The organism is Streptomyces sp. NPDC048504 (assembly GCF_043200035.1).
In the GTDB taxonomy this organism is placed as follows: Bacteria; Actinomycetota; Actinomycetes; order Streptomycetales; family Streptomycetaceae; genus Streptomyces.
This window is the reverse complement of sequence record NZ_JBICXA010000005.1, coordinates 108825-166227: the sequence shown is the minus strand read 5'-3', so window position 1 is coordinate 166227 and position 57403 is coordinate 108825. Positions and strand designations below refer to the sequence as shown.

Genomic DNA, 57403 nt, shown 5'->3' with positions numbered 1-57403 from the left:
CGCCGAACATGTCCTCGGCCAGGGCCGCGGCGCTGCGGCCGGTGCGGTGCAGGGCCAGCAGGTAGAGCAACTCGGCGTGCCGGGGGCTCAGTTCATGGGTCCAGGAGCCCGCGCCGCCGTAGACCGTCACCGACCAGCGGCGCGGCAGCGCGAGGTCGAGGACGATCCGGGTGGCGCCCGGCACCGGTTCGTCGGCGGCGCGGACCAGCCAGCCCCCGGCCAGCGGCTCCAGCGAGCACAGCCCGAGCGACGGCAGCCAACGGCGGCCCCCGGAGGGCGACTTGGGCAGCGCGATCCGCTTCACGTACGGCATCCCGGTGACCGCGGCCGTCCAGCCGTCCCGGTCCACCACCAGGGCCCGGCCGCCGATCCGGGGCAGGATCGGCGCCGCCACCGCGCGCAGCCGCTCCAGCGAGGTCATGTGCAGCTCGCGCAGCCGCGCCTCGGCGAGTTTGGCCACCGAGTCGACCCAGGCGAGGGTGGCCGGGTGCATGGTCTCCAGCGGGCCGCTGACATCGACGACGCCGATCAGCCGGCCGTCCCTGGGGTCGCTGATCGGGGCGCCCGCGCAGGTGAACGCGGCCAGCGCGCGCGAGAGATGCTCTCCGGCGAAGACCTGCACGGGCCGCCGTACGACCGCCGGGGTGCCCAGGCCGTTGGTGCCGACGACGTCCTCGCGCCAGTCCGTGCCGACCTCGATGCCGACCTCGTCGGCCTTGCGGAGCACGGCGGCGCTGCCCTCCCGCCACAGCGCGCGGCCCTCGTCGTCGGCGACCAGCACGATGTGGTGGGCGGCGTCCGCGACCGACACCAGACCCTCCCGCAGCACCGGCAGGACGTGCCTCAACGGGCTTGCGCCGCGCCGCCGTTCGACTTCCTCGCGGGACAGCAGCCCGGTCCGCAGATCGTGGTCGGGGTGGGTCCCGCCGCGTAACGCGCGCTCCCAGGACTCCTCGATCACCGGGCGCGGAGCGGCGCGGACGCGCTGTCCGAAGGGCGTGGCGTGCCGGGCGTCGCTCAGCATCCGGGCCGTCCGCGCCGCGTCGACGGTGGTGCGCTGCGGCAGTCCGCCCGGCGGGTTCGCCATGGGTCCTTCTCTCCGGTCCCGTATCGACTGCTGTTCTCGTGTCGAGTGCTGTTCTCGTATCGACTGTTGGTCTCATAGTGCCGCTCCGCGGTGACGGAGGGAGACAGTCCGGACACAGAAGCCGCCAAGTTGCAACCCTCTGCAACCCTGGTGAACAGCCGTACGGTGTCTGAAACTTGTCCCACGCTGCGAGGGTGGTGCCGTGTCGGCGCAGCACCACCCTCGCGTTGTGCCGGTGCGGTTCAGGCCGTCGGCCGGGCCCGTTCGGCGATCGACGTCAGGTCCAGGCTCGGCGGCAGGGTGCCGAACGCGGAGCCCCAGTCGCCGCCCAGCCGGGACGCGCAGAACGCGTCGGCGACCTCCGGTGGCGCGTGCTGGACGAGCAGCGCACCCTGAAGCACCAGCGCCATCCGCTCGACCACGCGCCGGGCGCGGCCCTCGATGCCCTCCAGATCGGCGAACTCGGCGAGCAGGTTCTTCATCGCCCCGTCCAGCCGGTGATCGGCGCCGCGCACCCGGCCGACCTCGACCAGGAAGGCGTTCAGCGCCTGCGGTTCGCGCTGCAACGCCCGCAGGACGTCGAGGGCCTGGATGTTCCCGGCACCCTCCCAGACCGAGTTGAGTGGCGACTCCCGTACCAGGCGCGGCAGTCCGGACTCCTCGACGTAACCGTTGCCGCCCAGGCACTCCGCCGCCTCGACCGCGACCGGCGAACAGCGCTTGGTCACCCAGTACTTGGCGGCCGGCACCGCCAACCGCAGGAACGCCAGCTCCTGTTCGCCACCGTCGTCGTAGGCCGCCGCGAGTCTGAGTCCGAGCGTGGTGGCCGCCTCCGACTCCAGGGCGAGGTCGGCCAGCACGTTGCGCATCAGCGGCTTGTCGAAGAGCTTGCCGCCGAACGCCTCGCGGTGGGCGGTGTGATGGACGGCCTGCGCGACGGCCTGCCGCATCAGACCGGCCGAGCCGAGCACACAGTCGAGCCGGGTCGCCGCGACCATCCCGATGATGGTCCGCACGCCCGCGCCCTCGTCGCCGACCCGGCGCGCCCAGGTGCCGTCGAACTCGACCTCGGCGGAGGCGTTCGACCGGTTGCCCAGCTTGTCCTTGAGGCGCTGGAGGAGGAACACGTTGCGGGTGCCGTCGTCCAGCACCCGGGGGACCAGGAAGCAGGTCAGCCCGCCCGGTGCCTGCGCCAGTACGAGGAAGCCGTCGGACATGGGCGCCGAGCAGAACCACTTGTGGCCGGTCAGCTCGTACGTCCCGTCCTCGGCGAGCGGGCGCGCCTCCGTCGTGTTGGCGCGGACGTCGCTGCCGCCCTGCTTCTCCGTCATGCCCATCCCGAAGACCGCCCCGGCCTTGAGGTGGGCGGGCCGCAGCTCACGGTCGTAGACCCTGGACGTCAGCCGGGGCTCCCACTCGGCGGCGAGCGCGGGGTCGGCGCGCAGGGCGGGGACCGCCGCGTGGGTCATCGACAGGGGGCAGCAGTTGCCCGCCTCGACCTGGGTCCAGACGACGAAACCCGCGGCCCGCCGCACATGTCCGGCGGGGCGGTCCCAGGCGGCGGTCAGTCCGGCCGACACGCCCTTGCCGAGCAGCCGGTGCCAGGCCGGATGGAACTCGACCTCGTCGATCCGGTGGCCGTAGCGGTCGTGGGTGCGCAGGCCCGGGGGGTTGTCGTTGGCCTGCGCACCCCACTCCTGGAGCTGGGCCGAACCGGCGGCGCGGCCCAGTGCGGAGAGTTCGTCCCGGACCTCGTCCAGCAGTCCGGGGGAGGTGTGCCGCTCGACCGCCTCCGTCAGGACGCGGTCGGCGGTGTAGACGTCGTGGCCGACCAGTGGGGGAGTCTGATTCGTCACGGTGTGGGTGGTGCGTGCCATGGCTGGAACCTACCCGTGGGGACGGCGGTGGTCGGGATCTCCACCTGCGGGTGCTCTGGATCTCCACCCTGACACAACCGCCGCCTCGGACGTCAGGCCGAGCGGGACATGGCCGCCAGCATCGCGGTCTCGGGCGCCTCCTCCTCCAGCCAGCCGGTGCGATAGACGGTGTCCAGATAGCGTTCGCCCAGGTCGGGAGCGATCGCCACCGCCGTGGTGCCGTGCCGTCCGTCGCGGGCGAGCCACTGCTCGGCCCCGCTGACGACCGTGCCGGTGGACCCGCCGAACAGGAAGCCCCGCGCGGCCAGCCGGCGGCAGGTCGCCACGGTGTCCGGCTCCCCGACATGGATCACGTCGTCGATGTACGACGTGTCGAGGAAGGGCGGCGCCACGCTGGTGCCCAGCCCCGGGATCATCCGCGGCCCGGCCTCCCCGCCGAACGTGACCGACCCGGCCGCGTCCACGGCGACGATCCGCACCCGGCGCCGCCACTGCCAGAACCAGCGTGCGCAGCCCATCAGCGTCCCGGTGGTGCCGGCGCCGACGAACAGCACGTCCAGCTGCGGGAACCGGCGGGCGATGGCGGGTGCCGTGGTGCGGTAGTGCGCCCGCCAATTCCCCTGGTTCGTGTACTGGTTGAGCCACACGTACCGCTCGTCGGAGGCGCACAGCGCCCGCACGTACGCGATCCTGGCGCCCAGAAAGCCGCCGTGCGCGTCGGGTTGGTCGATGACGTGGACCCGGCTGCCGAGCGCCTCCATCAGCTGCGCCGTGGGCACGTTGCAGCGTCTGTCGGTGATGCAGAGAAACCCGTAACCGCGGCTCGCCGCGATCACGCTCAGGGCCACCCCCAGGTTGCCGGACGACGACTCGACCAGCACCGAGCCGGGCCGCAGGATGCCGGCCCGCTCGGCGGCGTTCACCATCTCGGTGGCGGCCTTCAGCTTGACCGAGCCGGCGAAGTTGAACCCCTCGCACTTCAGATAGAGCGGTAGTTCCAGTGCTGCCCGCAGGTCGACGTAGAGGTCGTCCTCGTTGAACTCCGCGGGATCGGAAATAACAGCCATGTTTTCCCCCTAGTGGTGCGCCACGATCGCCGTCAGCCGTACCGGCGCAGCTCGTGGAAGAACCCGTCGACGACGTGGAGTTCGCCCTGCCGGACCACTTCGTCATGGACGAACCTGCCGACCGCGAGGTCGAGCACCCCGAGCCCGAACGGCGAGAACACCACCGTCCGGTCGGTCGGTACGCTCACGCGGCCTGTCAGGACGTCGTCCAGCGTGCCGTCGATGAACTCCCGCCCCCCGGTGGCCTGTTCGGCCAGATGCGGCGAGGTATCGGCCTTCAGGCAGTGCTCGACGTCGTCCACGAAGTTCGCGGACGCGAGCAGGATCGCCGGGTCGAGATCCCGCAACGACACGTGCAGGACCAGCGGATGATGGTCGAACCAGGCCGGATCGTGCACATGCGGCGAGCCGGCGATCGTCGCGAACACCAGCAGGTCGCTGGAGCGGACCAGGCCTTCAGCCTTGTCGTGCACGGTGATGCGCCCTGGCGCCCCCGACCGCTCCAGGTATCCCCTGAACCCCTCCGCGCTCTCCGCGGACAGGTCGTACACGCCCGTCTCCTCGAACTCCCAGCCGGTGGCCCGGAGATGGGTGTGGATGTAGCGGGCGATGAGACCCGTCCCCACGAACCCGACCCGCAGCGGACGCGTCCGGCCCTGGCTGAGCTTGTCGGCCGCGAGCGCCGCCGAACTCGCCGTACGGGTCGCGCTGATCACCGAACTCTCCAGGCAGGCGTACGGATAGCCGGTGTCCGGGTCGTTGAGGATCAGCACCGCCGACGCCCTGGGCAGCCCCGACCCGGTGTTCCCCGGGAAACTGGAGATCCACTTCAGGCCGTCCACCCGCAACGGCCCCCCGAGCGAGGCGGGCAGCGCGATGATCCGGGACGACGGACGGTCCGGGAAGCGCAGGAAGTACGACGGCGGGTTCACCGAGTCGCCCGCGCCGTGCAGCCGGTAGGTGGTCTCCACGAGGGCGCCGATCTCCGACTCCCGCCCGGTCAGGGCCTGTTGGACCTGTTCGCCGCTGATGACCGCGAAGGACGGTGTGCCGGTGCTCATGCGGCCCTCCCGCCGGCCGTCGGGGCGAGGTCCGTCAGGCACACGGGGTCGCCGAGCCCGGCGAGCACCTCGCGCGGCCCCTCGAACGGCTCCCTGCCGTGCGCGGTACGGATGTTGTCCACCAGCAGCAGATCCCCGGACCGCCACGGCTCGCGCCGTACGTGCCGGTCGTAGGCCTCGTTGACGGTCGTCACGATGCCCGCGTCGATCGGATCGCCGTTCCCGAAGCGGGTGTTGAAGGGCAGCGCGTCGGCGCCGTAGACGTCCACGAGGTACTCGCGGACCTCGGGTTCCATCGTCCACTCGTTCAGGAACGCGATCTGGTTGAACCAGCAGCGGCGTCCGGTGACCGGGTGGCGGAGGACGGCGGCGCGGTGCTGGCGGGTGCGCAGCGAACCGTCGTGCTGCCAGGCGAACTCGATTCCCTGGGTGCGGCAGTAGCGTTCCACCACGGCCCGGTCGTCGGTGCCGAAGGCCTCGGCGACCGACGCCCCGATCTCCTCGTGGTACGTCCGCGTCAGCATCCAGCCCTCCCGCTCGAACCGCTCGACGAGCGGCGCGGGCAGTGATCGCAGGACGGCCTCGGCGTCGGCGACCGGGGTCGCGCCGCCCTCCGTCGGCGCCTCCAGGCAGGCGAAGAGCAGCAGGCCGGGAAACTCCAGGGCGTAGCTCAACTCGTGGTGCTGGCACATCGGTTGGTCGGTCGGCCACTTCGTGGCGGAGTACACGCCCTCCGCGTAGGTACGGCGGGGCGCGAACGGCTCCCGGTCCGCCATCAGGGAGTCGGTGAGCCGCCGGAAGACGGTCTCGGCCCCGGCCGGGTCGGCGAGGCCGAGTCCGCGGACCAGGACGCAGCCGTGCTCGGCGACGACGGACCGCAGCGCCGCACGGTGCCCGGCGGCCCAGCCGACCGGGTCGCCGCCGACATCGGCGTGCAGCAGCGGTGGACTGTCCGGGCTCAGGGCGACGGAGTTGAGCAGCGTCGCGGAAGAGAGCGACATCTCGGTGTTCCTTTCGGTGGTGCTGTCGATCGTTCGGCCGGGGGTGCGGCAGGTCTCAGGAGGAGACGGGCGGGTCCAGCAGTCCGGCCAGGTCCGCGAGGACCGGGTGTCGGGTGACGTCCTTGAGGCTGATCGCCCGGTCGAGGGCGACCGCCAGCTTCACCGCGGCCAGCGAGGTGCCGCCGCGGTCGAAGAAGTGGTCCTGACGGCCGATCCGGTCGGCCGGGATGCCCAGCACCACCGCCCAGGCCGCGGCCAGCCGACGCTCGGCGGGCGTGTCGGGCCCGTCTCCTACGGCGTCCAGGTCACCGGCGAGCCCGGTGAGCGTCCTGCGGTCGGTCTTGCCGTTGGCGGTCAGCGGCAGGCTCGCCCGCCAGTGCACGACCGACGGCACCATGTACGCGGGCAGCGACTCGGCGAGCGTGGACCGCACCGCGTCGGCCTCGACCGGCAGCGGGCCGGTGCAGAACGCCACCAGCTGCGTCCCGCGCACGACGACCACCGCGCCGTCCCGCACCCCGTCCACCCGCAGCAGCGCGTTCTCGATCTCGCCGATCTCGACGCGGAAGCCGCGGATCTTCACCTGGCTGTCCCGGCGCCCCAGGAACTCCAGCTTGCCGTCCGGCCGCCAGCGCCCGTGGTCGCCACTGCGGTACAGCCGCTCACCGGGCCGGTACGGGTCCTCGGTGAACGCGGCCTTCGTCCGCTCGGGATCGTTGACGTACCCCCGGCCGACGCACACACCGGAGAACACGATCTCGCCGGGCGCCCCCAGCGGCACGGGCACCAGATCCTCGTCGACGACGTACACCCGCACATTGGAGACGGGCCGGCCGAGCGGGACGCGGTCGCCGTCCGGTGCCCGGTCCATGACCTCGTGGTTGGTGTCGTCCGAAGTCTCCGTCAGGCCATAGGCGTTGACGAGCCGCACCCCGGGCCGAGCGGTGAACCAGCGCTCCACCAGCTCCTTCTTCACGGCCTCCCCGGTGACCGACACACAGCGCAGGTCCGGGAGTTCACGCGGCTGCCGCTCCAACTCGGCCAGGACCGCCTCCAGATACGACGGCACGACCTGGAGCACATTGACGCGCCCCGCCTCGATCGTGTCGACGAACCGCGCCACATCCAGGATCACGTCCTGCTCCACCAGCAGCGTCCGCCCGCCCACGAGCGGCGCGCAGACCAGCTGCCACAGCGAGATGTCGAAGCACTGCGGCGCGGTCTGCGCCACCACCTGCCCGGCACCGATCCCCAGGTCGTCGAGCTTCGCGAACACGTGGTTCAGGAAACCCGCGTGCTCGCACATCGCGCCCTTGGGCTCACCCGTGGAGCCCGACGTGAAGTAGATGTAGGCGAGTCGACCCGGCGAGACCGCGATCCCGAGGTCGCCGTCCGAGTGCCCCTCGGCGTACGCCTCGCCGACGTAGAGTGTGCGGTCGGTCGGGTCGCCCAGCGCGCCGTCGCTGCCGCGCTCGGTCAGCACCAGTTCGCACCCGGCACGGTCGAGCACCCTCGCGACCCGGTCGGCCGGGAAGTGCGGCTCGACGGGCAGATACACCCCGCCCGCCTTGAACACGGCGAGCACGGCGGCCATCCAGTCCAGGTTCCGCTCCAGCACCACGGCGACGACACCCTCGCGGGTCAGTCCCCGGGAGAGCAGCGCCCGACTCAGCTGGTTCGCCCGGGAGTTGAGCTCCCGGTACGTCCACTGCCGATCGCCCTGCACGGCGGCCACGGCATCCGGCCGCACCGACACCCGCTCCTCGAACAGCTCGTGCACCCGCCGCTCGGGCAGCTCGCGGTGCGGGCCCGCCAACTCGTCGAGCTGGAAGCGGAGTTCGGCGTCCGACAGCAGCACCGGCCGGTCCGGCTCGGTGAGCGCCGTGACGTGATAGCCCGCGACACGGGCGGCGGCCTCGGCGTCGAGGACATCGGTGCGGTACCTCAGCCGTAGCGTGCGGCCGGTGACACTCACCCGCACCGCCGGGTCCTCCTCGGCGGGTTCGCCGGACAGCGCCCCGAGGACCTTGGCGTGGGCGACTTTCAGTGCGGCGGGCTCGACCAACAGCCCGTCGGGCAGGGACACTTCGTACTCCGCCACACCGGGCACCGGAGTGAGCGTCCACCGCGGAATGATCTCCATCGTTCTCTTCCCCCCTGTTTCCTTCCCCCTGCGGCACGAGCCGTCAGGGAGTCCTGTGCTGTCCGGCGCGCCGTGGCGCCACCGCCGGATTCCCGCCCCACCGGGACCGCGCCGGCATCTCCTCGCCCTTCATCAGGAAGGAGTCGGCGGCGAGTTCGGCCCCGTCACCCATCGACACGCCGTAGTGGACGAGCGCACCCACCCCGAGGGTGCAGCCGGCGCCGATGGTGATCATTTCGGACTTGAAGGTGCCGTCCTCCTGCGAGTGCGACTGCACCTTGGTGTGCGCCGCCAGCGTGCAGTCGTCGCCGATCGCGGTCAGCGTGCGCTCGGTGATGTACGCGCCGTCGTCGAAGACCCGGCGCCCCATGCGCACGCCCAGCAGCCGCCAGATCAGGTTCTTGAACGGCGTCCCGTTGAACACCTGGATGTAGGTGTCCGGCACCTTCCACAGCCGCTCGTGCCACCAGAAGTACGGGTCGTAGATCGAGCACAACTTCGGCTCCAGCGGCCGGAATCCACCGACCAGGCGCTCCACCAGCACGTAGTACCCGGCGGTGAAACCGAGCCCCAGCATCAGGGACGCGCCGATCAGCAGCCCCCCGCCGATGCCCTCGCCCCCGTACAGGTCGACGGCGGCGAAGCCGAGGACGGTGAGCACGAACCAGTGCAGCCAGCGCACGAACAGGTACAGGCCCATCGAGCGCAGGTTGGAGCGGTTCTTCGCGGCCAGCCGGCGCTTCAGCTCGTCGCCCTCGCGCAGATGGTCGAAGCGGCTGTCGCGCTCCACCGAACGCGGGATCTCGAAGCACGGCGAGCCCAACAGGCCGACGCCCTCGCGGAGTCCGCCGTCGATCGGCACCATCACCTTGGTGGCGAGCAGACAGTTGTCGCCGGTGCGGCCGCCCGAGGGGTACGCGATGTTGTTGCCCAGGAAGTTGCGCGGCCCGATCACAGTGCGCGAGAGCCTGAACGACGTACTGGAGAAGTCCGCGTTGACGATCGACAGACCGTCGGCGACCATCGTGCCGCTGCCCACGGTGGCCAGATACGGCGTCTCGTGCTGCACCTCCGTACCGAAGTTGGAGCCGGTCTGCTCCACCTCGCCGAGGTCGTAGCCGATGGCCTTGAGGTAACCGACGATGTAAGAGCTGTCGCCGCACAGCCACTTGAAGAACTTCAGGTTGGTCGCCCGCGCCACCGCGCGCTGCACCGAGTAGTGGAAGCCGTACAGCGGATACACCCTGTCGGGGCGCAGCAGCGGACGCAGCAGCCGGGGCAGCAGCGACACGGCGGCGAAGCCGAGCACGACGAACCCGACGAACGCCACGAGCGACAGGGCCAGCGCCTCGCCGTAGAACCGGGCGGAGTTGAGGTCCTGGGTGTCCGGGTCCAGCAGGCGGTCGAGGGCCGGGACCACGGTCAGCAGCATGTAGGTGCCGCCGATCGCGAGCGGGACGTAGACCAGCAGCATCTGCATGACGGCGCCCAGGCCGTAGCCGAAGCGGCGCCATGTCGAGCAGTCCGCGTGCGGGATCCGGACGTAGTCGACGTCCGTGGGCTGGGCCGGGGAGCCGTGCATACGCTGCCCCGCCGGGACCTGGGCGTCGTCGTACAGGGCGGAGGAGTGGCCGAGTTGGGACCCGTCGCCCATGACCGTGCCGATGTCGAGGACGGTCTTCTCACCGACGTACACCTCGCTGCCGAGGGTGACCCGGCCGGTGCGGATGCGGCCGGCTCGCGCCTGGTAGCAGAGGAAGAAGGTGTCCTTGCGGATGACCGTTCCGTCTCCGATGGTCAGCAGGTCGGTGCAGACCGGTACGGAGTGGGACAGAATCGTGACGCCCTTGCCGATCCGGGCGCCGAGGGCGCGCAGATACAGGACGTAGACCGGGTTGCCGGCGAACAGGATCATCGGGTTGGCGTGCAGCAGCGCCTTGACCGTCCAGAACCGGACGTAGGCGAGGCCCCAGACCGGGAACTCGGTCTCCTTCCAGCGGCCCACGAGAATCCACTTGGCCACCACCGGCACCGTGCACACACCGATGAACACTGCGCCGCCGAATATCGCGGACCGCAGATATACCTGGACCACTCCGGTACCGGAGGAGACCCATTCGTAACCCTGTCCCGTGACCGTCCCGGCGAGCACGCAATACATTGCGAAAACCAGGAACTGCAGTAGCCCGCACAGCAGATAGCGGGTCGTGCTCCCGGCCGGCGGTGCCTCCGCCTCGACCGGTGCGGCGGGCTCGGGCGTGTCGGCGAGCGCCGCCGCCAGACTGCGGATCGTCGGATATCCGTAGACGTCCCGCATCGACACCGACGGCAGATCCTCGCGTTTCCTGACCCGGGCACAGAAATGTGCCATCACCAACGAGTTTGCGCCCAGGTCGTCGAAGAAGTGACTGTCGAGGGGTATGACTTCCTTGCGTACGACACCGGCCAGGACCTCCGCGAGGACGGTCTCGGTGACGGTGCCGGGTTTTCCACCCACGTGGCTCCTTGGTGCTGATCGTCGTCTTTGAATTGTCGAAGACGAATACGGTGGAGTCGCGCCCGTTGTTCACGGCAGGGGCAAATTAAATAACACGCGAAACGGGTGGGGTAAATGGGAATTCGTGAGATTTGAGTTCCCTGTGGTGTGCTGAGTTTCCAAATGGACTGGGCCCTGGTCCTGGGCCAATTGATTCCCCCGAGTCGTGTGCGCTGACGTCGTCCCAACGCGCGCAACGAATGCAGTCCGGATTATTTCTGGACATTCCGGAACGGGTCAAGGCTGTTTCGGTCAATGGCGCTTTTTCGTCTTCACCGGCCGGAGGGCGGGTCAACATGAATTGACGCCCGAAGTCCTCACCGGGCCACTCTCCGAAACGGCCGTCGAAGTATCGAATACGGCTTCGATTGTCGGGTCGATTATTTTCGGCCACCGCGAGCATGACACGACCGCCCCCGAGGGCGTCCCGCCCGGCCGACGACCCCGGGGGACGAGTGCATCCCGGCGCGGCGGATACCTTTAGGGCGTGCAGTCAGCAAGTGAACCCACCGAGCGGCCCACCAGCCGGTTCCACCGGGCGCGTGCCCTCTACCGGAACGTCTCCAAGCGCAGGACCGCCTGGCTGCTGGTCAAGGACACCGTCAACTCCTGCATGGAGTACCGCATCCTGGGCCTCGCGGCCGAGGCCGCGTTCTTCACGCTGCTGTCCGTGCCGCCGCTCCTGCTGAGCCTCATCGGCCTGCTCGGCTACGTCGACAGCTGGACCGGCGCCGACAGCATCGCCGGCCTGGAGAACAACATCCTGGAGGCGTCCCGCACGGTCCTCTCCGACAAGGGCGTGCACGAGATCGCCCAGCCGATCCTGCACGACGTGATGAAGGGCGGCCGGCCCGACGTCATCTCCATCGGCTTCCTGTTCGCCCTGTGGTCGGGCTCCCGCGCGGTCAACGTCTTCATCGACACCATCACCGTCATGTACGGCCTCGACGGCGTGCGCGGCATCGTCAAGACGCGGATCGTGTCCTTCGCCCTGTTCGTCGCGGCCCTGCTGATCGGCTCGATCGCGCTGCCGCTGATGGTGGCCGGACCGGACGCCGTGGTGAACGTGGTGCCGTGGTCCGAGACGGTCGTGCAGGTCCTGTACTGGCCGGTTGTCATCGTCCTGTCCGTCGTCTTCCTGACGACCCTGTACCACGTGTCGGTCCCCGTCCGCTCCCCGTGGATCGAGGACGTCCCCGGCGCCCTGGTCGCCCTCGCCATGTGGGTCCTCGGCAGCTATCTGCTGCGCATCTACCTCACCAGCACGGTCGAGGGCCCCACCATCTACGGCTCCCTCGCCGCACCCGTCGCCGTCCTCCTCTGGATCGGCGTCTCCGCGTTCGCCGTCCTCGTCGGAGCCGCCGTCAACGCGGCCATCGACCGCGTCTGGCCCGCCGCCGCGACCGCCGCCGCCCGCGCCGCCAACGAACGCCGCCAGGACGAGCAGGTCGCCGAATACGTCGCCCACATGGCCGCGATCCGCGCCCGCGACGGCGAGGACGACGACGACCCCGACGACTCCTACATGCCCTCCGAGTTCCCGGAACGCTGGTCCCGCTTCCTCCCTCCGGAGGACGTGACGTCCAGGCTGCGCACGCATGCGAAGAGCACCCACACCCACAAGGGCCCCGGGGACTCTCAAACACCGGACAAGTGAAGCGCGCCCCAAAGGGGCGCGGGGAACGGCGCGACCAGCCACAACGAGCCTGCGGCCTACGAACCGGCCTTCCACACGCCCGCCGCCGCAGCCTCCCGCACGAACTCCGAGAAGTCCCGCGGCTCCCGCCCCAACACCTCCTGAACCCCCTCGGAGAGATACGAGTTCCGCCCGTCCAGCAACGACTCGAACAACTCCACCAGGAACTCCACCTCCTCCGTCGGCACCCCGAACCCCGCGAGAACGTCCCCGTACTGACGGGCAGACACCGCCCGATACGTCAGCTCGCGCCCCGTCACCGCAGCGATCTCCGCGACCGCCTCCCCGAACGTCAGCAACCGCGCCCCGGACACGGTGAGAGCCTGCCCGACATACCGGTCCCCGCTGGCCACCGCCGCGACGACCACATCCGCGATGTCCCGCACATCGACGAACGGCTCCCGAACCGAACCCCCGGGGAACACCAGTTCCCCACTCTCCCGAAACCCCTCCACCAGCGGCCCCTCACTGAAGTTCTGCGCGAACCACGCCGCCCGCACGACCGTCCAGTCCGCCCCCGACCCCCGCAACGCCTCGTCGGTCGGCCGAGCCCGCTCCTCACCCCGCGACGACAGCAGCACCAGCCGTCGTACGCCCAACCCGACCGCCTCCTGCGCCAGCAGCCCCACCGCGCGGCCCGCCTCCGGCGCCCCGACGTCCGACGGATACACGAGATACGCCGCGTCGGCACCCCGCAACGTGTCCGCCCACGTGGACCGGTCCGCCCAGTCGAACCCCCGCGCCCGTGAGGCCTCCCGCACCGTCAGCCCCGCCGCCCGCGCCGCCTCTGCCACCCGGCGCCCGGTACGCCCCGAAGCGCCGGTCACCACAATCGTCATGTTCCGCGCATTCTGTGTCATGCCGTCCAGTCAACGCCTGCGCGCGAGCATCGACCATCGCTGAACGGCTCATTCCCATAATCGCCCGTCTACGCTGGCCACATGGACGCCCTGGCAGGCCTTCTGGAGGGTCCACGCGCGCGTGGCGCCTTCATGATCCGCGCATGCTTCGACCCGCCGTGGGCGGTACGCATCGAGGACCGCGCCCCGCTCACGGTCATGCTCATGGTCCGCGACGACGCCTGGATCACCCCGGACACGGGGGAGCGGATCCGGCTGCGGGCCGGCGACCTCGCCATCGCCCGCGGCCCCGCCCCGTACACCTGCGGCGACACCCCCGACACCGCCCCGCAGGCCGTGATCCTCCCCGGCGCCGAGTGTCACTACCCCGACGGCACCCCGCTCAACGGCTCCATGGACCTCGGCGTCCGCACCTGGGGCGACCGCCCCGACGGCTCCACGGTCATGCTCATCGGCACCTACCTCATGCGCGGCGAGATCAACGGCCGCCTCCTGGACGCCCTCCCGCCGCTGCTCTCCCTCCCCTCGGAGGTGTGGGAGTGCCCGCTCACCCCGCTTCTCATGGACGAGATCGTCAGCGAGGAACCCGCCCAGGAGGTCGTCCTGGACCGCCTCCTCGACCTCCTCGTCATCGCCGCCCTGAGGGCCTGGTTCTCCCGCCCGGAGGCCGAGGCCCCGGCCTGGTACCGCGCACTGGCGGACCCCGTCGTCGGCAGGGTCCTGCGCCTCCTCCAGGACGACCCGGCCCACCCCTGGACGGTCGCCTCCCTCGCCGCCAAGGCCGGCGTCTCCCGCGCCGCCCTGGCCCGCCGCTTCACCGACCTCGTCGGCGAACCCCCGATGTCCTACCTCACCGCGTGGCGCCTCGCCCTCACGGCGGACCGCCTCCGCGACACCGAGGACACCATCGGCGCGATCGCCAGGCAGGTCGGCTACGGCAGCGCGTTCGCCCTGTCCAGCGCCTTCAAGCGGGTCTACGGCGTGAGCCCGCAGGAGCACCGGACGCGATCGGCGTAGCCTTCTCGGCGTGTACGTGGAGAGGGCGTCCCGGCTGCCGGGCGCGGTGGTCTGGAGCCGCACGATCGAGGCCTCGACCGCCGGCCCGGTCCACCCCGTCCTGCCCGACGGCTGCATGGACCTCCTCTGGAACGAGGGCCGCCTCCTGGTCGCGGGCCCCGACACGCGCGCGTACGTCCCCGGGACCGCGCCCGCACACTGGGCAGGCATCCGCTTCGGCCCCGGCACCGCCCCCACCTACCTGGGCGTCCCCGCACACGAGCTCCGCGACCGCCGGATCGACCTGACCGACCTCTGGCCCGCCGAGACGGTACGCCGCCTCACCGCCCGCATCTCCACGGCCCCCGACCCCGCGACCGCGCTGGAAGAAGCGGCACTCGAACGCGCGGCGGACGTGCCCCCACCCGATCCGCTGCTACGACACCTCGTGGCGGGCCTCGACACCGGCCGCCCCGTCGCCGCCACCGCCGACGAACTCGGCCTCGGCGCCCGCCAGTTGCACCGCCGCTCCCTCACCGCGTTCGGCTACGGCCCCAAGACGCTCGCCCGGGTGCTGCGCCTCCAGCGCGCCCTCGCGCTGGCCCGCGCCGGAGTCCCGTTCGCGGAGACGGCGGCCCGGTCCGGCTACGCGGACCAGGCCCATCTCGCCCGGGACGTCAAGGAGTTGGCGGGGATGCCGCTGGGGCAGCTGCTCGGCCGCGCCGGTTAGGCAGGACTCGGCGCAGGGCTCGGTGCGGGACTCAGCGGGGCGAAGAGATCCACGCCGTTGCCGTCGGGGTCCTGCACGACGGCGTACCGCTGGCCCCAGAAGGCGTCCCACGGCTTGAGTTCGCCGTGATGCCCGGCGCCGGTCAACTCCCCGTAGAGCCGGTCGACTTCGGCGGGGTCGTCGCAGAGCAGGGCGAGCGCGGCCCGACCACTGCCGCTGGGTGCCCGCCAACCCGGGTGGAACGAGCGGACGGTGTCCTCCGTGTCCAGCAACAGCCGTAGCCCGCCGGTCAGTTGGGCCTCGGCGTGCGGCTGGCTCTCGGCATCCTCGGGGAACCCGAACCCGAGCCGACGGTAGAAGGCGACAGAGGCGGCCATGTCGGAGACGACCAGGCCGATCGCGTCGAATCGTGGAGTCATGGGGCAACGGTAGGCGGGGCCGGGTCGGCCGGTCTTGAAGGAATCGGACACCGTGCTCGGCGGATCGTTCAGCCGAAGGTCACGGGTCCGCGCGGGGTGTCCACCGTGAAGGAGAGACCCACCGGTCCCGCCGCCACCGCCAGCTCCGCCCCCACGGCCGACAGCAACGGACGGATCTCGTCCGGGGCCGGTGCCGTCGCGGTCAGCTCCAGCAGAGGTGCGACGGGCAGGCCCGGGGCGGTCGTCGGGTGGGGCGAGGAACTCCAGTCGATGAGGAAGGGCACCAGACCGGAGGGATGCGCCGTGTCCCCGTCGGTGAGCCGCCACTCCAGCAGCGTGCCGTCGGGCCGGCGACGGCTCATCGCCCGCACGGGCCCGGGGTCGTACCCCTGGGCCCGGGCCGCCGCGACCGCCGCGTCCAGGTCGGGCGGGGAGAGCGCCCAGGTCACCGTCCGGGCGACGGCGAGCCCGTCGACCCCGAAGGGCCGCGGACCCGACGGCTCGGGCTGCTCCGGGTCCGGACCGATGATCTCCAGGTAACGGGAACCACCGAGCGAGACAAGGCAGTTGCGGGTTCCGCGCCCCACATGGGCACCGCCCGCGACCGGCGCGATGCCCGTGTGCTCGGTGAACTCGGCGACCGTCACCGCCAGTTCGGGGGTCGCGAGGACGAGATGGTCGAGGCGTGCGGGAAGAGCGTTCATCCCCACCGAGGCTACGCGGCGGGACCGCACCGCAAGAGGGAAAAGTCCCCCAACTGTGGAACACCTGTACGGCAGGATGGGCACATGATCCGTGCCGTGCGCGCCCTGCCGCTGCTGTTGCTCCCCGCGCTGTCCCTGCTGCTCGCAGGCTGCGGCACCGAGAAGGCGGACGCGGGTGCCGGAACACCTGAGGCCTCGTCCTCCCCTGTCACCGCCACATCGGCCGAAATCGCCTCCCGCGCAAGGTCGTTGGGCTTCGACCCCGACCTCGTCCACGTCATCGACCCACCCGGGTTCACTCTCGCCGAGCAGTCGGTCGGCGTATCGGACGTCGGCCTCTCCATCGCGTACACGGACCTGAAGACCGGCGCGGTGATCACCCTGCGCGTCGAGCCGGGCACGATGACCGACGCGAACTGCACGACACAGGCGGCGTTCAGCAGCCACATGACCTGCGTACGCGACGGGAACGCCTGGTACCGCACCGGCGGCGGAACGATCGAGTACGTCATGGCGCAGAAGGGCCACCTCGTGCACGTCGACGCCGAACAGGGCAAGGTGACCCGCGAAGTCCTGCGCGAGTCGGCCCAGTCGCTCCGCCGCCCGTACAAGAGCGAACTCCCGGTCATCCTCCCGCCCGCCCGCACAGCCGCCCCCGTGGAACGCGGCGACCTGCCCACGAACGGGGACGGGGCGCCCAACAACGAGGTGGGGAAGGGCGGTTGAGCACACGGCGCGAAGGAGGCCCGGTCCGTGAAGCCCGGTCCGTGAAGCCTGTCCGTGAGGCGCAGTCTGAGAAGCCCGGTCCGTGGAATAGGCTGCGCCGCATGGCTGCCGCGCCCCGCCTCCTCGTCTGCACCCGCACCACCGACTACCGCCACGACTCCATCCCGGCCGCGGTGACCGCCGTACGCACCGTCGGCCCCTTCGAGGTGGACGCCACCGAGGACCCGGCCGCCTTCGAACGCCCCCTGGACGACTACGCGGCCGTCGTCTTCCTCTCCACCAGCGGCGAGGTGCTGACACCGACGGGCCGTCAACACCTCGCCGCCTACGTCGAGTCGGGCGGCGGCTTCGTCGGCGTCCACGCGGCGGCCTGCACCGAGTACGACTGGCCGTACTACGGCGACCTCCTGGGCGCCCGCTTCGACCGGCACCCCGCCTACCAGCCCGGCGACGCGCTGATCGAGGACCGCACCCACCCGGCCACGCAACACCTGCCCGCCGTATGGCAGTTCACCGATGAGTGGTACGACTTCCGCACCAATCCCCGGAGTTCGGTCCACGTCCTCGTCTCGGCCGACGAATCCTCCTACGAGGGCGGCCGGATGGGCCCCGACCACCCCCTCGCGTGGTGCCACGAGAAGGGCGCCGGCCGGGTCTTCTACACGGCCCTCGGCCACGCCTCGGAGGCCTACGATGACCCGGACTTCCGCGCGCATCTCCTGGGCGGGATCTCCTGGGCGGCGGGGCTGAACTAGCGGCCCGGTCCGCGCTGTTCGCAGGTTCCGCAGGACGTTGTCCGGCTGGACAGGCTGCCCCCACAACACCGGGACGGCACGCCTCACTTGGCCGGGCGCCACCGGAACCAGTGGTCCACCCCGTCGAGCCGGTAGCGGTCGTCCCCGTCGTCGAACCGCACCTCGCCCATGAGCCGGCGAGCACCGTCCGGCGCCTGACGGTGCGGCGCGAGGAGCAACTGCAGTTCGTCGTAACGGGCGTCGACCCCTCCGAGCCCCGGATGCTCCTCCAGGTCACGATCTACGGTCGGCCCACCGGCCGCCCGGCGCCCCCGTGCTCGCCCGCTCCACCAACCGCGTCGACAGCTCCGTCCGGGTCCCCTCCGGCCGGTCCCCGTCCATCAGCCGGACCAGCAACCGCAGCGCCGTCGCCGCCATCTCCGAGAGCGGCTGACGGATCGTGGTCAGCGCCGGTGTCACCCAGCGAGCCTCGGGAAGGTCGTCGAAACCGACCACGCTGATGTCGTCCGGGACGCCCAACTGCCGTTCTGCCAGGGCCTCGTAGACACCGAGCGCCATCCGGTCGGAGCAGACGAAGACGGCCGTGGGCGGCTCGGGCAGGTCGAGGAGTTCGCGCATACGGGTGCGGGCCATGGACTGGTCGAAGCCGCCGTGGCGGATGTATTCATGGCGGACCGGAACTCCCGCGGCGGCGAGCGCGGAGCGGTAACCGGCGACGCGGGCGCTGCTGCACATCTTGTGGCGGTGGCCGGCGATGACGGCGACGCGTTCGTGGCCCAGGGAGAGCAGATGCTCGGTCGCCGTCACCCCGCCCTGCCAGTTGGCCGCGCCGACCGACACCACGCCCGGCGGCGGCTCGTGCACGGGGTCGATCATCACGAACGGGATGCGGTGCTGGTCGAGCCAGGAGTACTGGGACGGCGTCAACTCCGCCAGATTGAACAGGACTCCGGACGAGCCCCGGCCAACCAGCTTGTCCAGCCAGCCCCGTTCGGGCCGGTCGGCCCGCATCCGGGTCAGCCCGGCCGAGACCACCACCTCAAGACCGGCCTCGTACGCCGCCTCCTCCACCCCGTGAAGCACCGCCCCCGACCACGAACTCTCCAGCGAGTGCACGATCAGGTCGACCATCCCCGGCGCCTTGCTCGCGTCGAACCTGGGCCTGCGCACATATCCGAGCCGCTCCAGCGCCTCCGTCACCCGGCGCCGCGTCTCCGGCGCCACGTCCTCCCGGCCGTTGACCACCTTGGACGCCGTCGGCACGGACACCCCCGCCTCCCGGGCCACGACCGCCAACGTGGGCCCCGCCGTCACGCTCGCGCTCCCCGTACGGACCATCGGGTACCGCCTCTCCAGCCCGCCCGAGGGCCATCGAAAGTTTCCGACCAGCGCTGCTTCCCCAACTCGATCATCAGCCATCCAGAAAGCGCTTCCTACGATAGGTGCGCGTCAACACGGCGGGAAGACCAGGGAATTCACGCGATGAAACCGACCCGATCTTTCGAAACCCCGAACAAGGGAGAAAGCGTCACCTACAGGTCACTCTGCTCCGCACGTCAGCCGGAAATTCGCGAAGTCCGCCGTGAAGGCGCCCTCCACCAGATCCCACGCATGGACGCCCGCCATCGCACCGGTGAACCGCAGCCGCGACCCGTAGTCGTCGGACAGACAGCTGAAGTCCAGCCCCGGCCCGACCGCCGTCCGCACCCCGTCCCGCACACACCAGAACCGCGCCTCGGCCCCTCGACCGTCACCCCCAGCGCCACGGGAGCACGGACATCCACCTCTACGACGGCCACCTGCCGCGTGCTGCCCTCGTCCCGCTCCACCAGACTCAGCACTGTACGGCCGCCTCCCCGCCACTGCTGCCCCCGCTGCTCCTCACCCTCGGCCTCCGCCCAGGTCAGATGCAGGCTCAGATACGCCTCGGCGCCGTACCAGAGCACCAGCCCCGCCGCCTGCGTGAACGTCAACGGCCTTGCGTCGACCGTGACTTGGGCCTCCGCGCGGTGCTCCGTGATCCGCTGAGCGAGGAGACTGTGCGCCCACCGCGACTCCGGCCCGTGCCGCCCACGCAGCCGAATCCAGCCGGGGCGGGCGGTGGTGTCGGCCCAGGACGGGTCCGGGTGCGCGCGCGGGCTGCTCCACGGCCAGCCCAACGGTTCGTCGGGATCAGGTACTTGGGTCGGTGGGGCGGCGGGCCGCGTCGGTACGTCCACCTCCACCGCCGGGTGCCAGCCGCCCTGCCGCAGCCTCGGCCAGCCGTCCCCATCCCATGTCACCGCCTGGATCGCGGTCTCCCGGCCCAGGGTGCAGCGCGGCCCCTCCGGTGTCCGCACCGGCCGCGCAGTCAGATGGCTCAACACCCAGTCACCGCCCGGAAGTTGGACCAGTTCACCGTGCCCCGCCTTCTGTAACGGCAGCGACGGGTCGTCCCGTGACGTCAGCAAGGGGTGGTCGTCGAGCTCGTACGGACCGGTGACCGTACGGCTGCGCGCCACCCGCACCCCGTGCTCGTACCCCGTGCCGCCCTCCGCGAGCAGCAGGTAGAACCAGTCGCCCCGACGCACCAACTTCGGCCCCTCGATGAGCCGTTCGTGCTGGAGCAGCAGATGGGTCGGGCCGGTCGGGGCGAGTGTGTCGCGGTCCAGCTCGGTCGTGACGATGCCCGCGAAGCGGCGGCCGCCGGGGCGGCAGTCGTTCTGGAGATTGAGCAGCCAGAGTCGCCCCTCGTCGTGGAACAGCGCCGGGTCGAAGCCATGGCTCGCCACCCGCCTCGGTGTCGTCCACTTCCCGGTCACGTCCGTCGCGGTCGTGACGTAGGTGTCCAGGTCGAAGTACGGCGTGCCGACCGAGCGCACCACCGAGTACGTCAGCCAGAAGCGCTCGCCGTCCCAGCTCAGCGAGGGTGCCCAGACGCCGCCCGAGTCGGGGACGCCGGCGAGGGAGTCGCCGGGGACGGCGCCCCGGACGTGGCCCGCGTACCGCCAGTCGGCCAGGTCGCGGGAGCGGTGGATCGGGATCGTGGGGAACCACTCGAAGGAACTGGTCGCCACGTAGTACCAGTCGCCGACCCTGACCATCGAGGGGTCGGGGGCGAAACCGCGGACAACGGGGTTGTGCAGCAGGGTCACTTGAGGGCTCCCAGGGTGACCCCGGTACGCCAGTAGCGGCGCATCGCGACCATCATCACGGCCATCGGGACGATCGACAGAAGGGCGCCGGTGAGGACCAGGCTCGTCAGGTCGACGCCCGACTCCATGCGTTTGCCGGACCAGTTGTAGAGGCCGAGGTTGAGCGTCCAGTTCTCCTCGCCGCGCAGCACGGTCAGCGGGAGGAAGAAAGCGTTCCAGGTGTTGACGAAGGCCAGGAGGAAGACCGTCGCGCCGCCCGTCGTCATCATCCGCAGCACGATGCTGAAGAAGATGCGGAGTTCGCCCGCGCCGTCGAGGCGTGCCGCCTCCAGGAGTTCGAAGGGGACCGTGGCCTCCGTGTACACCTTGGCGAGGTAGACGCTGAACGGGTTGATCAGGCAGGGGATCAGCATCGCCCAGGGGGTGTCGACCAGGCCGATCTTCGAGAACATCAGGTACAGCGGGAGCGTGAGCAGCGCGATCGGGATCAGGAACGAACCCACCACGCACGCGAACACCGCGCTGCGGCCCGGGAATTCGAAGCGCGCGAGGCCGTAGCCCGTCGCGAGGGCGATGAGCGTGCCGCCGAGGGAGCCGACTCCCGCATACAGGAACGAGTTGGCGGTCCAGCGCAGGAAGATGCCGTTCTCGTAGGTGAAGACCTGACGCACGTTCGCCCACAGGTGCATGCCGGAGAACCAGAGGCCGTTGCTCTGGTACAGGCCCGTGCGGTCCTTGGTCGCGGCGACGATCAGCCACCACACCGGGAACAGGCTGTAGGCGCTGGCCAGGACCAGACCGACGAGCAGGAAACGCTGGCCACCGCGTGAACGGGCCGCCGGGTCGGGCTTGTTGAGGCGCCGGACCTGATGGGCGTTGCGGCGTTCTTCGGTGAGGGTCATCACTCGGCCTCCTTCGCGGTGAGCCGGTAGAAGAGGAAGGAGGCGAGGCCGAGGATGAGTGCGAGGAGGACCGAAAGGGCCGCCGCGTAGTGGTAGTTGCCCGCGTTGAAAGCCTGGTTGTAGATGATCATGATGGGCGTGAAGCTGTCGTTCACCGTCTGCGGGGTGACGTTCCGGAACAGCGCCGGCTCGTTGAAGATCTGCAGCATCTGGATGATCGAGAGCATCCCGGTCAGCACCAACGCCCCTCGTACGTAAGGGATTTTGATGCTCGTCGCGACCCGGAACTCGGAGGCGCCGTCGAGGCGGGCCGCCTCGAACAGGTCGCGGGGGACGCCCTGGAGCGCGGCGTAGATGATCACCATGTTGTAGCCGATGCCGTGCCAGGTCAGCAGGTTGCCGATGGACGGCCAGACCATCGAGGGCGCGAAGAAGTTCCAGGACAGCCCGAAGACCTTGCCCAGCGGCGTCAACGGGCCGACGTCCGGGCTGTAGAGGTTGATCCACACGATCGCCGCGACCACCCCGGGGATCATGTACGGCACGAGGAGGAAGATCCGGAAGCGGCCCGCGACCTTCGAGGACAGCGCGTCCAGGAACAGGGCGAGCAGCAGGCTGACGAGCAGCATCACCGGGATCTGCACGCACGCGAACAGCACCACGCGCAGCACCGAGTTCATGAACGCCGAGTCGGTCAAACCCTGTTGGTAGTTGTCCAGGCCGGAGAACCTCTGCGTGGAGCCGCCGAGGCCGAGCCCCGACTGGTGCTCCACGAACAGCGACTCGTAGACGGCGTACCCGATCGGTATCAAGTACAGGAAGACGAAACCGAGTTGGAAGGGCACCGTGAACGCGGCACCCTTCCAGCGCTGGGAGCGGATCATCGGCGCTGCCTCAGCCCTTGACGCTGATACCGCGGGACTTCAGGTCCTTGACCGTCCACTCCTGCATGTGCGCCAGCAGATCGGTGACCTTCTCCTGCTTGTTCATCACCTTCGCCCAGCCGGTCTGCAGCTCGGTGAACATCGCGGTCCAGTCCGGGCCGAACACCCAGTCCGAGGTGACGGTGTTCAGGCTGTCGGTGACGACCTTCTTCGCGGGCTCGTAGTTCGTCCCGAGCAGCTTGTCGGAGATCGACTCGTCGACGTAGGCGTTGCCGTCGGCCAGCGCCGGCATCACACCGTTGCCGGTGGTCGGGCTCGCCATCGTCTTCACCGCGCCCGTGTCGGTCGACATCCACAACGCGGCCTCGGCGGCCTGCTGTTGATGCGCGCACTGCTTCGTCACCAGCGTGACGCCACCGCTCTGGTTGGTGCCTGCGGGCGTCTTGGCGGCCTCGCCTGCGAACGTCGGCCAGGGCGAAAGCGCCCACTTCCCGTCGGACTTGGTGAAGTTCTGCACCATGCCCGCCATCTGCCAGGTGGAGATCTGCCGGGTCACGGTGCCGCCGTTGTCGTAGTTGCGCTGTACGGCCGCGTAGTCCGCGAAGGAGAGCTTGGAGTTGAGGTCGTTGTCGATGACGTCCTGGATCACCTGGGCCGCCTTGAGGCTGCCCGCGTCCTGGAAGTCCACCTTCCAGGAGTTGCCGTCGATGGCGTACCAGTGCGCCCCGGCCTGCATGGAGAGGACTTCCAGGGTGCTCGGGTCCTCACCGGCGTAGTTGGTGATCTTGATGCCGTGCTTCTTCAGGACCTTGCCCGCGGCGATGAACTCGTCCCAGGTCGTGGGGGCCTTCAGGCCGTACTTCTTGAAGACGTCGGTGCGGTAGATCGTGAACGCGGGGGCCGAACTGGTCGGCACGCCATAGGACTTGCCCTGCACCTGCGCACTGGCCCACGAGCCCGCGTTGAACTTGTCCTTGTCGGCGGAGACGTATTTCGAGATGTCGGCGAGCGCGCCCTGCGAGACCCAGGTGGTCACGTACTCCGCCGTGTTCTGCACCAGGCAGGGCGCGTTGCCGGCCTTGACCGCGTTGGTCAGCTGCTTCTGCATCGTCAACTGGTCGGTGACCTTGGTGTACTTGAGCTTGACGTCCTTGTGCGCGGCGTTGAAGGCCTTCACGACCGCGTCCTGCCCGTTGGCCCAGCCCCAGAAGGGGAGGGTGGCCGGACCGGAAGACGCTTTGTCTCCCGAGCCGGATCCGCCGCAGGCGGAGAGCAGACCTGTCAGTGCGAGGCCCGCGACGGCTGCACGAGCGAACCTTCTCCGGGGGCTGGTGAAGTTCATCAGACCGTGTTCCTTCGGAAGAGAAGAGGTAGAAACCGGTTGCTGGGAAGGTAGGCAGGATGCCCTGTTCGGAGCAAGAGGTGTGCAGCAAGTTGTTTCGATCGCCCTGGACAGACCCCATCTGGCCAGGGGATTAGAAGGGAAACCGGTTACGTAACGCCCTGGTTCCGTGTGCCGTGTCAGTCCCGCAAGGGTGCCGTTCCAGTCCCGCGGGGGTGCCGCGCTAGTCCCGTCGGGACGGCGGCCGGACCGAGTTCCGTACGACGACATGCGTGCCCAGGACCAGATGGTCGCCGTCGCCGCTTCTGCGTCGGCCCGTCCCGCCGCCCTCGCGCCGGTCCGCCACCGCGCGCAGCGCGACCCGGCCCATCTCCTCGTACGGGACGTGCACGGTGGTGAGCTGAGGGGTGAGCTGGGAGGCCAGCGGGATGTCGTCGTAGCCGACGATCGACACGTCCTCGGGCACCCGCAGGCCGGCCGCGCGCAGTGCCTGCATGGCGCCCGCGGCGACCACGTCGGTCCCCGCCAGCACCGCGGTGAAGTCCACGCCCTCCTTCAGGGTGTCCTCCACCGCCTCGTACCCGTGCTCGTAGTCGTATGGACCGTGCCGCACCATCCCCGGGTCGAACGGCACGCCGTACGCCTCGAAGGCCCGTTGCGCGCCCCTCAACCTGCCCTGCGCGGTGGTGAGTTCGGCGTGCCCGGGCAGCACCAGGACGCGGCGGTGGCCGGCCGAGAGGAGGTGGCTGGCCATGGCGTAGGCGCCGCCTTCGTTGTCGTAGTCGACCGTCGTCGCCGGGACGTCGCCCTCCAGCGGCGGGCGGCCGACGAGGACGAGGTGCGAGCCCGCCGCGTCGAGGGAGCGGGCGAAGCGGGCCATGCGGAGTTGGTACTCGTCGACGTCGTACGCCCCGCCGAGCAACACCACGGCGGCGACGCCCTGTTGGCGCATGAGGTTGACCAGCGCGAGCTCGCGCTCCTGGTCGTCGCCGGTAGTGCCGACCAGCGAGAGCCAGCCGCGCAGGGTGGCCGCGCCCTCAACTCCCTTGGCCACGTGGGCGAATGCGGCGCCGGTGATGTTGTTGATGAGGATGGCCACCGTGGGCGTGCCGCCGCCCGCGAGCGAGCGGGCGTGCGCGTTGGTGACGTAGTCCAGGTCGCCGACGACCTTCATCACCCGGCGGCGCAGCTCCTCCGACACCGGGTAGTTGCCGGACAGCACGCGCGAGACGCTCGCCACGGAGACCCCGGCGCGCTCCGCCACGTCCCGGATCGTCGCCCGGCCGACGTCGCCCGACGCCTTGCGCTGACTCACCGTAGCGACTCCTTCACCGTGACCGTGTTTCCACCGGGCGCCCTGGGGCCTGCTCCGGCGCCGGTCCGGAAACCGTATCCCAAGGTCGTTCCCGGTGTGCCGGCCTGTGGACGGCGCGGTTCAGGCGACACGGGCCAGGTCCGCGTGCCGTACCTCGTGGGCCGGCGGCAGGCCCGCGGCCAGGCGCTCCAGCTCGTCGACGACGATGCCTCCGAGCCGTGCCAGCTCGTTGCCGAGGGAGCCCGCGATGTGCGGGGTGAGGAAGACGTTCGGCAGCTTGTACAGCGGGGACGTGGGGGGCAGTGGCTCGGGTTCGGTGACGTCGAGGATCGCGGTCAGCCGGCCGGACAACAACTCGTCGGTGAGCGCCTCGTGGTCGATCAGGGCACCCCGTGAGGTGTTGATCAGCACACCGCCGTCCCGGATGAGCGCGAGCCGCCCGCGGTCCAGCATGCGCTGTGTCTCGGGGATGTCCGGGGCGTGCAGACTCACGATGTCGCTACCGCTCAACAGGTGGTCCAGCGACAGGAGTTCGGCACCCAGCGCGGCGGCCTCGGTGACGCTGACGTAGGGGTCGTGCAGCAGGACCTCGAAGTCGTACGGCCGCAGCAGTTCCAGGAGTCTGCGGCCCACGCGGGAGGCGCCGATGACGCCGATCCGGCGGCCGAGGTTGCCGATCGGCGCGGTCTCGGCGGGCGTCGGGTACGTGTGCGTGTGCCGGAAGCGTTCCCGCTGGGCGAAGGCGTCCTTCCCGGCGAGCAGGATCATCGCGAGGGTGTACTCGGCGACCGGGAGCGCGTTGCCGGTGACCGCGCTGGAGACGGTCACCCCGCGTTCCCACAGGGCCTCGCCGACCAGCGAACGGACCGAGCCCGCCGCGTGCAGCACGGTCCGCAGCCGGGGTGCCGCCGCCAGCGCGTCGGCGTCGAGGTGCGGGCAGCCCCACCCGGTGATCAGGACCTCGGCCCCGGCCAGGGCCCGGGCGGCCTCGGGTGCGCCGAAGTCCCGTACGACGAGCCCTGGTTCGATCTCGGCGGTCTGCCGGAGCCGGTCCATCAGGGGTGAGGGGAAGAGCAGGGGCAGGTGCACCGGATCCATGGCGAACACGGCCCTCGGCGGCTTGGCGCTGGGCATGACCCTCCAGTAGTGCGGCGTGAGAACGATGTCGGAAACGTTTTCTGAAAACGTCTTCTACCGTAGATCTGCCGTGGAGCGGGGGTCAATCGGTGAGAAGGGACCCCGAGCGCGGAAATATTTCGATCGGCTCCGGGACCGAAGGCAGGTGATGTCGCGCGGCATGACCCGGCCGGCGGATTTCGTCCGCCGGAATAGCCGGGCGCGATGTGATGCTCTGATGAGCATGGTTCACGAGCGCGACGAGGAGCTGGTGGGCAGATGAGGGCAGAGCAGACGAACCCCGTGGTCGGCACCCCGTACGGGGCGGTGCGCGGCCGGTACGAGAACGGGATCGCGGTCTTCCGGGGCATCCCCTACGCGGCACCCCCCATCGGCCCCCGGCGGTTCCGCCCGCCCGTCCCGCCCGAGCCCTGGACCGGAGTGCGCGACGCGCTCGCCTTCGGCCCGACCGCCCCGAAACCGCCGTACTCCGAAGCCTTCGCCAAACTGCTCTCCGACCCCGTCGTGCCAGGCGACGACTGCCTCAACCTCAACGTGTGGACCCCGGAACCCGGCCCGGGCGCCCGGCTCCCGGTGATGGTGTGGCTGCACGGCGGCGCGCTGACTCGGGGTTCGTCGGCCGTCCCCGTCTACGACGGACACGCCTTCGCCCGCGACGGCGTCGTCATGGTCTCGGTCAACTACCGCCTGGGCGTGGAGGGTTACGGCCTCTTCCCGGACGCCCCCGCCAACCCCGGCCTGCGCGACCAGCTCGCCGCGCTGCGCTGGGTGCACGAGTCCATCGCGGCGTTCGGCGGCGACCCCGACCGGATCACCCTCTTCGGACAGTCCGCCGGCGCGATCAGCATCGGCGCCCTGATCGCCGCCCCGCAGGCCCAGGGGCTGGTCCGCCGGGCCGTCCTGCAGAGCGGGCCACCGGAGGCCTTCGACCGCGACAAGGTACGGCGGATGGTGCGCCGGATGGCGACCCGCCTGAAGATCCCCGCCACCGCCGAGGCCTTCGCCGCCGTCGACCGCGACCTCCTGCTCCGCACCCAGGCCGACGTGGGCAGGCTCAGCAGCCCGGTCCTCGGCGGACCCACGTTCGGGATCGTCATCGACGGCGACCTCGTCCCCCGCGACCCACTGGAGGCGCTCGTCGACGGCGAGGTGGGCCGGGGCATCGACCTGATGCTGGGCTGGACCCGCGACGAGTACCGGCTGTGGCTGGTCCCCGGCGGACTCCACGAGCGCGTCGACCGGCTCGGCGCGGTCGCCCTGGCCGGTGCGATGGCCCGCTGCCACTGCGGCGTCGAGGTCCCGCGCGGCTACCGCGCCCTGCACCCCGCGGCCGGCACCGCCGAGACCGTCGGCCAGCTCGTCACCGACCACCTCCTCCGCTACCCCCTGCACCGCCTCGCCGACGCCCGCCCCGGCACCTCCCACGTCTACGAGTTCGCCTGGCCCTCCAACCGCCCCGACCTCGGCTCCTGCCACGCCCTCGAACTCGGCTTCGTCTTCGACACCGGCGACATCCCCGAGTCCGCCAAACTCGCCGGCCAGGGCGCGCCCCAGGCACTCGCCGACGCCATGCACGGCGCCTGGGTGCGGTTCGCGGTGGACGGCGACCCCGGGTGGCAGCCCTGGGACGACACGCACCCGGTCCGCGTCTTCGGAGAGGGCGAGCCGTATGTCGCGCACGGGCCGCGCGACCCCGAGTTCGCCCTGTGGGCGGCCGACGCGGTGACGAAGGCGAAGGAAGCGGCGGTTCCGGACGAGGGCGCGCCGCCCGCGCGGAGCGCCACCGAACTGCGGTCGGTCGTACGACGGCTGCGGCGGACGGGGGATGTGCGGCGGTCGTCGTGAGGGTGGGGATACGGGACAGAAACCGGTTGCCCGGCGTTGGAGGTCGGCCATCGTCCCGCTGAGGTAAGGGAATTGGCCGACGCACGCCCCTCCTCCCCACCATCACCCGCTGCTAGTCTCCGCGCAGGGAACCGGTTGCCGACGTGTTGCCACAGGCCGGGGAGGGGCGAGGCGGTACATGACCAGGAAGAGCCAGGACGCCAACGGGAGCACCATCCGGGACGTGGCGGCGCGTGCCGGGGTGTCCGCGTCCACGGTGTCGCGGGTGCTCGGCGGCGACTACCCGGTGAGCACGGCGACCCGCACGCGCGTGCTGCGGGCCGTACGCGAACTGGACTACGTCGCCGACGCCCGGGCCAAGGCCGTGGCGGGCGTCGGGACGCCGACCCTCGCGTTCGTCCTGGAGGACATCACCGGACCGTCGTTCGCGCTGATGGCGCACGGGGTGGAGCGTGAGGCGACCCGGCTCGGCCACCTGTGCCTGGTGTGCAGCACGGAGGGCGACGTCCAGCGCGAACTGGACTTCATCGAGACGATGCGCGCCCAGCGCACCGCCGCCGTGATCCTCGTCGGCGGCACCGCGGACACCCCCGAGTACCGCGAGCGAACCCGCCGTATCGCCGACTCGCTCGCGGCGGCCGGCTCGCGGCTCGTGCTCTGCGGACGGCCGCCGCTCGGCCCGGGCGCACCGGTCACGGTCATCGAGTACGACAACGAAGGCGGCGCCTACGCCCTCGTCGCGCACGTCCTGGCCCAGGGCCACCAGCGCGTCCTGTTCCTCGGCGGCAAGCCGGACCACGCGACCGCGCAGGGGCGTGAACGCGGTTACCTCGCCGCCCACCGCGCCCGGGGCCTCGAACCCGACCCGGATCTCCTGCTCCACGGCGACTTCACCCGCGACTCGGGCCACCGGCTGATGCGCCTCGCCCTGAGCCGGAAACTGGAGTTCACGGCCGTGGTCGCCGCCACCGACATGGTTGCCGCGGGCGCGCTCACCGCGCTGCACGAGGCGGGCCTGGACGTCCCCGGAGATGTCTCCCTGGCCGGTTACGACGACATCCCCTTCGCCCGCGACCTGCACCCCGCCCTCACCACGGTCCACGTCCCCTACGAGGAACTGGGCCGCCTCGCCGTACGCACCGCGCTGGGCCGCGCAGCGGAGTCCCCGGACGAGCACCTGTTGCTGGGCACGCATGTGGTGGTGCGGGACTCGATCGCGGCGATCACTGTGTGAGCGTCTCCCTGATGGATGTGATCGCCTCGGGACCCACCCGGCAGCACCCTCCGATCAGCCGCGCGCCGGACGCCCGCCAGCCCTCGACCTGTTCGGCGGTGAAGGTGGAACGGCCCGTCCACGCACGGGCGTTGGCGTCCCAGGTCTCACCGCTGTTCGGGTAGACGACGACGGGCTTCCCGGTCACGCGGGCCGCGATCTCGACCGCCGCCTCGACATCCTCGGGCGCGCAGCAGTTGACGCCGACCGCGATGATCTCGTCCGCGTCGGCGGCCAGGGCGAACGCCTCCTCCAGCGGCTGCCCGGCACGGGTGCGGTCACCGGCGATCGAGTACGACAGCCAGGCGGGCGTCCGCAGCCCGCGCACCGCCCGCAGCAGCGCCTCGGCCTCGACGGTGTCCGGGATCGTCTCGAAAGCCAGCACATCCGGCCCGACGAGATCCAGCACCTCCAGGCGGGGCCGGTGGAAGGCCTCCAGCTCGGCCACGCTCAGCCCGTATCGGCCCCGGTACTCGGAGCCGTCCGCGAGCATCGCGCCGTACGGCCCGACGGAGGCCGCCACGTAGAGCGGCCGCCCGATGCCCCGCCGTCCCGCGTCCGCCGCCGCGTCGACGGCCAACTCCACGCTCCCGGCGATGAGTTCGGCCGCCCGGTCGTGCTTGATGCCGCGCTTCGCGAAGCCCTCGAAGGTGGCCTGGTAGCTGGAGGTGATCGCCACGTCGGCGCCCGCCTCGTAGTACGCGAGATGCGCCTCGGCGATCGCCTCGGGCCGGTCCGCGAGCAGCCGCGCCGACCACAGCTCGTCGCTCAGGTCGTGCCCGGCCGCCCCGAGCTGGTTGGACAGACCGCCGTCGAGAACGAGCGTACCGGCGGCGAGGGCGTCGGCGAGGAGGGGAGGGGTGTCGCTGGTCATGCCTCGACGCTAGTCGATCCGGGCGCGGAGCCGGGGATGCGTCCAGCTGTCGAACGGAATGCCCGGAATGTGGAACACCTAGGGGATTTCTGAGGGGCGCCAGCCTTGCCCGCATGCTCGACATCGTGGCCACGGGGCGGAAGCGCGCGAAGTCCTGGGTCACTCCGCCTCCGCTGAACTCCGGTACAGGGAGCCGGGGTTGGCCCTCGCGTTCCTCGCCGGGTGGGCCGCCGAGGCGCGTGTGCCGGCCCCGCAGTTGGGGTTCCCGGAGGCGCCGAGCGGCCGTTAGGTACGACTCTGGTTGTGCCGCGATGGGTCGTCGTCCTGCTGCGGCGCCGTTGTGGCTGGGCGCGCCCGCGCGGCGGAGCCGCAGATCGACACAGCCCCGCGCCCCTTTGGGGGTGTTGCTGAACCGGTATCTAGGCCGCGTGCCTTCCGCCCCCGCGCCTGCCTCCGCCCCGCGTGCGCCTGGTCGCCGGGACCAACAGGCCGCCCAGCAGGCCGAGTCCGAGTGCGTAGGGCCACCAGCCGAAGCCGTTGCTGCGGGTGGTGTTCGTCGTGCGGGCCTCGGCGAGTGTCGTCCCGGAAGACGACGAGGGGTGGGTGCTGGGGGAGGGGCTGCTCGCAGTGACGGCGGTCAGGACCACGTCGTTGCCGTCGCCGCCGCGGTAGCTGATGCGGTACGTCGTGTCGGCGAGCTTCAGCTTGGTGCCCTCGCTAAGTCCCTTGAAGGCGCCAGTAGTTGAGCCGTGACCCCTATGGTCGAGGATCGTGACGGTCCGCGCGGGACGCGTCCCGGCGGCCGAGAGGTCCAGGTCGCCCGCCAGGCCGACCTTCCCCGCGACCTTCAACGGCTTGTCGCGCAGGACGAGTTCGCCCTTCGAGCTCTGCGTGTAGTTACCGGTCACGGTGAGCCCGGTGGTCACCGCGCTGTCGTTCGTGACGGAACCTTTCACCGTGCCCACACCGGTTAGATCGGTCGACACACGCAGGCCCGCCGTGCCCGCGTCCAGCCGCGCACCCGCCGACGTGAGCCGAATCGCCCTGCTGTGGGCGAGAGTTGCCCCCGACCGCAGTGCCAGCGTGCCCTTCGAGACCGTCGTCGTCCCCGTGTACGTCACCGCCGCGCCGGTCAGCGTCGTCGTCGCGGCGCCGGACTGGACGAGGGACCCCGTGCCGCTGAGGTGCGACAACTGGACAGCGAGTGCCGCGTTGCGCAGCACAAGGGTCCCGTCGTCGACGATCCGCCGCTGCTCCGTACCGGTCAGCAGCCCGCCGTCGCCGCCCGGCTTCCCGGACCCCAGCCGCAGCACCGCCCCCTTCTCCACGGTCGTGGAACCGTCGTAGTACTGCGGCGCCGCGAACGTCACGTCGTTCCCGCGCGTCCCCGCGATGACGATGTCCCCAGCACCGGGCGCGGCAAGGGTGTCGTGGTACTTGCCACCGCCGATCGGTGCGCCCAGGGTGACCGGGCCGTCGTAGTCGAAGGTCAGCCGGGAGCGGACGCCGCTCGCCTCGTGGAGGTTGATGTAGACGGTGTCCTTGGTACCCGGCATGAAGATCTGGTGGGTGGTGCCGTCGCCCCACTGGACGTTCGCGCCCTCGATGTTGGTGCCGCGCTTGTTCAACTGGTGGGCTATCGCACGCCAGTTGAGGTTCGAGTCGCTGAGTGACGGGTTGGTGTCGCCGCCCTGGTCGCTGTAGCTGTACTGGCCGGTGAGGACGACCTTGCTGCCCGGCCGGGAGTGGACGTTGACGTCGCTGCCGTACTCGCGCTGGTAGAAGTTCTGGCGCAGGGTGATCGTCTGGTACAGCGGGGTGTCGATGATCCAGGATCCCTGGTTGAGGATCGCGCGGGCGTTCGGGAGCGCCACCGGGTACTCGGGGCGGCCGACGGCCATGCCGCTGCCGTTGTCGATCACCCCTGAGAAAGGGTGAGTTCCGGCGAGGTCGAGCGTGCCCCACATGTTGCGTGGCTGCGTGACCAGGCCCGAGCCGCTGATCGTGCCGATGTTGAAGGTGCGGGTCAGGGAGAGGCGCAGGGTGCCGTCGACCCGGACGTTGAGCTGGTTCAACTGGTAGCCGGGCGTGCCGTAGGGGAAGTGGCCGATCAGGCCGGTCCCACCACCTGTGCCGTACTGGAGGGTTGTGCCGCTCGCGACCGTGATCGCGGGCGGGTCCGGGTTGCTGACGGTCGTGTACGGGTGATTGCCGCCCTGGGTGGTCACCTTCTGCCGCTGCCGGGACGCCGGGAGTGTGAAGTCGCTGTCCTTCGTGAGGATCAGCGTGCCGCCGCCGCGCACGGTCAGCGTGCCCTGGCCGCGGAACACCCCGTCGTACGTCGTCGTCCCGGACGGCACGGTGACCACCGTGTCGCCGGTGAGTGTGACATCGCGGTCCGCGAGGACGTCGGCGGTCGCGTCACCGGTGCCGGCGGCCGAGGCGGGGGGAGCGCCGACCAGGAGGGCGACGGTCGCGAGGGCGCCTACGGCGGCTGAGGTCTTGTGGGTATGGCTGCGCACGTAACTGGAGACGGGCGCCGACGGTGGCGATAACAGAAATCTCGCGGCCGTCTTTGTCACGCGCGACCCGTTGACCTTCCCGTAACACACCCTTACCTTTTCGGCGTTCGTAATGACAGATGGCGTACGAGATCTCGAACTCCCGCTGTTCCCTGCCTTGTTGTCCCCCCCACCTCCGAGAGGCGTCAGATGAGACGTGTGTACGCAATCCTCGTCGCCCTGTGCTGCGCGTTCGCCGCGGCCCTGGTGACCGCCGGACCGGCCCAGGCCGCCGCCCAGACCATCACCAACGGCACGCAGTTCACGGACACTTCGGGCAACGCCTTGCACGCGCACGGCGGCGGTGTGATCAAGGTCGGCAGCTACTACTACTGGTTCGGCGAGGACCGCAACGCCGACAACACCTTCAAGTACGTGGACGCCTACCGCTCCACCGACCTGAAGAACTGGGAGTTCCGCAACCACGTCCTGACCCAGTCCAGCGCCTCCGAGCTGGGCACCGCCTACATCGAGCGGCCGAAGGTCATCTACAACGCGTCCACCGGCAAGTTCGTAATGTGGATGCACAAGGAGAACGGCGTCGACTACAGCGAGGCCAAGGCCGCCGTCGCCGTCTCCTCGACCGTGGACGGTAGTTACACCTACCAGGGCAGCTTCCAGCCGCTCGGCGACAACATGTCCCGGGACATCACGACGTTCGTCGACACCGACGGCACCGCCTACATGGTCTCCGCCGCCAACGAGAACTACGACCTGCACATCTACAAGCTCACCGCCGACTACACCGCCATCGACAGCCTGGTCGCCAACCCGTGGGTGGGCGGACACCGCGAGGCACCGGCCCTGTTCAAGCGCAACGGCGTCTACTTCATGCTGACGTCGGCGGCCACCGGCTGGAGCGCCAACCAGCAGCAGTACGCCACCGCCACCAGCATCACCGGCCCGTGGACGGCGTTCACCAACGTCGGCGACTCGACCGCGTACAACTCGCAGACCGCCTACGTCCTTCCGGTCACGGGGACTTCGGGCACCTCGTACCTCTACATGGGCGACCGCTGGGGCAACTCCTTCGGCGGCACCGTCAACGACTCCCGTTACGTATGGCTGCCGTTGACCTTCCCGACCACAACCTCGATGTCCATGGCGTCCTGGTACCCGGAGGTGTCGATCGACACGACCGCCGGCACGATCACCGGCACGAGCGCGACGTACAACACGCTCATCGCCAGGAACAGCGGCAAGTGCGCAGACGTGGCGAACCAGTCGCTGTGGCAGGGCGTCGCGATCAGCCAGTACACCTGCAACAGCGGCACCAACCAGAAGTGGTGGTTCAAGGACCTCGGCACCGGCTACTACGAACTCATGGGCCGGGGCAGCTCGTTGTGCCTCCAGGAGAACGCCACGAACGTCACCCAGGAGAACTGCACCGGCGCCACCGCCCAGCAGTGGAGCCTGACCACGTCCGGCAGCTACGTCCTCGTCAAGGCCAGGACGAGTGGCGAGTGCCTGGACGTGTCGGGCGCGTCCACCGCCAACTCCGCCGCGATCATCACCTACACCTGCAGCGGGGCTACCAACCAGCAGTGGACGCGCGGTAGTTGAGCACACGGTTACCGGACCGGATTCCAGCCGTCCGTGCCCGCCAGATACTTCTGGGCCGTGTAGTTCGCGGCCTGGGAGTCGGTGAGCTGCGGGCGGTTGGAGTTCACCGTGGCGCCCGCGCCCGTGTTCTTGTACTCGAAGAAGCGGGCGTACTTCCAGGAGTACCCGCTCATGTCCGTCCAGGGCCCGGCGACCTTCACGGCAGCGGGCAACGAGGTCTGGCGGACGACCAGTTGGCCCACAGCGTCCGCCGTCGGATGCCAAGGGCGGCCCAGGTAATAGGTGTTGGCCGCCGCCGAGCTGCTCACCGAGCTGCCGGTGACGAGGATGCCGTACGTCTTCGCGGAGCTGGTGTTGGGTGCCGACAGGAAGCCGTTGAGGCCGCCCGCCGCGGCGCCCGAGTTGCGCAGCTGGATGTTGACCCGGTCGTAGACGGCGGTGGCGTTGCCGAAGACGAAGTCGACGTCGCCGGAGATGAACGACGAGTAGAAGTACTGCCGGTACTGACCGGTCGACGACGGCGACCAGTTGAGGACGGTGTCCTGGCGGCTGATGAACCGGTCGTTGGTGAACGTCTGCCGGTCGCCCTGCGCGGTGATCGCGACGGCCTGCGTGTCCGTGATGTCGGGGTGGGCGGACTTGTCGAAGGTGTTCTGGACGGTGATCCCGGTGACGGTCAGCCCGGTCGCCGAGAAGGTCGCCACCGAACTGCCCAGCGTCCCGTACTTGTTGCCACTGGCGTCGGTGTAACCGGCGGCCCGGTCATAGGTGATGACGACGTCCTCGGCGTTGCCGGTGGCGCCCTGGATGGTCAACCCCGTTTTGCCGGCAGGCACGTTGACGATCTCGGTGTACGTGCCCTTCGCGACGGAGACGGTGTCACCGGCGGCGGCCGCGTTCACGGCGGCCTGCACCGTGGTGAAGCGGCCCGAACCGTCCTTGGCGACGGTGATGACGGTGGCGGCCCGCGCCTGGGTCACCAGCGACACGGCGACCAGCCCGAGGGCGGCCGCGGTACCGGTCGCCACGGCGGCGGCTCGACGCCGGGCGGGGGAGCGGCGGTGCGTGTTCGGCTCTGTCATGTCCTCAAGTCGCCGTCCCCCGCTCGGGAGTTGCCGCCTCTAGGCCAGCAGATCGATCGCGTCGATCGATGTACCCGCGCTCAGGAACGACGTCGTCCCCGAACCGCTCGCCACATAGATCTTCAGCGTGTTGTACGCACTGGCGTCCGTCAGCCAGGCCGAGGCCGGAACGCTGTACGTGAACGTGTTGTTGTTGCCCCGGTACGAGCCCACGGTCAGCGACCGGGTGCTCGGCTGGGTCGGAGGCGAGGGGACGGCCGAGGTCCAGGTGTCGTTGACGACGACCTGCGGCCGGCCGTTCGCGTATGCCGTCGTCACCCCGATGCGCAGGGTGTGCGCGGCGGCCAACTGGGCGGCCGTCAGCTTGAAGTACACGATGATGCCGCTGTTGACGTCCTTCCACAGATAGCAGGGGAACGCCGAGGTCTCGGTGCCGCTGCCGATGACGACGTTGCCGGTCCAGGACGCGGCCCGTACGTCCGAGGGGTGCGCGTACGTCATCAGGTCCGCGTTCTTGAACCCGCTCGGCGAACCGTCCCAGTCGCCGATGCGCCAGATCGCGCTCGCGTTGGACGGGTCGTTCGAGGACGGGATCGCGATGCTGTTCAGCGTCGTCGTCCCGCCCGCCGTGACCGCCACCGACCCGGTGTAGACGGCGAGTTCACCCTTGAAGACCGTCAACGTGTACGTCCCCGGAAGGACTCCGGCGATCGAGAAGTAGCCGTCCGAGGCCCGCGCCGAACCCCAGTACTGGGCAGCCGAGTTGGCGAGCCCGACCGTGTACGCGTACGCCGTGTCGCGCCCGGTGATGCCCACACCGGCGACCCGGCCCCGGCTGCCAGAAGCCGTGTACCCGGAGATGCCGAGCGAATCGGCCCACGAGGTGGTGAGGTTGGCGTGGTAGAGCGAGGAGGAGGGCGCGCCGCCGTCCGTGAGCGCGATGACGTACGGGCCCTGGAGACCGAAGCGCTGCGCCTCCGTCTGGTTCTCGCCGTAGTACAGGATCTCGTACAACCCGCCGCCGTCCGCGCTCTGGTGGCGCAGCAGGGAACGGTAGAACGGGCCGCCGGACGCCTTCTCGTGGTTGCTGCGCACGACCCACAGGCCGACGCTGCCGGTGGTCCAGCCGACGTAGTCGTAGTCGATGACCCGCTTCTTCGAGTAGTGCTTGGAGCGGGTCTGGCCGTCGGACTTCTCGAAGACGTCCGCGGACTCGATGGTGGTCGGCGCGTAAGTGTAGGAATCCGGCTCGTCGTTGAGGAACATGCCGGCCTTCACACGCACGATGTAGCGGGTCGCGCTGACCGAGGTGTCGGCCTTGTTGGTCCACAGGTAGACGTTGTTCTCGCCGCTGCGGGCCGCGTAGTAGTGCTTCAGTGTGCCGTGCGTGACGGAGATCAGGATCGTCGTGCCGGACTGCGCGATCGTCACCGTGGAGGTGCCGAGGCCGGACTCGACATGCGAGTTCATGCCGCCGTAGCCCTGGTACTCGGTGCCCTTGTAGACCAGCGACGTCAGGTCGCCGTTCGTCTTGCTGACCTTGAAGACCAGGCTCGCGCCGGTGTCGACGACGTAGTTCGAGCCGTCGTCGGTGTAGCCGAAGCTCGCGGCGGACGCGCTCTCGGCGAGCGGCCCGGCGAGCGCCGCCGAACCGGCCGTGGCCGCTGCGCCGAGGACGAAGGTGCGGCGGCGAACCGGTCTGTTCACAGAACCGGACATGGGGGTGCCTCCTTCGGGAGGTGGGGGTGCGGGTGCTTTGGAGGGTGACAGTTGAATCGATTTCGCGAAAGGGCTTTCGCGGCCTTGGAGTTGGCAGTGAGGTGAAATCTGCCGCAGGTCTAGAAAGCGCTTGTCCATAGCGGTACGGTCCACCGCCAGGCCTTGTCGTCGGACGGAGGAGCCGCGAATGAGACGTTTCAACATCGCCCTGCTGGCCGCACTGACCCTGAGCACCGCCCTGTCGACCGCACCCGCCCAGGCCCACGACCGCAGAACCCCGCTCGGCATCGCCAACTGCACCGCCACCGCTTGCCACTTCGACGTCCCGCCCGGCACCTACGACGTCACGGTCCGCCTCGGTGGCGAGAGCGCGGCGAGTACGGCGATCACCGGCGAGACCCGGCGCTCTCTGCTCCCCGAGACGGCGACGCCGGCCGGCCGCACGGTGACCCGCAGCTTCACGGTCAACGTCCGTACGCCAGAAGGCGAACCGACCGGACCCGACGGCACCCCCGGCCTCGACCTCACCCTCGGCGGCACGGCCCCCGCACTTGCCGACATCCGCGTCACCCCGGCGCACCACACCCGCCAGATCATCCTGATCGGCGACTCCACGGTCTGCGACCAACCGGGTGACCCGTACTCCGGCTGGGGTCAACAGCTCCCGCAGTTCCTGCGGAAGGGCGTGTCCGTCGCCAACTACGCTGATTCCGGGGAGAGTACGGTCACCTACCTGGAGAATCCCTTGCTGTGGGGGACAGTTCAGCCGCTGATCCACCCCGGTGACCTCGTGCTCGTCCAGCTCGCGCACAACGACAAGACGACCGACGAGGCGACGTATCGCGCGAATGTGGAAACCCTGATAGCGGGTATCCGTGACAAGGGTGGTCGTCCCGTCCTCGTGACACCGATCGTCCGACGCTGGTTCAATGCCGACGGCACACTGAACAACAACACAGCGCTGCTGGTGAACGGACTCGGCGTCGACCTGCCGGGCGTCGTCCGCTCGGTCGCCGCCGCCGAGGGGGTAACGCTGATCGACCTCACGGCGCAGACCAAGGCGCTGGTGGAATCGCTGGGAGTGGAAGGCTCCAAGGCCATCTACCTCTACAACGAGAAGAAGGACAACACGCACACCTCCGCGCACGGAGCCACCGTGTACGCGGGCCTGGTCCGCGACGCACTCGTCGCCCGGCATCTGCTGCCGGAGGACCGGGTACGAGTGGGGTGAGACCCGAAAGACCCCTGGGGCGTTCCGACCGGAACCGGGGCGCCCCAGGTTCCACTCTCCCGCCGTGCGTGTGAAAGCGAGCCGATGCAACTCCCTGCCGACGACAGCGCGTTGAGCCCCCGCACCGGCTACACCCGCGCCCACTGGGAGGCGGCGGCCGACACCCTCCTCGCCGCCGTCGAGCCGTACGCGAGCGAGGACCGCGCGCTCTACCACCTCCCCGGCACCCACACGAGTTGGTCCGGCCGGCTCTCCGACGGCCTGGAGGGTTACGCCCGCACCCTGCTGCTGGCCGCCTTCCGCCGCGACGAGACGGCACTGGAGCGCTACGCGGACGGCTTGGCGGCAGGCGTCGCGGGCGTCTGGCCGACGATCGAGGACCGCAGCCAGCCCCTCGTCGAGGCGGCGTCCATCGCCCTCGCCCTGCGCCTGACCCGCCCCCTCCTCTGGGACCGCCTCGACGAGCCCGTACAACAGCGCGCGGCGGCCTGGCTCGCCGACGCCCTCACCGCCGAACCCTGGCCCTGCAACTGGGAGTTGTTCCCCGTCACGGTGGGCGGCTTCCTCCAGGAGATCGGCCACGAGGCCGAAGAGTCCCGCAAGGCGATCGACCGAGGCCTGGAGCGCATCGAGGACTGGTACGTCGGCGACGGCTGGTACACCGACGGCGACGGCCGCAAGTTCGACTACTACAACGGCTGGGCGATGCACCTCTACCCAGTCCTGCACGCCTGGCTGGCCGACGACCCCCGGCTCCTCGGCCTCTACGGCGGCCGCCTGGAACGCCATCTCGCCGACTACGCCCGCCTGTTCGGCGCCGACGGCGCCCCGATGCTCCAGGGCCGCTCCCTCACCTACCGCTTCGCGACTACGGCTCCGCTGTGGCTGGGGGCGCTGACGGGCCGTACGCCGCTGCTGCCGGGGGAGACGCGACGGCTGGCCTCCGGAGCGCTGAAGTACTTCCTCGACCGGGGCGCGGTGGACGACCGGGGGCTGCTGAGTCTGGGCTGGCACGGCCCCAACGAGGCGATCCTGCAAGGCTATTCGGGCCCCGCGTCCCCGTACTGGGCCAGCAAGGGCTTCCTCGGCCTGCTCCTCCCGCCGGACCACGAGGTGTGGACGGCGCCGGAGGAACCGGGCCCGGTGGAACGGGAGGACACGGTCACGCCGATCACTCCCGCCAACTGGCTTCTCCAGTCGACCAGTTCGGACGGCCTGGTCCGCCTCCACAACCACGGCAGCGAGGACGTCCGCTACGACCCGTACTACACCCGCCTCGCCTACTCCACGGTGACGGAGCCCTCGGCGTCGTACGACAACAGCGTGATCGTCGGCGGGGATCCGAGCCGTACGGAGATCGTGCCGTTGGGGGTGGGGGAGGGGTGGGCCGCTTCCCGGCACGCTGCGGCTTCCGGGGCCCGCGTGGTCAGCCTGGTGGTGGCCGAGGGGGCGGTGGAGGTGCGGGTCCATCTGGTGGTGGGCGCCGCTGCGGGGACGCCGGTCCGGGTCACGGGGTGGTCGGCGGGGGAAGGGCTGGACGCCGAACTCGCCTCCCTGCACGGGTTGTTGGACGGTGAGGGTGTCGTCGGTGACGGGCCCACCCTGTTCGTCGTCTTGGCCCGGCTCACCGGGGAGTCGGACCCCCGTCCCCTCGCGGAACTCGTGTCAGTGGAGGTCGACGGGGATCACGGCGTCTCCGTTCAGTGGGCCGACGGCAAGCGGGTGGGCTTCCGGTTCACGGAGTCAGCCGGGCGATCCGGAGGCTCGTCGTGGTCGGTGACGTCCCGTTGAGCGGGGTCGCGTAGGTCGGGGTGACCGGGGCGTAGGCCCAGGTCAGCGTGCCGTTCTTCAGGACCGCTATGTCACCGCTGATCCGGGCGGTCACCACCTTGTCCGCGCCCTGGGCCTTGCCGTTCCAGTCGATGAGACGGAGGTGGGTGCCCGTGAAGGTGCCGGTGCAGGTGCCGGCGTTGCACTTGGCGCCCTTCAGGGACTCCCAGGAGACCAGGAGGCGGTCCTTGCCGTACGGGGCGATGTGCACGTCGACGTTCTCGGTGCCGGCCGTGCTGGTGAGGTAAATCGCCTTGCCGGGGCCGGAGTTGCGGTTCGCCAGGAAGGCGACGGCGACCTGGTGCGTGCTCGTCTTCGGGGTGACCGTCCAGCCGCGCCCGCTGGAGTCGGCGGCGTTCTTCTTGGCCGAGGCGGCACCGCGGGAGGCGAAGGCGGTGGCGTAGCGGCCGGTCGCCGACTTCACCAGGTCACCGGTGCGGCCGGGGAAGGTACCACCGCAGTACCCTGCCCAGCACTGCTCGCGCTGCACGACCGGCGCGACGTCCGGGGCGCCGATCCCGGTGGAGACGAACAGGCCCGAGCGCCAGTCGTCGAAGCACAGCGAGGTGAAGGCGCCGGAGGTCTCCGCGTGCAGCGCGATGCCCTCGTTGTGGCTGCAGCCCCAGCTCCAACCACCGCTCAGCTTGGCGCCTTTGGCGCTGACGTACGCCAACTTGTCGCCGAAGTGGCCGTCCGCGAAGCCGCCCGCGCCGTGCACGACGAAGTACGCGCCGTACTTGCTGCCGTTCCAGGTGAGTTGGCCGTCGAGACCCGGGGAGGTGTCGTTCGACGCGGTGCCGGTGAGCTTGGTGCGGAAGGTCTGCTTGCCGCCCGTGTAGCGGACGATCGCGGCGGCCGTCTCCTTCCACTTGTTGGTGTCGGCCACCCGCGTGAGCAGCGCGAATCCGTCGTTGTGCGCGACCAGACCGCCGACCTCCTTGGCGCTCTTGACGACCGTGTCGGCACCCGAACGCAGTCCGGCGGCGTTCAGCGGGGTCACGTGAACGCCGTCGGCGGCGGGCCAGGCCACGCGCAGGGTTCCGTCGGGGGCCACGGCCGTGGTCGTACGGGTCCACTGGCGGGCGTTGTTGTAACCGGCGGTCAGATAGGGGAACTTGGCGGCCAGGGCCACCGTGGTGCTGGTCGGGGAGAGCGTGCCGGTCGCGGTCCTGGCGGTCGTCGAGGTCTTCGCGACGGCCTTCGGGGACGTCTTCGCGGAGGCGGACGCGGTCGCCGTACCGGTGGTGGACGGAGAGCCCTGGGCGGCGGCCTCGGCGGAGGCGCTGCTGGACACGGAGGGGGAGGCGGACGTCCCGGACGCGGTCGAACTGCCGCTGTCGCCGTTGTCCGTCGCCGCGGTCGCGTACCAGGCACCGCCGAGCAGGGCCGCGACGGCGAGCGAGCCCGCGAGCGGCTTGCGGGCGATGCGGCGGGGCGAACGGCGCCGGTGCGTGGTGGTAGGTCTTGCGTTGGTCATGTCCCCAAGTCGCCGCCCGTGCGGGGGAGGTTGCCGCCGCGCCGCGCGACATATCCGGAGGTCAGCGAGAGGTCGCTTTTCGGGGGCATCCGGAGGTGAGACCGGCTCCACAGCCAGGACAGGCCGATCCTGGTACGTTGGAGGCATTCCTGGGTATCAGACCCTTTGGACTCAGCACCGGCGAGGGACCGAGGAACCATGGCCATGGACCCCGGCGACAAGCGACTGGCAGCGGCCGTCGTGATGGACGACGACGGACGCGTACTTCTGGTGCGCCGGAGTGCCACCGAGAGGTTCCTGCCGCGGGTGTGGGGCGTTCCGTGCGGGAAGCTGGAGCCGGACGAGCGGTCTGAGGACGGCGCGCTGCGGGAGTTGAAGGAAGAGACCGGACTCCTCGGCGAGATCGTCCGCAGGATCGGCGACTCGTCCTTCGTGAGCGAGTACCGGGGCCGCGAGATCAAGAACTGGCAGGACAACTTCCTTGTCAGGCCGCTCACTTGGGAGATCACCCTCCCCGAGCCCGACCAGGCGTATCTCTGGCTCCCGCCATCCGAGCTCGCGACTGCCGGCATCGACATCGACGCGTACAACCTGGACGTCGTACGACAGGCCCTCACGAACTTCTGAGCGACTCCGCCAGACCGTTCAACGCGCCCAGATACTCCCGCACTTCGAGCGGCACCTTCGCCACCGCGCCCGGATGCGGGCCCGCCGCCGTGAACACATCGGTGTGCCGCCGCCGTCCGGCCCCCGTCTCCAGGAACAGCGTCACGGTCGGTACGTCCGTGTCGCACCAGGCCCGGTGCAGGGTGTGCGCGGTGAGCGCGTAGGCGCTGCCCGCCGCGTACTGCCCCGTGTGCGTCAGCCGCAGCCGCGCCGGTCCCGTCGGCCGCAACCGCCAGTCGGCGCTGCGCTCGGCCAGGGACTCCTCGTACCGGTCCGCCGTGATCCCGCCGTCGCCCCGCGCCTCGTACAACTCCATGGCGAGCCGGCCCCGGACCACGTAAGAGGCGAGCGGGGAACGGTGGTTGTGGATGTCCTCCGTGCCGATCGCCGTCGCACCGGGATGCCAGAGGTGCGCGCGCAGCATGTGGCGGGGGCCGCCGTCGATCAGCAACAGCTTGTCGAAGCCCAGGACATGACGGTACGACAGCTCGGCGCAGGCCTCCGGATCGCCCTCACCGGAGGCCAGTTCGGCGATCAGCTCCAACAGGCGGTCCGGGGAGCCCAGTTCGGCGACGACCGCACGGGCCGCGGTGACCATGTCGTGATCGGACAGGTCGCCGTCGAGCGTCTCGGTCAGCAGCCGTCGCGCCGCCAGGATCTGCCGGCCACCCATGCACTCACTCTCCAACTCCGGTTCACACCGGCCTCGTCCGAGGGTCCGGCTGATACATCCATACGGCATGTGCGCGCAGCGCCGAAAGGCCTTGATAGGTCATCCAGATCGGCTGGCGCAGTTCCTCCGTCGTCGTGAACGCGGACCCGTCCCGGCTCCAGGACCAGATGCCGTCGGTCTGCGCCGCCCACACCGCGGCCGCCGCGCCGTCCAGCCGCTCCCGCCACGCGTCCTCGACGCCGTCCTCCCGCGCGATCTCCTGGGCGCCCGGGGTCAGCAGCGCGCGCAGGATCCAACTCGCGGTGAAATGCCGTACGTTCAGCACCTCGTGGTGCGAGGAGTCGTCCGGGTGTGGTCGGCGCACCTCCTCCCGCAGGTTCGCCAGGTCGGCGCAGGTGTCGTGCGCGGTCGCCGGGCAGGCCAGCAGCCAGCGCACCCCGTCCTCGCGCGCCGAACGCTCGACGGCCCCCTCGCCCAGCACCCGGGCCGCCCGGTCCAGGGCGACCACGGCCTGCGCGGTGTGCAGGGCGGAGGGCTGAGCGGGGTGGCCGACCCAGGGCAACGGCGAGAGACGGTGGCTCCAGCAGCGGCGGTGCTGGCGCTGCGGGTCGGAGAGCGCGCCGTCGATCAGGGCACCGCGCAGCACGGGCAGCGTCGGCGCGTCCGGTGCCGCGCGCAGCAGCCCCCGCATCACGGTGGTGACCACATGGGTCAACGCCCGCCCCGTGCCGTCGAGTTCGCGGGTGAAGCCGGCCTCGCAGCGCGCCACCTCGTCCGCCAGCCGCTCCCGCGAGGCGCCCGCCCGGGCCAGGGCGCCCAGGACCATCGCGGTGACCTCCGGGCGGGCCACCGACCCCTGCGAACGGGCCGACCAGCCGCCGCCCTGCAGTCGTAGCCGCCACAGTGTGTCGATGAGATCGCCGGTGTGCAGCCGTCCGTCCGGCACGCCCAGGTCCAGCACGATGTGCAGGCCGTACGCGGTGGCCAGCGAGGTCGGGCGGGCCGGGCCGTCCAACTCCCGGAGGGAGTGCGGCCATCCGACGAGGCGGCCGCGCACCGGGTCGTCCACCACGGCGACCTGGGCGACGAGGGTGTCGTAGGCCGAGGTGAACACCTGCGGCAGCGGGCCGGGAGCGTTCGGCGCGAGGGGAGCGGGCGCGGTGAGCGGGACGGGTCCGGCCGTGCGGGCGCGGAGCAGGGCCGCCGCCAGCCAGGTCATCCCGACCGTGGCGAACCCGCTCAGCCCGGAGATCAGGTACTTGGCCGCCTCCCCGCCGATCGAGTCGGGCAGCACACCGAACAGGAACTGGAACACCGCGTATCCGGCCGCCACACACCCGAACCGGCCGAGCCAGCTCACGAAGCGGGTCGGCGGGCTCCCGCCGGGAGTCGCCGGACCGGGCGGCCCCGGGGCTCTCAAGGGACCACGTCCCAGCTGCTGTTGAGACAAGGCGCGCTCCCTCCCCCTGGGTGGCACGTGACGTTCGCGAAGTTTCCAGTCTAAGTGGTCAGCGATACACGTGGGGCGCGGACCGGAACCGGCGTCTCCGTCAGTCCACTTGACCCTCGCGCGGCCAGTGCGTGAGCGCCACATGCAGGGCGTCGACCGCACGCTCCCACGACCGCCGTACGTCGCGGGGCGCGCCGAAGCCGCCGCTGGACTCCAGCGCGCAGTAGCCGTGGAACGTACTCCTCAACAGCCGTACGGCGTCGGTGAGATCGGGTTCCTCCAGGCCGTAGGCGCGCAGCATGCCGTAGGTGATCTCGGCGGTGCGGCGCAGGGCGGGGGAGCCGGCGATCAGGGACTGGTCGATGCGGATCTGGGTGGCCGCGTACCGGCCCGGGTGCTCCAGGGCGTACGCCCGGTACGCGTCCGCGAAGGCGCCCAGCGCCTCCCGGCCCGTGCGGCCGGCGACCGCGACGGCGATCCGGTCGACCAGCTCGCCGCCCGCGAGGAACGCGACCCGGGTACGCAGATCCTGGAGGTTCCGGACGTGCGAATACAGGCTCGCGTCCTTCACACCGAAGCCGCGGGCCAGCGCGGACAGGCTGACGTTCTCGAAACCGACCTCGTCGGCGAGATCGGCGGCGGCCGCCACGACACGGTCGGCGGTGAGTCCCGCACGCGCCACGGCCCACCACCTCTTCTCTGACCTGCGACGACCGGAACCCTAGGACAATAGCCAATAACAAGAGGGGCACCCGACGCGTTTCACCACGGCCGTCACCGGACTCCGGCAGCAGACTTCCCATCATGGACGACGACTCCGGCACCCCCGCCCCCACCGGCCTGCGCGCCACCGCACTCCTCGGCCGCCCCAAACTGTGGCTCATCCCCACCGTGCTCACCGGCCTGCTCGCGTTCCTGCTGTCCCTCCTCTACATGGGCGGCATCGTCAACCCCAACCGCGAGCTGCACGACCTGCCCATCGCCCTCGTCAACAGCGACACCGGCAAACCACTCCCCGGCCAGCAACAGAACCTGGGCACCCAGATCACCCACGCCATCGCGACCAACTCCGGTAGCAGAGCGGCCGGTTGGCGCCGGCTCACGCGGGCCCAGGCCCAGGACGAACTCGACGCCGGCAAGGTCTACGGCGCCCTGGTCATCCCCGCCGACTTCACGAACTCGGTCGCCGCACTGACCACCACGAACGCCACCACCCGGCCGACCATCACCGTGCTGACCAACCCCGGCAAGGGCAGCCTCGGCTCCTCCCTCGCAAGCAAGATCTCCACCACGGCGGCCCAGCAGGCCTCACTCACCATCGGCAAGCAGCTCGGCGCGGCGGCCACGAAGGCCGACTCCACGCAGAAGCTGTTTCTCGCGGACCCGGTGCGGATCGCCACCCAGGTCGGCCACCCCATCGGCGGCAACAGCGGCATCGGCCTGACCGCCTTCTACTACACCCTGCTGCTGGTCCTGGCCGGATTCATGGGCGGCAACGTCATCAGCAACGGCGTCGACACCGGCCTCGGCTACGCCGACAACGAGATCGGCCCCTGGCACACCCGCCGCCCCACCGTCCCCATCAACCGCACCCAGACGCTGCTCCTGAAGATGGTCATGACGGCCGGAATCACCCTCCTCAGCGTCTCCCTGATCATGCTCGCCGGCATCAGCATCCTCGGCATGGACGCCACCCACATCCCGCTCCTGTGGATCTACTCCTACTGCGCCGCCCTCGCCGTCGGCCTCGGCGTCCAGGCCATCAACGCCGCGTTCGGCGGGATCGGCCAGCTGGTCTCCATGTTCGTGTTCATCGTCCTCGGCCTCCCCTCTTCCGGCGCGACCGTCCCCCTCCAGGCCGTCCCCGGCTTCTACCGCTTCCTCTCCCACTTCGAGCCCATGCGCCAACTCAGCGACGGCGTCAGGGCGATCCTCTACTTCGACGCCCGCGGCGACGCGGGCCTCACACGCGCGTGGACCATGATCGGGATCGGCACGGCGATCGGCCTGCTCTTCGGTTTCGCGATGGTCCAGTACTACGACAGGAAGGGCCACAAACGCCTGACGCCACAGCCAGCTTGAGGCGCCCGACCCCCTCAACCGGCGTAGGGGATCTGAGAGTTGACTCTCAGACTTTCTGAGAGAACACTCTCAGACCATGGATTCCGACAACCGTTTCGGCGACCTGGAGATATCCGACCCGAAGGCCATGCGCGCGCTGGCGCACCCCGTACGCCTCGCGATCCTCGAACGCCTCCAGCGCCACGGCCCCGCCACCGCCTCCCGCCTCTCCCCGCACGTGGGCGCCACCCCGTCCGTCACCAGCTGGCATCTGCGCCATCTCGCCGGCTTCGGCCTGGTCCGCGACGCGGAGGGCGGGACGGACCGGCGGGAGCGGCGGTGGGCGGCGGTGGCGCGGGGCTTCCGGTTCGAGGCGCCGGACGACGAGGAGGGCCGTTCGGCCGCGCGGGTGTTGTCCGGGGAGTTGTTCGCGCAGGCCGCCGACCTTCCTCTGCGCTGGCTGACCGAGACGGAGCCCGAACTGGAGCCGGAGTGGACCAGGCTCGCCGGGGCGAACAACACGCGGATCGTGGTGACGTCGGACGAACTGGCCGCGCTGAAGGACGCGTTCGAGGAACTGATCGCGCCGTACGTCGTCCGCGACCCGGACCGGCGACCGCCCGACGGCCGGGGTGTCCGCCTGCTGATGTACGCGTTGCCGGAAGCTCCCGGGAACGAGGACAGCGAGAACACTACGGACCTACCGGAGTGAAGGGCCGATGGACAACTCGGCCCACCCGGACGCCCCGCCCCGCGTCGGCATCGGCATCGGGATCGCTGTGGCGTGACCGGCGCTTCGTACGGTTCTGGTGCGGCCAGTCCGTCTCCCAGTTCGGCGACCGGATCTCCGAACTGGCCTTGCCCCTCATGGCGGTTGGCGCACTGCACGCCTCCGCGAACCAGGTCGCCCTGCTGACCGCACTGGTCTGGACGCCGAACCTCTTGGGCCTGTTCCTGGGCGCCTGGGTGGACCACCGCCCCGCCAAACGCCGGCTCATGCTGCTCGCCGACGTGATCCGGGCCGCGGTACTGCTGTCCCTCCCGATCGCCTACGCTCTCGACACGGTGACGCTGAGCCAGCTGTACACGGTGGCCGTGCTGACCGGCACGGCGGCGGTCGTCTTCAACACGGCGTACTCGTCCTTCTTCGCCCACCTCGTACCGCCGGAGTCGTACGTCGAGGCGAACAGCAAACTCAGCGCGAGCAGATCGGTGTCCTTCATCGCCGGCCCCGCGATCGGCGGCGGCCTGGTCCAGGCACTGACGGCACCGGTCGCGGTGATCGCGGACGCGCTGTCCTTCGTGGCGTCGGCAATCCTGGTCGGGCGTACACGAGTTGACGAACCACCAGTTCCTACGACGTCGACCGGCCCCTCGCTGCTACGCCGCGCCCGAGAGGGCCTGACCTTCGTGATCCACGAGCCGGTGATGCGAGCGGGCCTCCTCTGCGCCACGACCGTCAACTTCTTCACGTTCCTGTCCGGCACCGGCCTGCTCGTCCTGTTCGCCGACCGTGTCCTCCAACTCTCGCCCGGCGCCATCGGGTTGGCCTTCGGCGCCGGTGCGACGGGCGGCCTCCTCGGCGCGGTGGCGTCCCCCGCGATCGCCCGCCGGATCGGCATCGGCCGCAGCATCGTCGCCGGCGCCGTCCTGTTCCCGGCCCCCTTCGCCCTCATCGCGGCGGCAACCGGCCCGACCTGGGCCCGCCTCGGCACCCTGGGCGCAGCCGAGTTCCTCTCCGCCTTCGGCGTCATGCTCCTCGACGTCAACCTCAACTCCCTCCAGACATCGGTGGTCCCCGACGGCCTCCGCAGCCGCGTGGCGGGCGCGTACAGCACGGTCAATTACGGGGTACGTCCACTGGGGGCGCTGATCGGGGGCGAGTTGGCCACACTGGCGGGCCTGAGAGTGACACTGACGGTCGCGGCGGTCGGGGGTGCGATGTCGGCGCTGTGGTTGGTGGCTTCGCCGATACCGGGGATACGGGCGCTGAAGCCGGAGTCCGACCGGCCCTGAGCGGCTCGCGCGCGCACGCCCAGGGCCGGGGTCCTACCCGGTCAACTCGGTCAGCCCGCGCAGAGCTTCACGTTCACGGTGTCGCCCGCTTTCACGATCTTCGGGGCGTGGGGGGTCACCTCGACCACCGTGTTCGGCTTGCAGCCCGGGCTGTTCACGCTGCTCATTGTGCCGAGCTTGAGGTCGGCCTTGAGGAATTGCCCCTTGGTCGTGCGCAGGTCGGTGCCCGTGAAGTCGATCTCGACGGGGCCTCCCCCCTTGCCGAAGTCCAGCAGCAGGATGGCCTTCTTGTAGTCGGAACCCTTGGTGGTCGCCGTGGCCATGGGCTTCTCCGCCGTCGTCGGCGAGGTGCCGCCTGTCATGGACGCCAGGGCCGTGCCGCCGCCCGCCACGATCAGGGCGGTGGCGACACCGGCGATGAGGGTGGCGCGCCTGCGGCGGGCGCGGTGGACCATGTCGGTCGTGTCGAAGGCCGGAGTGGCGGTGGAGTGCGCGAAGTCGTTCATGGCGTTGATCAGTTCCTCTTCGAAAGGTGTGCAGCCGGAGGACCGCGGGTCGTGCGAACTCATCGGGTTCCTTCCGTGAGCTGCTGCGATGAAGGGGCGGAGAGTGCGGGAAACTGGCTTCTCAACCGGTCGATTCCACGGGCCAGTTGGGAACGGACCGTGCTCTGCGAGATCTTCAGGTCGGCCGCTATCTCGGCGTCGGACAGGTCGTGGAAGTACCGCAGCACCACCACCGTCCGCATCCGCATGGGCAGTTGCTGAAGAGCACGCACCAACTGGTCCCGGCTGTCGATCCGTCCGTACTCGTCGCCCGGCGCGGCCGGCTCGCCGTCCACCGGGTGCTGAGCCGTACGGCGGAATCGTCGCCAGCGGTCGTTGGCGAGGTTGACCATGATCCGCCGCACGTACGCGTCCGGGGCGTCCTTGGCGCTGATCGTGCGCCACTTGCGGCAGGCCCGCTCCAGGGTCTCCTGGACCAGATCCTCCGCCGCGTCGCGGCTGCCCGTCAGGACGAGCGCGCCCCGGAACAGCGCGGCCGAACGGGCGGCGACGAACGTATGGAAGTCGCTCTCCGGCGACTCAACTCCGTTGCTTCCTTCGCCCGTTGCCCACTTGGCTGCCAGATCCACACGCTCCTCCCTTCCTGTCACCCCTCCTCGACGGGGAAGCCCGTGGATCTGCTGCACGGCCCTGACGTGACCTGGGTCACACCGTCGAAATCCTTCGCGTCAGTACGGCCGCCCCCAGCCCCGCCACGGCCAGCGACGCCAGCGCCAACCGCAGGCTCGTCGCCCCCGCCAGGAGCCCCACCACCGGCCCCGCCAGCAGAAACCCCGGCCACTGACCGATCGTGATCACCGACACCGCCTCCCCGGGCGACACCCCGCCCGCCGCGGCCAGCGTGCCGATCGCCCCGCCCGCCAGCACCCCGCAGCTGAAGGAGGCGTGGAACCGGGACATCAGCGGGCTGCCGTGGGCGCGTTCGACGGCGACGGCGAGGGCGTTCACGGGAGTGTTCAGGAACGTCGCCGACAGACCCCACACCGCCAGACCCAGCACCAGCGCCGGAGGTGCCGAAGCCCCCGCCGGCACAGGCGTGTTGAGCAGGACCAGCCCGGTCTCGGCCAGGCACAGCAGCCGGGTGGATCGCCGGGATGCGCGCCATCCAACTGCCCTGTGTGGAGCCGAGGATGACGAAGACCAGGATGACCGCGAGGCGGGCCCGTAAGTCGGACGGGACCGCTGTGGCGCTCACCCGTTCACCCCCGTGTAGTGCCCCAGACTCCACCGCCACAGCAACCGCGCCCCGAGATACGCCAGTACGCCCACGAGCGGTGAGCCCGCCGCCAGCCAGTACGGGACGCCCGTGCCGTGGCCGTGGCCGGTCAGTACGGCGGCCGGGAGGTAGGCGACGAAGGCGAGCGGAAGGGCGTAGGTGAGGAAGCCGCCGACCGCTCGGGGCAGGACGTTGAGCGGATAGCTGCCGAAGGTGCCGAGGAGGTCCTCCAGCCAGCGGCTCCAGTAGTCCGCGGACGGGAAGCGGAGTGAAGCGGCGGCCACGCCCGTGAAGAGGGCCGCCTCCAGGAGCATGCCGCCGAGGAGCGCGGCGATCAGATACGCAGTACGGCCCGCCGTCCAGTCCAGGTGGCTGCGGCTGAGCGCGCCGATCATCAGGCCGGTCGCCACTGTCAGGTCGCCGATCGCGTTGGTGGGGAAGTACTCCAGCTGGGCCTGGCGGTGGACCGGCATCGGGCGCACCAAGTAGATGTCGATACGGCCCTCCTGGATGTACCGGCCGATGCCGTGCATACGGCCCAGGAACAGCACCATCAGGCCGTGCGCCAGCATCCGCGTCGCAGGGATCAGCAGCACGTCCGAGCTGTCCCAGCCGCCCATCCCGGCGAACCGGGTGAGCAGCACCGTCGCGAACACGATCACCGACACCTGCCAGATCGCGCCGATCGCGATCATCAGCAGGAACTCGGTGCGGTACTCCAGTTGGGCACGGAAGTTGAGGCGCGTGATACGCCATACGATCCGGACGGCTTTCACACGCATCAACCTCCTTGGGCTACGACTCGGCGGGCGGCGCGCCGCCACAGGAACCGGGTGAACAGGGACAGGGCCGCCACCCACACGGCCTGCAGGGCGAGTTGGGCCCCCGCGTCGGACAGCGGGACGCGGCCCACGTAGATCGAGAGCGGCACGCTGAGCGTCGCCTGGAACGGCAGGAAGCGGCTCATCGTGATGAACCAGTCCGGGAAGAACCACAGCGGCGCGTACACCCCGGACAGCAGGTTCTGCGCGAAGATCAGGATGAGCATCGCGGCGCCGTTGCGGAGCGTCCAGAAGCACAACTGGTCGATGACGAGCATGACGTAGTAGAGGACCAGCTGGCCCAGCAGCATGCTCAGCGCGAACACCCCTGCCGCGGCAGGTGACTTGGGCGGTTCCACGACCCCGGCCGCGAGGCAGACGACGTAGCCCGTCAGTGCCCAGGCCAGCCCGTACATCTGCTCGCCGAACGCCCGCAGCGCGTAGTAGCGCTGGGGCGGCAGCGGGCGCAGATACCAGTAGATGATCGTGCCGAAGTGCATGTGCTGCAGGACCGTGTCCCGGCCCGCGTACTGGTCCAACTCCCGTAGCCGGGAGGCGAGTACGGCCAGGACGGCGTACGTCACCGCCTGGTCGCGGGTGAGTCCGGCGGTGGCGCCGGCGTGCGCGTACAGGCCGCGCCACAGGGACGCCACCAGGACCACCTGCACGGTGAGGCGGAGCAGGGCGGCCGTGATGCGGGGCGGGGCGAGCAGTTCGCCGAGCGGGGTGACGCGGGCGGCGCGCCAGGCGTGCAGGGCGGCCATGTCAGGCCTCCTCGGCCGGCGGTCCGGCCTGGACGTAGGCGGCCCGCATCACGTCCTCCAACTCGGCCTCGTCCATGGCGACTTCGGTCACCTCGTACCGCTCGATGACCTGTTTCAGCGCCTGATGGACGGTCGGCCCTTCGGCTCCGTCCGGGCCGAAGACCACCTGCGGGCCGTCGCGCCGCACGAGTGCGATGCCGGGCAGAGGTACGACCTCGGCGTGCGCGTCGGCGAGGGTCGCGCGGATCTGCCAGGTCGAGCCGAATTTACGGCGGATCTCGTCGAGGGTGCCGTCCAGGACCAGCCGGCCGTGGTTGATGAGGACGACCCGCTCGGCGAGCCGCGCGACCTCGGTCATGTCGTGCGTGGTCAGCAGGACCGTACGGCCGCGCTCCTCCACCTGGTGCCGCAGGAACTCCCGGACCTGCTCCTTCACGACCACGTCCATGCCGATGGTCGGCTCGTCGAGGAAGACGACCGGCGGGTCGTGCAGCAGAGCGGCGGCCAGGTCGCAGCGCACCCGCTGGCCCAGCGAGAGATGGCGGACCCGGGTGTCCCAGAAGGCGGACAGTTCGAGGATGTCGTCGAACTCCCGCAGCCGGGCAGCGTGTTGGGCCTTCGGCACCTCGTAGATGTCCCGCAGGATCGCGAACGACTCGCGCACCGGCAGGTCCCACCACAACTGGGTGCGCTGCCCGAACACCGCCCCGATGTTACGGGCGTTGCGCTCCCGCTCCTCGTACGGCACCACGCCCGCGACCCGGGCCTCGCCGGAGGTGGGCCTGAGGATGCCGGTGAGGATCTTGATGGTGGTGGACTTGCCGGCGCCGTTCGGGCCGAGCAGGGCGAGGAGTTCACCCGGGGCGACGTCGAAGGTCACGTCGGAGACGGCGTGCTTGGGCACACGCTCGGGGTTGACGAGGGAGCGCAGACCGCCGACGAGACCCGGCCGCCGTACGGTCGTGTGGAAGGTACGGGACAGGCCGCGCACCTCGATGGAACTGGCGCTCACTGGATCAGCCTTCGGGTGAGCCGGAACAGTGCGTTCATGATGCGGACCTCCTCGTCAGTCTGATCAGGTGGACGGTCGCCAGCAGCGACGCGCCCGACAGTACGGTCAACAGCCAGGGCACCGCGTGGATCCCGGAGGCCTCGATCCCGACGCCGAGCAGCGGCGGAGCCGCCACCCCGCCGACGTTCGAGGCCGCGATCACCCACGCCCCGGCACGCCTGGCCTGGGGAAGCGCCGAGTTGAGCCACGAAAGCCCCGTCGGGAAAACCGGCGCGATGAACAAGCCAACACCGGCGTACGCCACCGGTGCCACTCCTTTAACCAGCGTCAACAGCAGACACACCGTCATCCCGGCCGCGCACACCGCGAGGATGCACTCGGGGGCGTGGCGCATCGTGATCGGCACGACGAGGAAGCGGCCCGCCGTCATCATCAGCCAGTAGACCGAGGTCGCCGACGCGGCCACGGTGGCGGTGTAGCCGACCGTCTCCAGATGCGTGGGCTCCCAGCCGCCGACACCCGCCTCCACGGCCACGTTGAGGATGTAGAGGACCAGGAAGCCGACGAGGATCCGGGACAGGCCGAGCCCCCGGCTTCCCGTCGCTGCTGGTGGAGCGTCAGATACACGTGTACGTACGCCACTTGAGCCCGCGAACACGAGCACCGCCGCCAGCACCGCGCACGCCCCGAAGGCGTACGGGTAGCCTTCCGGGCCGAGCCAGGCCACGATCGCCGGGCCGAGCACCGCGCCGATGCCGAAGTGCGCGTTGAGCACGTTCAGCATCGCGGTGGAACGGTCGCCGAAGCCGACGGCGAAGAGCTGGTTGAGGCCGTAGTCGATCCCGCCGAAGCCGAGGCCGCCGAGGAACGCGGCGGTGAGCGCGAGCGGCCAGTTCGGCGCGAGTGCGAAACCGGCGCCGCCCGCCGCCATCAGGCCGTAACCCCACGCCAGCAGTGCCCTGTTGCTGATCCGGGAGTGGATCGCGTTGAAGGCGAGGACGCCGGCGACCCCGCCGGTGAAGTGCAGGCTCAGACCGAGGGCGGCGGCCGAGGGGGACAGGCCGAACTCGTGGCGCAGGCCCGGGATCGCGGGGCCGTAGAGGGCCTGGAGCATCCCGATGAGGATGAAGCCGACGCAGGACGCGACCGCGGCCGACCGGGCGAAGAGCCGGTCGGCCGCAGGCGATTTCGTGACTGTGCCAGTCAACTGGTCTCCGGGGTTTCCGAGTAGACGTTTTCCGAGAACACGAAGGAGAACTCGGTGGGTCGGGCGTTCAGGAAGTACTGCGGGAGCGGGCCCGGGCCGCAGGACTGCGAGCCGATGCCGTGCTGGCCGTGGTCGAGGTTCACCCAGACCGTGTCGCTGGGGGTGAGATCGGTGCGGTGGGTGGCCGCGTCGAGCTGCTCCGTCGTCCAGCGGCGGGCGGTGAACCAGAACTCAGGGTCGCCGTCGATCCGCAGCCCGCCGATCTCCGCCCAACGGACGTCGGGGCGGGCGCCGTTCTCCTGCGGGCGGACGTAGGGGGTCTGGAGGCCGTCGACCGTGGACTCCCAACGGCCCAGCAGCGAAGCCGACTTGGTGTCGGGGTACCCCTCGCCGGGACCGCCCCCGAACCACCGCACCCGGTCGGCGCTCGCGTCGATGCCGAAACGGATGCCCAACTTCGGCAGCGGGAAAGTCCAGTTGCCCTCGGGGCCCACGGACACCGTCAGCCGGAGTCGTGAACCGTCCGAGGTCCAGCGGTACACCGTGGCGAGGCCCACCTCCCAGGCGGCGGGGGCCACCCGGGTACGGACGGTCAGCGCGTCCTCGCTCAACTCCACGCCGTCCAGGCGGTGTCGCATGCGATGCAGGCCGAACTTCCGCCAGAGCAGGCCGAAGCGGACGTCCGTCTGCCAGGACGCGCCGTCGTCGTTGTCGGTGGGCGCCCGCCACACGTCGAGGCGGAGACCGGTGACGTCGACCGCGCCGATCGTCTTCAACTCACCGGTGCGCGCGTCGAAGGTGGCAGGACCGAGCGTGATCCGCCGCTCCCCGAGCACGGGCCCGGCGATGGCGGAGACCGACGGCAACGGGCGTGCCGTGACCGGGAATTGGCCCCAGCCGATGACATGTCCGGCGGGACCCCACGCGGTGTCGGCCGCGAGCGACGCCCGTACGGTCCACTGGGATTCGGCGCCGCCGGACCCCGTGGGCGGCGCGGGCAGCTTCACGTCGGCCGACTCGCCGGGTGCGAGCGCGGGCACGGTGAGGGCGCCCGACTCGACTGTCTCGCCGTCCACTTGGTACGACCAGGTGAAGGCCAGGGCGGAGAGGTCGGCGAAGTCGTACGCGTTGGTGATGCGTACGGTGCCGTCCGCACCGTCGCCTGTGATCCGGACCGGCTCGATCACCTTCTTGTACTCGACCAGGCCGGGGGAGGGCATGCGGTCCGGGAAGATCAGGCCGTCGCAGACGAAGTTCCCGTCGTGCAGCTCCTCGCCGAAGTCACCGCCGTACGCGAAGCCGAAGCGCTCGTCCTTGATGCCGTGGTCGATCCACTCCCAGACGAAACCGCCCTGGAGCCGGTCGTACGACTCGAAGAGGCGCTGGTAGTCGGCGAGTCCGCCGGGGCCGTTGCCCATGGCGTGGGCGTACTCGCAGAGGAGGAAGGGGAGTTGACGGCGTTTGTGGGGGCCGCCGTCCAGGGCCCGGCCGATGCGCTCGACCTCGGCGTGGTCGGCGTACATCCGTGAATAGACGTCCGTGTCACGGCAGTTGATGTCGCCCTCGTAGTGCACGAGGCGGGACGAGTCGCGGGCGTGGATCCACTCGGACATGGCCGTCAGGCCGCGACCGGTGCCGGCCTCGTTGCCCAGGGACCAGATGACGATCGACGGGTGGTTCTTGTCGCGCTCCACCATGCGGGCCGCGCGGTCCAGCAGCGCGGGGGTCCAGCGGTCGTCGTCAACGGGGTTGTCGCGCCAGGCCTGTTCGGTGAAACCGTGGGTCTCCAGGTCGCACTCGTCGATGACCCACAGGCCGTACTCGTCGCACAGGTCCAGGAAGTCGGGGTGCGGCGGATAGTGCGAGGTGCGGACGGCGTTGATGTTGTGCCGCTTCATCAGCAGCACGTCCTCCCTCATGGTCTCCAGGTCGAGGGCACGGCCCTTCTCCGGGTGCCATTCATGGCGGTTGACGCCCTTGAAGAGGATCGCCTTGCCGTTGACCTTGATCAGGCCGTCGGAGAGTTCGACGGTCCGGAAACCGATGCGCAGCGGGACGCGTTCGCCTTCGGTGGTGAGCAACCCCTCGTACAGGTACGGGGTTTCGGCCGTCCATGGCCGCACCGGCACGGTGACCGACTCGCCGGTCGCGACATCGATGTCCAGGGCGGGCACGGTGACGCGGCCGTCGACGTCGGAGTCGACGCTGAGGGTGCCCGCGCCGCCGAGATGGTCGTAGGAGGCGTGGACGAAGAAGTCGAGGGCGCTGCCCGGCGGGCGGTGCAGCAGGGTGACGTCACGGAAGATGCCGGGCAGCCACCACTGGTCCTGGTCCTCCAAGTAGGAGCCCGCGGACCACTGGTGGACGCGGACGGCGAGGACGTTGCCGCTCGGCTTGAGCAGGTGCTCGACGGCGAACTCGTGCGGCAGCCTCGACCCCTTGAACTCGCCGACGTCCGTGCCGTTCAGCCAGACACGGGCGCAGGACTCCACCCCGTCGAAGCGCAGCACGGCCCCGCCGTCCGAGGGCCACTCGGACGGCAGGTCGAACGTGCGGAGGTGGTCGCCGGTCGGGTTCTCGGTCGGGACGCGGGGCGGGTCGACCGGGAAGGGGTAGAGGTGGTTGGTGTAGATGGGGGAGCCGTGGCCCTGCAGGACCCAGTGGCCGGGGACCGTGACCTCGGCCCAGTCCCCGGCGTCGTAGCCCTCCCCGGCGAACGAGTCGTCCTCGGCGTCGGCCGTCGCCGACACACGGAGACGCCAACTGCCGTTCAGCGACAGTGACTTCGTGTCCGGGGACGCGTACCGGGCGCGGGGCGGGAGGGCTCCGCTGCCCGGTGAGACGTCCTCGATGTAGTCGGCGGCGGTGCTGGAAGTCATGGATCTCCAGGTCGTGAGATGCGGGTGTCAGCCCTTGATACCGGTCTGTGCGATGCCCTGGACCAGCCAGCGCTGGAGGAAGAGGAACACGAAGACCAGGGGCAGGATGGAAACTGCGGTGGCCATGAAGATGAGATGGAAGTTGACGGTCTGGTTCGTCATGAACGACGACAGGGCGATCTGGACGGTCCAGGAGTCCGGGTCCTGGCCGATGACCAGCGGCCAGAGGAACGCGTTCCAACCGC

Annotated in this window: 48 protein-coding genes and 1 pseudogene (2 of these 49 only partly in view); 14 read left to right on the top strand and 35 right to left on the bottom strand. The window is 70.3% G+C overall.

Features of this window, described 5'->3' with window-relative positions:
- The 7 genes from ACGFY9_RS14545 to ACGFY9_RS14515 form a co-directional block, all read right to left on the bottom strand.
- Positions 1-1087, bottom strand: partial view of a GAF domain-containing protein gene (locus ACGFY9_RS14545; protein ID WP_393754065.1) — the 5' portion only. It extends 200 nt beyond the left edge of the window; 1087 of the gene's 1287 nt are visible here — the first part of the coding sequence; it begins with the start codon at positions 1085-1087; its stop codon lies beyond the left edge, outside the window.
- A gap of 242 nt (positions 1088-1329) precedes the next feature.
- Positions 1330-2964, bottom strand: coding sequence for an acyl-CoA dehydrogenase family protein (locus tag ACGFY9_RS14540; protein ID WP_393754064.1), 1635 nt, complete (start codon positions 2962-2964; stop codon positions 1330-1332).
- A 92-nt stretch (positions 2965-3056) separates the two neighbouring features.
- The gene (gene sbnA, locus ACGFY9_RS14535) at positions 3057-4031 is read right to left on the bottom strand and encodes a 2,3-diaminopropionate biosynthesis protein SbnA (RefSeq protein WP_393754063.1); all 975 of its coding nucleotides are present in this window, start codon (positions 4029-4031) and stop codon (positions 3057-3059) included.
- A 32-nt stretch (positions 4032-4063) separates the two neighbouring features.
- On the bottom strand, positions 4064-5092 hold the full coding sequence (gene sbnB, locus ACGFY9_RS14530; protein ID WP_393754062.1) for a 2,3-diaminopropionate biosynthesis protein SbnB: 1029 nt from the start codon (positions 5090-5092) through the stop codon (positions 4064-4066).
- Complete coding sequence (locus ACGFY9_RS14525; protein WP_393754061.1) at positions 5089-6093, bottom strand: TauD/TfdA family dioxygenase; 1005 nt, start codon at positions 6091-6093, stop codon at positions 5089-5091. Before ACGFY9_RS14525 ends, sbnB begins: the two co-directional genes overlap by 4 nt.
- Before the next feature lie 55 nt (positions 6094-6148).
- Positions 6149-8236, bottom strand: coding sequence for an amino acid adenylation domain-containing protein (locus ACGFY9_RS14520; RefSeq protein ID WP_393754060.1), 2088 nt, complete (start codon positions 8234-8236; stop codon positions 6149-6151).
- A gap of 43 nt (positions 8237-8279) precedes the next feature.
- Positions 8280-10733, bottom strand: coding sequence for a Pls/PosA family non-ribosomal peptide synthetase (locus ACGFY9_RS14515; RefSeq protein WP_393754059.1), 2454 nt, complete (start codon positions 10731-10733; stop codon positions 8280-8282).
- A gap of 526 nt (positions 10734-11259) precedes the next feature.
- Here ACGFY9_RS14515 and ACGFY9_RS14510 point away from each other — a divergent pair.
- Positions 11260-12429, top strand: a complete 1170-nt coding sequence (locus tag ACGFY9_RS14510) for a YihY/virulence factor BrkB family protein (protein ID WP_393754058.1) — start codon at positions 11260-11262, stop codon at positions 12427-12429.
- Positions 12430-12485: 56 nt separating this feature from the next.
- Here the strand turns inward: ACGFY9_RS14510 and ACGFY9_RS14505 are convergent, their stop codons facing one another.
- On the bottom strand, positions 12486-13328 hold the full coding sequence (locus ACGFY9_RS14505) for an NmrA family transcriptional regulator (protein ID WP_393754057.1): 843 nt from the start codon (positions 13326-13328) through the stop codon (positions 12486-12488).
- 81 nt (positions 13329-13409) lie between these two features.
- On the opposite strand from ACGFY9_RS14505, the gene ACGFY9_RS14500 reads away from it, so the two are divergent.
- Positions 13410-14345: an AraC family transcriptional regulator gene (locus tag ACGFY9_RS14500; RefSeq protein ID WP_393754056.1), complete on the top strand. Its 936-nt coding sequence runs from the start codon at positions 13410-13412 to the stop codon at positions 14343-14345.
- Between the two features lie 10 nt (positions 14346-14355).
- Positions 14356-15054, top strand: coding sequence for a helix-turn-helix domain-containing protein (locus tag ACGFY9_RS14495; protein ID WP_393754055.1), 699 nt, complete (start codon positions 14356-14358; stop codon positions 15052-15054).
- Here ACGFY9_RS14495 and ACGFY9_RS14490 read toward each other — a convergent pair.
- Together ACGFY9_RS14490 and ACGFY9_RS14485 are read right to left on the bottom strand one after the other, a co-directional pair.
- Positions 15051-15473: a VOC family protein gene (locus ACGFY9_RS14490; protein ID WP_393754054.1), complete on the bottom strand. Its 423-nt coding sequence runs from the start codon at positions 15471-15473 to the stop codon at positions 15051-15053. The two genes, ACGFY9_RS14495 and ACGFY9_RS14490, sit on opposite strands and share 4 nt — an antisense overlap.
- A gap of 68 nt (positions 15474-15541) precedes the next feature.
- Complete coding sequence (locus ACGFY9_RS14485) at positions 15542-16177, bottom strand: VOC family protein (RefSeq protein ID WP_393754053.1); 636 nt, start codon at positions 16175-16177, stop codon at positions 15542-15544.
- Between the two features lie 84 nt (positions 16178-16261).
- Here ACGFY9_RS14485 and ACGFY9_RS14480 point away from each other — a divergent pair, with 84 nt between their 5' ends.
- Both ACGFY9_RS14480 and ACGFY9_RS14475 read left to right on the top strand, forming a co-directional pair.
- Positions 16262-16903 (top strand): hypothetical protein, encoded by a 642-nt coding sequence (locus ACGFY9_RS14480; protein WP_393754052.1) that lies wholly within the window; start codon positions 16262-16264, stop codon positions 16901-16903.
- A 101-nt stretch (positions 16904-17004) separates the two neighbouring features.
- Positions 17005-17658, top strand: coding sequence for a ThuA domain-containing protein (locus ACGFY9_RS14475; RefSeq protein ID WP_393754051.1), 654 nt, complete (start codon positions 17005-17007; stop codon positions 17656-17658).
- An 83-nt stretch (positions 17659-17741) separates the two neighbouring features.
- Here the strand turns inward: ACGFY9_RS14475 and ACGFY9_RS14470 are convergent, their stop codons facing one another.
- From ACGFY9_RS14470 to ACGFY9_RS14435, 8 genes and pseudogenes are all read right to left on the bottom strand, one after another.
- The gene (locus ACGFY9_RS14470; protein WP_393754050.1) at positions 17742-17876 is read right to left on the bottom strand and encodes a hypothetical protein; all 135 of its coding nucleotides are present in this window, start codon (positions 17874-17876) and stop codon (positions 17742-17744) included.
- A gap of 55 nt (positions 17877-17931) precedes the next feature.
- Entirely contained in the window at positions 17932-18996 is a 1065-nt protein-coding gene (locus ACGFY9_RS14465) for a LacI family DNA-binding transcriptional regulator (RefSeq protein ID WP_393754049.1), read from the bottom strand.
- A gap of 201 nt (positions 18997-19197) precedes the next feature.
- Positions 19198-20792 (bottom strand): annotated as a pseudogene (locus ACGFY9_RS14460) (family 43 glycosylhydrolase).
- Complete coding sequence (locus ACGFY9_RS14455; protein WP_366493039.1) at positions 20789-21694, bottom strand: carbohydrate ABC transporter permease; 906 nt, start codon at positions 21692-21694, stop codon at positions 20789-20791. The pseudogene ACGFY9_RS14460 and the gene ACGFY9_RS14455 overlap by 4 nt, the downstream one beginning before the upstream one ends.
- Positions 21694-22578, bottom strand: a complete 885-nt coding sequence (locus ACGFY9_RS14450; RefSeq protein ID WP_393754048.1) for a carbohydrate ABC transporter permease — start codon at positions 22576-22578, stop codon at positions 21694-21696. Before ACGFY9_RS14450 ends, ACGFY9_RS14455 begins: the two co-directional genes overlap by 1 nt.
- Positions 22579-22588: 10 nt before the next feature.
- Positions 22589-23920, bottom strand: coding sequence for an ABC transporter substrate-binding protein (locus tag ACGFY9_RS14445; protein ID WP_393754047.1), 1332 nt, complete (start codon positions 23918-23920; stop codon positions 22589-22591).
- 223 nt (positions 23921-24143) lie between these two features.
- Positions 24144-25235: a LacI family DNA-binding transcriptional regulator gene (locus ACGFY9_RS14440; protein WP_393754046.1), complete on the bottom strand. Its 1092-nt coding sequence runs from the start codon at positions 25233-25235 to the stop codon at positions 24144-24146.
- A 120-nt stretch (positions 25236-25355) separates the two neighbouring features.
- Positions 25356-26369: a hydroxyacid dehydrogenase gene (locus ACGFY9_RS14435; protein WP_393754045.1), complete on the bottom strand. Its 1014-nt coding sequence runs from the start codon at positions 26367-26369 to the stop codon at positions 25356-25358.
- A gap of 261 nt (positions 26370-26630) precedes the next feature.
- On the opposite strand from ACGFY9_RS14435, the gene ACGFY9_RS14430 reads away from it, so the two are divergent.
- Both ACGFY9_RS14430 and ACGFY9_RS14425 read left to right on the top strand, forming a co-directional pair.
- A complete protein-coding gene (locus tag ACGFY9_RS14430) occupies positions 26631-28217 on the top strand; it encodes a carboxylesterase/lipase family protein (RefSeq protein WP_393754044.1) in 1587 nt (528 codons plus the stop codon).
- 178 nt (positions 28218-28395) lie between these two features.
- The gene (locus ACGFY9_RS14425; protein WP_393754043.1) at positions 28396-29451 is read left to right on the top strand and encodes a LacI family DNA-binding transcriptional regulator; all 1056 of its coding nucleotides are present in this window, start codon (positions 28396-28398) and stop codon (positions 29449-29451) included.
- Here the strand turns inward: ACGFY9_RS14425 and mmuM are convergent.
- Both mmuM and ACGFY9_RS14415 read right to left on the bottom strand, forming a co-directional pair.
- A complete protein-coding gene (gene mmuM / locus ACGFY9_RS14420; RefSeq protein WP_393754042.1) occupies positions 29441-30364 on the bottom strand; it encodes a homocysteine S-methyltransferase in 924 nt (307 codons plus the stop codon). The two genes, ACGFY9_RS14425 and mmuM, sit on opposite strands and share 11 nt — an antisense overlap.
- 419 nt (positions 30365-30783) lie before the next feature.
- Entirely contained in the window at positions 30784-32886 is a 2103-nt protein-coding gene (locus ACGFY9_RS14415; protein ID WP_393754041.1) for an autotransporter, read from the bottom strand.
- Positions 32887-33075: 189 nt separating this feature from the next.
- Here ACGFY9_RS14415 and ACGFY9_RS14410 point away from each other — a divergent pair, with 189 nt between their 5' ends.
- Complete coding sequence (locus tag ACGFY9_RS14410) at positions 33076-34488, top strand: RICIN domain-containing protein (RefSeq protein ID WP_393754040.1); 1413 nt, start codon at positions 33076-33078, stop codon at positions 34486-34488.
- 8 nt (positions 34489-34496) lie between these two features.
- Here the strand turns inward: ACGFY9_RS14410 and ACGFY9_RS14405 are convergent, their stop codons facing one another.
- Both ACGFY9_RS14405 and ACGFY9_RS14400 read right to left on the bottom strand, forming a co-directional pair.
- Entirely contained in the window at positions 34497-35570 is a 1074-nt protein-coding gene (locus tag ACGFY9_RS14405; RefSeq protein WP_393754039.1) for a pectinesterase family protein, read from the bottom strand.
- Between the two features lie 39 nt (positions 35571-35609).
- On the bottom strand, positions 35610-37289 hold the full coding sequence (locus ACGFY9_RS14400) for a rhamnogalacturonan lyase B N-terminal domain-containing protein (protein WP_393754038.1): 1680 nt from the start codon (positions 37287-37289) through the stop codon (positions 35610-35612).
- A gap of 187 nt (positions 37290-37476) precedes the next feature.
- Between ACGFY9_RS14400 and ACGFY9_RS14395 the strand changes: the two genes are divergently transcribed.
- Both ACGFY9_RS14395 and ACGFY9_RS14390 read left to right on the top strand, forming a co-directional pair.
- The gene (locus ACGFY9_RS14395; protein ID WP_393754037.1) at positions 37477-38520 is read left to right on the top strand and encodes a rhamnogalacturonan acetylesterase; all 1044 of its coding nucleotides are present in this window, start codon (positions 37477-37479) and stop codon (positions 38518-38520) included.
- A gap of 84 nt (positions 38521-38604) precedes the next feature.
- The gene (locus ACGFY9_RS14390) at positions 38605-40311 is read left to right on the top strand and encodes a DUF2264 domain-containing protein (RefSeq protein ID WP_393754036.1); all 1707 of its coding nucleotides are present in this window, start codon (positions 38605-38607) and stop codon (positions 40309-40311) included.
- Here ACGFY9_RS14390 and ACGFY9_RS14385 read toward each other — a convergent pair.
- On the bottom strand, positions 40256-41827 hold the full coding sequence (locus tag ACGFY9_RS14385) for a hypothetical protein (protein WP_393754035.1): 1572 nt from the start codon (positions 41825-41827) through the stop codon (positions 40256-40258). The two genes, ACGFY9_RS14390 and ACGFY9_RS14385, sit on opposite strands and share 56 nt — an antisense overlap.
- A gap of 204 nt (positions 41828-42031) precedes the next feature.
- Here ACGFY9_RS14385 and ACGFY9_RS14380 point away from each other — a divergent pair, with 204 nt between their 5' ends.
- Complete coding sequence (locus ACGFY9_RS14380) at positions 42032-42454, top strand: NUDIX hydrolase (RefSeq protein WP_393754490.1); 423 nt, start codon at positions 42032-42034, stop codon at positions 42452-42454.
- Here the strand turns inward: ACGFY9_RS14380 and ACGFY9_RS14375 are convergent.
- From ACGFY9_RS14375 to ACGFY9_RS14365, 3 genes are all read right to left on the bottom strand, one after another.
- Positions 42441-43166 (bottom strand): hypothetical protein, encoded by a 726-nt coding sequence (locus tag ACGFY9_RS14375; protein ID WP_393754034.1) that lies wholly within the window; start codon positions 43164-43166, stop codon positions 42441-42443. The two genes, ACGFY9_RS14380 and ACGFY9_RS14375, sit on opposite strands and share 14 nt — an antisense overlap.
- 22 nt (positions 43167-43188) lie before the next feature.
- Entirely contained in the window at positions 43189-44616 is a 1428-nt protein-coding gene (locus ACGFY9_RS14370; protein ID WP_393754033.1) for a hypothetical protein, read from the bottom strand.
- A gap of 100 nt (positions 44617-44716) precedes the next feature.
- The gene (locus ACGFY9_RS14365; RefSeq protein ID WP_393754032.1) at positions 44717-45298 is read right to left on the bottom strand and encodes a TetR-like C-terminal domain-containing protein; all 582 of its coding nucleotides are present in this window, start codon (positions 45296-45298) and stop codon (positions 44717-44719) included.
- A gap of 122 nt (positions 45299-45420) precedes the next feature.
- On the opposite strand from ACGFY9_RS14365, the gene ACGFY9_RS14360 reads away from it, so the two are divergent.
- The 3 genes from ACGFY9_RS14360 to ACGFY9_RS14350 all read left to right on the top strand — a co-directional run bounded on the left by ACGFY9_RS14360 (position 45421) and on the right by ACGFY9_RS14350 (position 48693).
- Positions 45421-46698, top strand: a complete 1278-nt coding sequence (locus ACGFY9_RS14360) for a YhgE/Pip domain-containing protein (protein ID WP_393754031.1) — start codon at positions 45421-45423, stop codon at positions 46696-46698.
- A 76-nt stretch (positions 46699-46774) separates the two neighbouring features.
- Positions 46775-47389: an ArsR/SmtB family transcription factor gene (locus tag ACGFY9_RS14355; RefSeq protein WP_393754030.1), complete on the top strand. Its 615-nt coding sequence runs from the start codon at positions 46775-46777 to the stop codon at positions 47387-47389.
- Positions 47386-48693 carry an MFS transporter gene (locus tag ACGFY9_RS14350; RefSeq protein WP_393754029.1) on the top strand — a complete coding sequence of 436 codons (1308 nt, stop codon included), beginning with the start codon at positions 47386-47388 and terminating at the stop codon, positions 48691-48693. Before ACGFY9_RS14355 ends, ACGFY9_RS14350 begins: the two co-directional genes overlap by 4 nt.
- Positions 48694-48743: 50 nt before the next feature.
- Here the strand turns inward: ACGFY9_RS14350 and ACGFY9_RS14345 are convergent, their stop codons facing one another.
- The 9 genes from ACGFY9_RS14345 to ACGFY9_RS14305 all read right to left on the bottom strand — a co-directional run.
- Positions 48744-49262, bottom strand: a complete 519-nt coding sequence (locus tag ACGFY9_RS14345; RefSeq protein ID WP_393754028.1) for a hypothetical protein — start codon at positions 49260-49262, stop codon at positions 48744-48746.
- Complete coding sequence (locus ACGFY9_RS14340; RefSeq protein ID WP_393754027.1) at positions 49259-49828, bottom strand: SigE family RNA polymerase sigma factor; 570 nt, start codon at positions 49826-49828, stop codon at positions 49259-49261. The genes ACGFY9_RS14345 and ACGFY9_RS14340 overlap by 4 nt, the downstream gene beginning before the upstream one ends.
- Before the next feature lie 76 nt (positions 49829-49904).
- A complete protein-coding gene (locus ACGFY9_RS14335) occupies positions 49905-50258 on the bottom strand; it encodes a hypothetical protein (protein ID WP_393754026.1) in 354 nt (117 codons plus the stop codon).
- Between the two features lie 192 nt (positions 50259-50450).
- Complete coding sequence (locus tag ACGFY9_RS14330) at positions 50451-51257, bottom strand: ABC transporter permease (protein ID WP_393754025.1); 807 nt, start codon at positions 51255-51257, stop codon at positions 50451-50453.
- Entirely contained in the window at positions 51257-52060 is an 804-nt protein-coding gene (locus tag ACGFY9_RS14325) for an ABC transporter permease (RefSeq protein ID WP_393754024.1), read from the bottom strand. The genes ACGFY9_RS14330 and ACGFY9_RS14325 overlap by 1 nt, the downstream gene beginning before the upstream one ends.
- Before the next feature lies 1 nt (position 52061).
- Positions 52062-53072, bottom strand: coding sequence for an ATP-binding cassette domain-containing protein (locus tag ACGFY9_RS14320; protein WP_393754023.1), 1011 nt, complete (start codon positions 53070-53072; stop codon positions 52062-52064).
- A gap of 34 nt (positions 53073-53106) precedes the next feature.
- The gene (locus ACGFY9_RS14315) at positions 53107-54279 is read right to left on the bottom strand and encodes an MFS transporter (protein ID WP_393754022.1); all 1173 of its coding nucleotides are present in this window, start codon (positions 54277-54279) and stop codon (positions 53107-53109) included.
- Positions 54276-57158, bottom strand: a complete 2883-nt coding sequence (locus ACGFY9_RS14310) for a glycoside hydrolase family 2 TIM barrel-domain containing protein (protein ID WP_393754021.1) — start codon at positions 57156-57158, stop codon at positions 54276-54278. The genes ACGFY9_RS14315 and ACGFY9_RS14310 overlap by 4 nt, the downstream gene beginning before the upstream one ends.
- Positions 57159-57185: 27 nt before the next feature.
- A protein-coding gene (locus tag ACGFY9_RS14305; protein WP_393754020.1) for a carbohydrate ABC transporter permease crosses the window boundary here: on the bottom strand, positions 57186-57403 show its final stretch. Its footprint extends 649 nt past the window's final position; only the last 218 of its 867 coding nucleotides appear in the window; its start codon lies off the right edge, out of view — the gene reads right to left on this strand; it ends in the stop codon at positions 57186-57188.

Bases quoted from the DNA above. Each gene is read 5' to 3' on its own strand.
- ACGFY9_RS14390 (WP_393754036.1), top strand. From the start codon at position 38,605: ATGCAACTCCCTGCCGACGACAGCGCGTTGAGCCCCCGCACCGGCTAC.
- mmuM (WP_393754042.1), bottom strand. From the start codon at position 30,364: ATGACCAGCGACACCCCTCCCCTCCTCGCCGACGCCCTCGCCGCCGGT.
- ACGFY9_RS14500 (WP_393754056.1), top strand. From the start codon at position 13,410: ATGGACGCCCTGGCAGGCCTTCTGGAGGGTCCACGCGCGCGTGGCGCC.
- sbnA (WP_393754063.1), bottom strand. From the start codon at position 4,031: ATGGCTGTTATTTCCGATCCCGCGGAGTTCAACGAGGACGACCTCTAC.
- ACGFY9_RS14480 (WP_393754052.1), top strand. From the start codon at position 16,262: ATGATCCGTGCCGTGCGCGCCCTGCCGCTGCTGTTGCTCCCCGCGCTG.
- ACGFY9_RS14310 (WP_393754021.1), bottom strand. From the start codon at position 57,158: ATGACTTCCAGCACCGCCGCCGACTACATCGAGGACGTCTCACCGGGC.
- ACGFY9_RS14345 (WP_393754028.1), bottom strand. From the start codon at position 49,262: ATGAGTTCGCACGACCCGCGGTCCTCCGGCTGCACACCTTTCGAAGAG.
- ACGFY9_RS14385 (WP_393754035.1), bottom strand. From the start codon at position 41,827: ATGACCAACGCAAGACCTACCACCACGCACCGGCGCCGTTCGCCCCGC.
- ACGFY9_RS14360 (WP_393754031.1), top strand. From the start codon at position 45,421: ATGGACGACGACTCCGGCACCCCCGCCCCCACCGGCCTGCGCGCCACC.
- ACGFY9_RS14355 (WP_393754030.1), top strand. From the start codon at position 46,775: ATGGATTCCGACAACCGTTTCGGCGACCTGGAGATATCCGACCCGAAG.
- ACGFY9_RS14375 (WP_393754034.1), bottom strand. From the start codon at position 43,166: ATGGGTGGCCGGCAGATCCTGGCGGCGCGACGGCTGCTGACCGAGACG.
- ACGFY9_RS14540 (WP_393754064.1), bottom strand. From the start codon at position 2,964: ATGGCACGCACCACCCACACCGTGACGAATCAGACTCCCCCACTGGTC.
- ACGFY9_RS14465 (WP_393754049.1), bottom strand. From the start codon at position 18,996: ATGGTCCGTACGGGGAGCGCGAGCGTGACGGCGGGGCCCACGTTGGCG.
- ACGFY9_RS14380 (WP_393754490.1), top strand. From the start codon at position 42,032: ATGGACCCCGGCGACAAGCGACTGGCAGCGGCCGTCGTGATGGACGAC.
- ACGFY9_RS14490 (WP_393754054.1), bottom strand. From the start codon at position 15,473: ATGACTCCACGATTCGACGCGATCGGCCTGGTCGTCTCCGACATGGCC.
- ACGFY9_RS14325 (WP_393754024.1), bottom strand. From the start codon at position 52,060: ATGGCCGCCCTGCACGCCTGGCGCGCCGCCCGCGTCACCCCGCTCGGC.
- ACGFY9_RS14425 (WP_393754043.1), top strand. From the start codon at position 28,396: ATGACCAGGAAGAGCCAGGACGCCAACGGGAGCACCATCCGGGACGTG.
- ACGFY9_RS14450 (WP_393754048.1), bottom strand. From the start codon at position 22,578: ATGATCCGCTCCCAGCGCTGGAAGGGTGCCGCGTTCACGGTGCCCTTC.
- ACGFY9_RS14485 (WP_393754053.1), bottom strand. From the start codon at position 16,177: ATGAACGCTCTTCCCGCACGCCTCGACCATCTCGTCCTCGCGACCCCC.
- ACGFY9_RS14430 (WP_393754044.1), top strand. From the start codon at position 26,631: ATGAGGGCAGAGCAGACGAACCCCGTGGTCGGCACCCCGTACGGGGCG.
- ACGFY9_RS14405 (WP_393754039.1), bottom strand. From the start codon at position 35,570: ATGACAGAGCCGAACACGCACCGCCGCTCCCCCGCCCGGCGTCGAGCC.
- ACGFY9_RS14445 (WP_393754047.1), bottom strand. From the start codon at position 23,920: ATGAACTTCACCAGCCCCCGGAGAAGGTTCGCTCGTGCAGCCGTCGCG.
- ACGFY9_RS14435 (WP_393754045.1), bottom strand. From the start codon at position 26,369: ATGCCCAGCGCCAAGCCGCCGAGGGCCGTGTTCGCCATGGATCCGGTG.
- ACGFY9_RS14410 (WP_393754040.1), top strand. From the start codon at position 33,076: ATGAGACGTGTGTACGCAATCCTCGTCGCCCTGTGCTGCGCGTTCGCC.
- ACGFY9_RS14330 (WP_393754025.1), bottom strand. From the start codon at position 51,257: ATGCGTGTGAAAGCCGTCCGGATCGTATGGCGTATCACGCGCCTCAAC.
- ACGFY9_RS14475 (WP_393754051.1), top strand. From the start codon at position 17,005: ATGGCTGCCGCGCCCCGCCTCCTCGTCTGCACCCGCACCACCGACTAC.
- ACGFY9_RS14400 (WP_393754038.1), bottom strand. From the start codon at position 37,289: ATGTCCGGTTCTGTGAACAGACCGGTTCGCCGCCGCACCTTCGTCCTC.
- ACGFY9_RS14395 (WP_393754037.1), top strand. From the start codon at position 37,477: ATGAGACGTTTCAACATCGCCCTGCTGGCCGCACTGACCCTGAGCACC.
- sbnB (WP_393754062.1), bottom strand. From the start codon at position 5,092: ATGAGCACCGGCACACCGTCCTTCGCGGTCATCAGCGGCGAACAGGTC.
- ACGFY9_RS14505 (WP_393754057.1), bottom strand. From the start codon at position 13,328: ATGACACAGAATGCGCGGAACATGACGATTGTGGTGACCGGCGCTTCG.
- ACGFY9_RS14455 (WP_366493039.1), bottom strand. From the start codon at position 21,694: ATGACCCTCACCGAAGAACGCCGCAACGCCCATCAGGTCCGGCGCCTC.
- ACGFY9_RS14520 (WP_393754060.1), bottom strand. From the start codon at position 8,236: ATGGAGATCATTCCGCGGTGGACGCTCACTCCGGTGCCCGGTGTGGCG.
- ACGFY9_RS14525 (WP_393754061.1), bottom strand. From the start codon at position 6,093: ATGTCGCTCTCTTCCGCGACGCTGCTCAACTCCGTCGCCCTGAGCCCG.